At 72.8% G+C, this 56,123-nt stretch carries 53 protein-coding genes and 4 tRNA genes (2 of these 57 only partly in view); 25 read left to right on the forward strand and 32 right to left on the reverse strand.

Annotated features, from left to right (window positions below):
- From ettA to BIV28_RS02970, 6 genes are all read right to left on the reverse strand, one after another.
- Nucleotides 1-42 carry the 5' end (the start) of an energy-dependent translational throttle protein EttA gene (gene ettA, locus BIV28_RS02945; RefSeq protein WP_076259129.1) on the reverse strand. The gene continues 1,641 nt to the left of window position 1, outside the view, so the window shows 42 of its 1,683 coding nt (coding positions 1-42); the start codon lies at nt 40-42; the stop codon falls past the left edge of the window.
- 76 nt (nt 43-118) lie between these two features.
- Nucleotides 119-700: a single-stranded DNA-binding protein gene (locus BIV28_RS02950; protein WP_076259131.1), complete on the reverse strand. Its 582-nt coding sequence runs from the start codon at nt 698-700 to the stop codon at nt 119-121.
- 182 nt (nt 701-882) lie between these two features.
- Nucleotides 883-2,712: a dynamin family protein gene (locus tag BIV28_RS02955; protein WP_076259133.1), complete on the reverse strand. Its 1,830-nt coding sequence runs from the start codon at nt 2,710-2,712 to the stop codon at nt 883-885.
- Nucleotides 2,709-4,418 carry a dynamin family protein gene (locus tag BIV28_RS02960; RefSeq protein ID WP_242652738.1) on the reverse strand — a complete coding sequence of 570 codons (1,710 nt, stop codon included), beginning with the start codon at nt 4,416-4,418 and terminating at the stop codon, nt 2,709-2,711. The genes BIV28_RS02955 and BIV28_RS02960 overlap by 4 nt, the downstream gene beginning before the upstream one ends.
- A 127-nt stretch (nt 4,419-4,545) precedes the next feature.
- Nucleotides 4,546-4,618, reverse strand: a tRNA-Arg gene (locus BIV28_RS02965).
- A 67-nt stretch (nt 4,619-4,685) separates the two neighbouring features.
- Complete coding sequence (locus BIV28_RS02970) at nt 4,686-5,924, reverse strand: PrsW family intramembrane metalloprotease (RefSeq protein ID WP_083706979.1); 1,239 nt, start codon at nt 5,922-5,924, stop codon at nt 4,686-4,688.
- A gap of 84 nt (nt 5,925-6,008) precedes the next feature.
- On the opposite strand from BIV28_RS02970, the gene orn reads away from it, so the two are divergent.
- On the forward strand, nt 6,009-6,632 hold the full coding sequence (gene orn / locus BIV28_RS02975; RefSeq protein ID WP_083706980.1) for an oligoribonuclease: 624 nt from the start codon (nt 6,009-6,011) through the stop codon (nt 6,630-6,632).
- A 123-nt stretch (nt 6,633-6,755) separates the two neighbouring features.
- Nucleotides 6,756-6,831 (forward strand) — tRNA-His (locus tag BIV28_RS02980).
- Between the two features lie 77 nt (nt 6,832-6,908).
- Here BIV28_RS02980 and BIV28_RS02985 read toward each other — a convergent pair.
- The 3 genes from BIV28_RS02985 to BIV28_RS02995 all read right to left on the reverse strand — a co-directional run bounded on the left by BIV28_RS02985 (nt 6,909) and on the right by BIV28_RS02995 (nt 9,711).
- Nucleotides 6,909-7,355, reverse strand: coding sequence for a hypothetical protein (locus tag BIV28_RS02985; protein ID WP_207555722.1), 447 nt, complete (start codon nt 7,353-7,355; stop codon nt 6,909-6,911).
- Nucleotides 7,352-8,830 (reverse strand): right-handed parallel beta-helix repeat-containing protein, encoded by a 1,479-nt coding sequence (locus BIV28_RS02990; protein WP_083706981.1) that lies wholly within the window; start codon nt 8,828-8,830, stop codon nt 7,352-7,354. The genes BIV28_RS02985 and BIV28_RS02990 overlap by 4 nt, the downstream gene beginning before the upstream one ends.
- A gap of 161 nt (nt 8,831-8,991) precedes the next feature.
- On the reverse strand, nt 8,992-9,711 hold the full coding sequence (locus tag BIV28_RS02995) for a GntR family transcriptional regulator (RefSeq protein WP_076259140.1): 720 nt from the start codon (nt 9,709-9,711) through the stop codon (nt 8,992-8,994).
- Between the two features lie 147 nt (nt 9,712-9,858).
- Here BIV28_RS02995 and BIV28_RS03000 point away from each other — a divergent pair, with 147 nt between their 5' ends.
- The 7 genes from BIV28_RS03000 to BIV28_RS03030 all read left to right on the forward strand — a co-directional run bounded on the left by BIV28_RS03000 (nt 9,859) and on the right by BIV28_RS03030 (nt 18,598).
- Nucleotides 9,859-11,214, forward strand: coding sequence for an ABC transporter substrate-binding protein (locus tag BIV28_RS03000; RefSeq protein WP_076259142.1), 1,356 nt, complete (start codon nt 9,859-9,861; stop codon nt 11,212-11,214).
- A gap of 2 nt (nt 11,215-11,216) precedes the next feature.
- On the forward strand, nt 11,217-12,038 hold the full coding sequence (locus BIV28_RS03005; RefSeq protein WP_207555723.1) for a carbohydrate ABC transporter permease: 822 nt from the start codon (nt 11,217-11,219) through the stop codon (nt 12,036-12,038).
- Nucleotides 12,039-12,138: 100 nt separating this feature from the next.
- Nucleotides 12,139-12,951 (forward strand): carbohydrate ABC transporter permease, encoded by an 813-nt coding sequence (locus tag BIV28_RS03010; protein WP_076259143.1) that lies wholly within the window; start codon nt 12,139-12,141, stop codon nt 12,949-12,951.
- A 68-nt stretch (nt 12,952-13,019) separates the two neighbouring features.
- Nucleotides 13,020-13,799 (forward strand): 6-phosphogluconolactonase, encoded by a 780-nt coding sequence (locus tag BIV28_RS03015; protein WP_076259145.1) that lies wholly within the window; start codon nt 13,020-13,022, stop codon nt 13,797-13,799.
- An 86-nt stretch (nt 13,800-13,885) separates the two neighbouring features.
- Complete coding sequence (locus BIV28_RS03020) at nt 13,886-15,187, forward strand: family 4 glycosyl hydrolase (RefSeq protein ID WP_076259147.1); 1,302 nt, start codon at nt 13,886-13,888, stop codon at nt 15,185-15,187.
- Entirely contained in the window at nt 15,184-16,206 is a 1,023-nt protein-coding gene (locus tag BIV28_RS03025) for a hypothetical protein (RefSeq protein WP_076259148.1), read from the forward strand. The genes BIV28_RS03020 and BIV28_RS03025 overlap by 4 nt, the downstream gene beginning before the upstream one ends.
- A 28-nt stretch (nt 16,207-16,234) precedes the next feature.
- Entirely contained in the window at nt 16,235-18,598 is a 2,364-nt protein-coding gene (locus BIV28_RS03030; RefSeq protein WP_076259150.1) for a beta-glucosidase, read from the forward strand.
- 6 nt (nt 18,599-18,604) lie between these two features.
- On the opposite strand, the gene BIV28_RS03035 is transcribed toward BIV28_RS03030, so the two are convergent.
- The gene (locus BIV28_RS03035) at nt 18,605-19,480 is read right to left on the reverse strand and encodes a GNAT family N-acetyltransferase (RefSeq protein ID WP_076259151.1); all 876 of its coding nucleotides are present in this window, start codon (nt 19,478-19,480) and stop codon (nt 18,605-18,607) included.
- A gap of 138 nt (nt 19,481-19,618) precedes the next feature.
- On the opposite strand from BIV28_RS03035, the gene BIV28_RS03040 reads away from it, so the two are divergent.
- The 3 genes from BIV28_RS03040 to BIV28_RS03050 are packed head-to-tail and all read left to right on the forward strand — an operon-like array spanning nt 19,619 to nt 21,680.
- Nucleotides 19,619-20,038 (forward strand): YciI family protein, encoded by a 420-nt coding sequence (locus BIV28_RS03040; protein ID WP_076259153.1) that lies wholly within the window; start codon nt 19,619-19,621, stop codon nt 20,036-20,038.
- A complete protein-coding gene (locus BIV28_RS03045; protein WP_242652739.1) occupies nt 20,035-20,430 on the forward strand; it encodes a YciI family protein in 396 nt (131 codons plus the stop codon). Before BIV28_RS03040 ends, BIV28_RS03045 begins: the two co-directional genes overlap by 4 nt.
- The gene (locus BIV28_RS03050) at nt 20,427-21,680 is read left to right on the forward strand and encodes an RNA polymerase sigma factor (protein ID WP_076259155.1); all 1,254 of its coding nucleotides are present in this window, start codon (nt 20,427-20,429) and stop codon (nt 21,678-21,680) included. Before BIV28_RS03045 ends, BIV28_RS03050 begins: the two co-directional genes overlap by 4 nt.
- Before the next feature lie 21 nt (nt 21,681-21,701).
- On the opposite strand, the gene ppsA is transcribed toward BIV28_RS03050, so the two are convergent.
- Both ppsA and BIV28_RS03060 read right to left on the reverse strand, forming a co-directional pair.
- Nucleotides 21,702-24,125 (reverse strand): phosphoenolpyruvate synthase, encoded by a 2,424-nt coding sequence (gene ppsA / locus BIV28_RS03055; protein WP_076259156.1) that lies wholly within the window; start codon nt 24,123-24,125, stop codon nt 21,702-21,704.
- Between the two features lie 76 nt (nt 24,126-24,201).
- A complete protein-coding gene (locus BIV28_RS03060) occupies nt 24,202-25,059 on the reverse strand; it encodes a pyruvate, water dikinase regulatory protein (RefSeq protein ID WP_242652740.1) in 858 nt (285 codons plus the stop codon).
- A 245-nt stretch (nt 25,060-25,304) separates the two neighbouring features.
- On the opposite strand from BIV28_RS03060, the gene BIV28_RS03065 reads away from it, so the two are divergent.
- From BIV28_RS03065 to BIV28_RS03075, 3 genes are all read left to right on the forward strand, one after another.
- Nucleotides 25,305-25,377, forward strand: a tRNA-Lys gene (locus tag BIV28_RS03065).
- A 112-nt stretch (nt 25,378-25,489) separates the two neighbouring features.
- Nucleotides 25,490-25,993, forward strand: a complete 504-nt coding sequence (locus BIV28_RS03070; RefSeq protein ID WP_076259158.1) for a hypothetical protein — start codon at nt 25,490-25,492, stop codon at nt 25,991-25,993.
- Nucleotides 25,994-26,091: 98 nt separating this feature from the next.
- The gene (locus tag BIV28_RS03075) at nt 26,092-26,997 is read left to right on the forward strand and encodes a hypothetical protein (RefSeq protein WP_207555724.1); all 906 of its coding nucleotides are present in this window, start codon (nt 26,092-26,094) and stop codon (nt 26,995-26,997) included.
- Between the two features lie 22 nt (nt 26,998-27,019).
- On the opposite strand, the gene BIV28_RS03080 is transcribed toward BIV28_RS03075, so the two are convergent.
- The 4 genes from BIV28_RS03080 to BIV28_RS03095 form a co-directional block, all read right to left on the reverse strand.
- Nucleotides 27,020-27,313 (reverse strand): GroES family chaperonin, encoded by a 294-nt coding sequence (locus BIV28_RS03080; protein WP_083707007.1) that lies wholly within the window; start codon nt 27,311-27,313, stop codon nt 27,020-27,022.
- A 65-nt stretch (nt 27,314-27,378) separates the two neighbouring features.
- Complete coding sequence (locus tag BIV28_RS03085) at nt 27,379-27,633, reverse strand: DUF3618 domain-containing protein (RefSeq protein ID WP_076259162.1); 255 nt, start codon at nt 27,631-27,633, stop codon at nt 27,379-27,381.
- A gap of 30 nt (nt 27,634-27,663) precedes the next feature.
- A complete protein-coding gene (gene bcp / locus BIV28_RS03090; RefSeq protein WP_076259164.1) occupies nt 27,664-28,137 on the reverse strand; it encodes a thioredoxin-dependent thiol peroxidase in 474 nt (157 codons plus the stop codon).
- A gap of 83 nt (nt 28,138-28,220) precedes the next feature.
- Nucleotides 28,221-28,300: transfer RNA gene (locus BIV28_RS03095), tRNA-Leu, on the reverse strand.
- Nucleotides 28,301-28,340: 40 nt separating this feature from the next.
- Here BIV28_RS03095 and BIV28_RS03100 point away from each other — a divergent pair.
- A complete protein-coding gene (locus BIV28_RS03100; protein WP_076259166.1) occupies nt 28,341-28,745 on the forward strand; it encodes a RidA family protein in 405 nt (134 codons plus the stop codon).
- Here the strand turns inward: BIV28_RS03100 and BIV28_RS03105 are convergent.
- The 7 genes from BIV28_RS03105 to clpS all read right to left on the reverse strand — a co-directional run bounded on the left by BIV28_RS03105 (nt 28,726) and on the right by clpS (nt 34,629).
- A complete protein-coding gene (locus tag BIV28_RS03105; protein WP_076259168.1) occupies nt 28,726-30,303 on the reverse strand; it encodes a molybdopterin-dependent oxidoreductase in 1,578 nt (525 codons plus the stop codon). The two genes, BIV28_RS03100 and BIV28_RS03105, sit on opposite strands and share 20 nt — an antisense overlap.
- A complete protein-coding gene (gene rdgB / locus BIV28_RS03110; RefSeq protein ID WP_076259170.1) occupies nt 30,300-30,920 on the reverse strand; it encodes an RdgB/HAM1 family non-canonical purine NTP pyrophosphatase in 621 nt (206 codons plus the stop codon). Before rdgB ends, BIV28_RS03105 begins: the two co-directional genes overlap by 4 nt.
- Nucleotides 30,917-31,657: a ribonuclease PH gene (gene rph / locus BIV28_RS03115; RefSeq protein ID WP_076259172.1), complete on the reverse strand. Its 741-nt coding sequence runs from the start codon at nt 31,655-31,657 to the stop codon at nt 30,917-30,919. The genes rdgB and rph overlap by 4 nt, the downstream gene beginning before the upstream one ends.
- 93 nt (nt 31,658-31,750) lie before the next feature.
- The gene (locus tag BIV28_RS03120) at nt 31,751-32,620 is read right to left on the reverse strand and encodes an aldo/keto reductase (RefSeq protein ID WP_076259459.1); all 870 of its coding nucleotides are present in this window, start codon (nt 32,618-32,620) and stop codon (nt 31,751-31,753) included.
- A 106-nt stretch (nt 32,621-32,726) separates the two neighbouring features.
- Complete coding sequence (locus tag BIV28_RS03125; protein WP_076259173.1) at nt 32,727-33,494, reverse strand: MBL fold metallo-hydrolase; 768 nt, start codon at nt 33,492-33,494, stop codon at nt 32,727-32,729.
- Between the two features lie 74 nt (nt 33,495-33,568).
- Nucleotides 33,569-34,327 (reverse strand): DUF2017 domain-containing protein, encoded by a 759-nt coding sequence (locus BIV28_RS03130; RefSeq protein WP_076259175.1) that lies wholly within the window; start codon nt 34,325-34,327, stop codon nt 33,569-33,571.
- Complete coding sequence (clpS, locus tag BIV28_RS03135; protein ID WP_076259177.1) at nt 34,327-34,629, reverse strand: ATP-dependent Clp protease adapter ClpS; 303 nt, start codon at nt 34,627-34,629, stop codon at nt 34,327-34,329. The genes BIV28_RS03130 and clpS overlap by 1 nt, the downstream gene beginning before the upstream one ends.
- A 155-nt stretch (nt 34,630-34,784) precedes the next feature.
- Between clpS and BIV28_RS03140 the strand changes: the two genes are divergently transcribed.
- Together BIV28_RS03140 and BIV28_RS03145 are read left to right on the forward strand one after the other, a co-directional pair.
- A complete protein-coding gene (locus tag BIV28_RS03140) occupies nt 34,785-36,035 on the forward strand; it encodes a nicotinate phosphoribosyltransferase (protein WP_242652753.1) in 1,251 nt (416 codons plus the stop codon).
- A 3-nt stretch (nt 36,036-36,038) separates the two neighbouring features.
- On the forward strand, nt 36,039-36,662 hold the full coding sequence (locus tag BIV28_RS03145) for an isochorismatase family protein (protein WP_076259180.1): 624 nt from the start codon (nt 36,039-36,041) through the stop codon (nt 36,660-36,662).
- A gap of 32 nt (nt 36,663-36,694) precedes the next feature.
- On the opposite strand, the gene BIV28_RS03150 is transcribed toward BIV28_RS03145, so the two are convergent.
- From BIV28_RS03150 to BIV28_RS03160, 3 genes are all read right to left on the reverse strand, one after another.
- Entirely contained in the window at nt 36,695-37,510 is an 816-nt protein-coding gene (locus tag BIV28_RS03150; RefSeq protein ID WP_076259182.1) for a DUF6299 family protein, read from the reverse strand.
- Nucleotides 37,511-37,691: 181 nt separating this feature from the next.
- Entirely contained in the window at nt 37,692-38,351 is a 660-nt protein-coding gene (locus BIV28_RS03155; protein ID WP_076259184.1) for an IclR family transcriptional regulator, read from the reverse strand.
- A gap of 16 nt (nt 38,352-38,367) precedes the next feature.
- Nucleotides 38,368-39,639, reverse strand: a complete 1,272-nt coding sequence (locus tag BIV28_RS03160) for a homogentisate 1,2-dioxygenase (protein WP_076259185.1) — start codon at nt 39,637-39,639, stop codon at nt 38,368-38,370.
- A gap of 94 nt (nt 39,640-39,733) precedes the next feature.
- Here BIV28_RS03160 and BIV28_RS03165 point away from each other — a divergent pair, with 94 nt between their 5' ends.
- The 4 genes from BIV28_RS03165 (at nt 39,734) to BIV28_RS03180 (ending at nt 44,109) form a co-directional block, all read left to right on the forward strand.
- Nucleotides 39,734-40,576: a hypothetical protein gene (locus tag BIV28_RS03165; RefSeq protein ID WP_076259187.1), complete on the forward strand. Its 843-nt coding sequence runs from the start codon at nt 39,734-39,736 to the stop codon at nt 40,574-40,576.
- 64 nt (nt 40,577-40,640) lie between these two features.
- The gene (fahA, locus tag BIV28_RS03170; RefSeq protein ID WP_076259461.1) at nt 40,641-41,876 is read left to right on the forward strand and encodes a fumarylacetoacetase; all 1,236 of its coding nucleotides are present in this window, start codon (nt 40,641-40,643) and stop codon (nt 41,874-41,876) included.
- Nucleotides 41,877-41,913: 37 nt separating this feature from the next.
- Nucleotides 41,914-43,164, forward strand: coding sequence for an arginine deiminase (locus BIV28_RS03175; RefSeq protein WP_076259189.1), 1,251 nt, complete (start codon nt 41,914-41,916; stop codon nt 43,162-43,164).
- Between the two features lie 96 nt (nt 43,165-43,260).
- Nucleotides 43,261-44,109: a DinB family protein gene (locus BIV28_RS03180; protein WP_076259190.1), complete on the forward strand. Its 849-nt coding sequence runs from the start codon at nt 43,261-43,263 to the stop codon at nt 44,107-44,109.
- A 66-nt stretch (nt 44,110-44,175) separates the two neighbouring features.
- Here BIV28_RS03180 and BIV28_RS03185 read toward each other — a convergent pair whose 3' ends face one another.
- Nucleotides 44,176-45,753: a DHA2 family efflux MFS transporter permease subunit gene (locus BIV28_RS03185; protein WP_076259192.1), complete on the reverse strand. Its 1,578-nt coding sequence runs from the start codon at nt 45,751-45,753 to the stop codon at nt 44,176-44,178.
- Between the two features lie 228 nt (nt 45,754-45,981).
- Complete coding sequence (locus BIV28_RS03190; RefSeq protein ID WP_076259193.1) at nt 45,982-46,827, reverse strand: RDD family protein; 846 nt, start codon at nt 46,825-46,827, stop codon at nt 45,982-45,984.
- 101 nt (nt 46,828-46,928) lie between these two features.
- On the opposite strand from BIV28_RS03190, the gene BIV28_RS03195 reads away from it, so the two are divergent.
- The gene (locus tag BIV28_RS03195; protein ID WP_076259195.1) at nt 46,929-48,413 is read left to right on the forward strand and encodes an amino acid permease; all 1,485 of its coding nucleotides are present in this window, start codon (nt 46,929-46,931) and stop codon (nt 48,411-48,413) included.
- A gap of 60 nt (nt 48,414-48,473) precedes the next feature.
- On the opposite strand, the gene hppD is transcribed toward BIV28_RS03195, so the two are convergent.
- Nucleotides 48,474-49,718 (reverse strand): 4-hydroxyphenylpyruvate dioxygenase, encoded by a 1,245-nt coding sequence (gene hppD / locus BIV28_RS03200; RefSeq protein ID WP_076259197.1) that lies wholly within the window; start codon nt 49,716-49,718, stop codon nt 48,474-48,476.
- Nucleotides 49,719-49,825: 107 nt separating this feature from the next.
- Between hppD and BIV28_RS03205 the strand changes: the two genes are divergently transcribed.
- Nucleotides 49,826-50,353, forward strand: a complete 528-nt coding sequence (locus tag BIV28_RS03205) for an Lrp/AsnC family transcriptional regulator (RefSeq protein ID WP_076259199.1) — start codon at nt 49,826-49,828, stop codon at nt 50,351-50,353.
- Nucleotides 50,350-51,708 (forward strand): alpha-amylase family glycosyl hydrolase, encoded by a 1,359-nt coding sequence (locus BIV28_RS03210; protein ID WP_242652741.1) that lies wholly within the window; start codon nt 50,350-50,352, stop codon nt 51,706-51,708. The genes BIV28_RS03205 and BIV28_RS03210 overlap by 4 nt, the downstream gene beginning before the upstream one ends.
- Nucleotides 51,709-51,767: 59 nt before the next feature.
- Here the strand turns inward: BIV28_RS03210 and BIV28_RS03215 are convergent, their stop codons facing one another.
- From BIV28_RS03215 to BIV28_RS03225, 3 genes are all read right to left on the reverse strand, one after another.
- The gene (locus BIV28_RS03215) at nt 51,768-53,621 is read right to left on the reverse strand and encodes a bifunctional metallophosphatase/5'-nucleotidase (protein WP_076259200.1); all 1,854 of its coding nucleotides are present in this window, start codon (nt 53,619-53,621) and stop codon (nt 51,768-51,770) included.
- A 203-nt stretch (nt 53,622-53,824) separates the two neighbouring features.
- Entirely contained in the window at nt 53,825-55,585 is a 1,761-nt protein-coding gene (locus BIV28_RS03220) for a DEAD/DEAH box helicase (protein WP_076259202.1), read from the reverse strand.
- Between the two features lie 144 nt (nt 55,586-55,729).
- Nucleotides 55,730-56,123, reverse strand: partial view of a zinc metalloprotease gene (locus BIV28_RS03225; RefSeq protein ID WP_076259203.1) — the end only. It continues 542 nt past the right edge of the window; the window shows 394 of its 936 coding nt (coding positions 543-936); its start codon lies off the right edge, out of view — the gene reads right to left on this strand; the stop codon is at nt 55,730-55,732.

Here is a 56,123-nt window from a genome sequence, read left to right on the forward strand (position 1 = left end):
CGCCTTGCGCGCACGGGTCATGGTGTAGATGTACTCGGCCATGCGCAGAAGGCTATCTGCCGCACCGCGCACGACCGAATCGACGTCGCTCCCCGGCCGACCGGGCGCCCGGCCGGGCTCAGGCCGGCACCGGCTCCACGTCGTAGTCGTCGGTCTCGGGGTCGCCGAGCAGCGAGGCCGATGCCGACGCACGGTGGTCACCGGCCTCGTCGCCATCGTCCGGCCCGTCGAGGACGACGCCGTTCTCGTCGACGTTCGCCGGGCGCCGGTCGCCGTCCATCTGCGCCATCGCGTCGCGGACGTCGGGGTCGGCCGTGCGGTCGTGGCCGAGGGCGGCGGCGCGGCTGACCCGCTCGAAGGCCGCACGGCCCCACGACAGGTCGTGGCCGACGTGGTCGGCGTCGATCTCGGCGGACGTGCGCTGCTGGCCGTCGGTGCCCAGGTAGGTCTTGATGGCCAGGTTGCCCTCGACGACGACCGGCTGGCCCTTGTGCAGCGAGGCGGCGACGTTGGCGGCCAGGGCGTTGAAGACGATGACCGAGTAGAAGCTCGTGTCGAGGTCGGCGAACTTGCCGTCGGCCGTGCGCCGGAACGGCGTCGTGGCGATGCGGAAGGTCGTGAAGACGTGGCCGCTGCGGCCGAGCCGCTCGACCGGGTCGCTGACGACGTTGCCGTGGACGGTGATGCGGGTCTCGTTCATGGGCGGTGCTCCCTGCTCGGTCCGGCCGGGGCCGGCTCGGTGACGGCGGGTGGCGGCTGCCACCCGCGACCACCGTGCCGGGCCGGGACCGGCACCACCCAGGGGTGCCCCGGAGCCTGTGGACGGCAGCCCCACGACAGCAGGGGATGTGGACGAGCCGCCCACGGGCGGTCCAGCCCCCGTCAGCGGGTGGCGGCCTCGAGGTGCTCGCGGGTGTCGCGGTGGCGCGCCAGCACCTGGTCGACCGGCACCAGGACGCGGTCGTCGGCGACGGCGCCGACGGCGTCGGTCAGGCGGCCGGCGACGGCCCGTCGCCGGCGCCTGGCCCCGACCTGCGCCCACGCCCGCGAGAGCGCGCCGAGCACGAGCCCGAGCACGACTCCGCCGAGCAGGAGCACGAGCGGCAGCGGCAGCACCCAGAGCGTCGGGACCTCCGGCCGCGGCAGCGCGAGCAGGCCCATGACCCAGAGCACGGCGTACCACAGCAGCCCGCCGAGGGCGGCGAGCCCGAGCACCCACTGGAGGGCGTCGACGACGAACCACCAGGCCCGTCGGCGGTCCTGCAGCGGGGTGTCGACCATGGCGCGGTCGAGCGCGTCGGCCAGCCCCTCCTCGCCCTGCTGGACCGAGTCCTCGACGGCCGTGGCCCAGCGGACGGGAAGGTCGGTGGCGGCCTCGCGGACGAAGCCGCGGGTCGCGAGGTCGACCGCCGAGACGGCGGCCGTGGTGGGCGCCGGGATCGAGGAGCGGCCGAGCGCCGCCCGCACGTCGTCGCCCCCGATCTCCACGGGGATCGGACGCGCGCCGGCACGGTCGAGGCGCAGCCGGCGGATCGGGTCGGGGGTCAGCGCGCGGCCCCACCGGGCGTAGAGCCACGCGGTGTGGCCGAAGGCGCGACGGCGGTGGTCGCGCTCGACGGCGTCGAGGACGATCGGCACGCCGGCGGCGCGGGCGAGCGAGGCGTCGAGGTCGGTGCGCGGGAGGCGGCCGACGTCGGGCTCGTGGTCGGCGACGCCCCGCCGCAGCGAGGTGGCCGCCGCGACGACGTCGGCGCTGAGCCGCTGGCGGGCCGCGGCGTGGCCGGCGACGACGTTGGCGATGCGCTGGGCGAGCTCGGGCACGCCCTGGCCGGTGACGGTCGAGGTGGCGAGCACGGCGGGACGCGTGACGCCGTCGGCCTCGAGCAGCTTGGCGAGGTCGGCGGTGAGGGTGGCCGTGGCGTCCTTCGGGAGGCGGTCGACCTGGTTGAGCACGCCGAGCGTCACGGCGTCGTGGTGCGAGAGGTGGGCGACGAACTCGTCGTGCAGCCGGGCGTCGGCGTACTTCTGCGGGTCGGTGACCCAGACGAAGACGTCCACCAGTCCGAGGACGCGCTCGGCCTCGTCGCGGTGGGCCTGCTCACGCGAGTCGAAGTCGGGCAGGTCGAGCAGCACGAGCCCGTCGAGCGACCCGATCACGCCGGCGACCGCCGGCACGGCGGCCGTGGCGGACGCGTCGGTGCTGTCGCCCGACGCGTCGGCGGCCTCAGCATCATCGGCGGCCTCCGCGGCCTCGGCGGCCTTGGCACCCGGCCGGGTCGACGCGTCAGGAGCCTTGTCCCCCAAGGCTTCCGGTGCGGACGGCTGGTCGGGCGCACCGACGCCGTGGCGTGCCTTGACGCCGAGCCAGTCGAGCAGGCGCGTGGCGTCGGCGTCGCCCCAGACGGCGGCGGTGGGCTTGGAGGTCGTCGGCCGGCGCGCGCCGATCGTGGCGACCTCGGACCCGACGAGGGCGTTGAAGAGCGAGGACTTGCCGCTGCCGGTGGCGCCGGCGAGGGCGACGACGGTGTGGTCGGCACCGATGCCCGAGCGCTCGACGGCGCGGTCGACGACGCGTCGGGCGCGCTCGGACTCGGCGGGGTCGAGCTGCTCGCCGCCGGACAGGATCGCCCGGGACAGCGCGGTGGTGCGGGTGGCGAGCTCGGCGGCGGTGACGCGGGCCCCCTGGGCGCGGCCCATCCGGATGGGGCTCATCGGGCCTCCTGCACGGCCGCGGCCGCCCGGCGCAGCACGGTGGCGTGGTCGGTGTCCGGCTGCACGGTGCTGACGGCTCCTTCGAAACGGGTCTGCTCGGCGGCGTACAGCGCCTCGACGCGCTCGACGAGCTGTTCGCGGGCCTTGCGGGCGAGGTCGCGCACGGCCTGGTCGCCGAAGACGGCCTCGAGCAGCTTCTGCCCGACGACCGCCGTGCCGCCGGCGATGCCGACCTCGGCCCCGGTGATGCCGGCCGTACTGGCGAACGTCACGAGCATGAGGACGACCCCGAGCCCGTTGACGCCGTAGGCCATGATCCGCGCGGTGGTGCGACGGTCGCGGCCCTCGCTGCGCACCATGGTGAGGATGTCGCCCTGCCAGTCGCGCACGAGGCGGGCGATGCGGTCCTCGACGTCGGGACCAGATCGTTTGAGGCCCGGGTGCGTGGCGAGCAGCTGCTCGCCGCCGGGCAGGCCGCGCCAGGCCCGCGTGGCGGTGCGGGCCGCCACCTCGGCGCGGTCGGCGACGAGGGTGGCCACGCCCGACTGGAGCGCCTCGCCGAGCTCGTCGGCCTTGGCCGGGCCGCCCTTGAGGAAGGCCGCGAACCGGTCGCGCACCCGCGAGACCGTCGACTCTACCTGGCGGAAGAACTCGCCGGTGCCGACGAACTCCTGCCAGCGGGCGAGGACCTCGCCGCGCAGGAGGGTGCCGTCGGCGACCGAGTCGCGGACGGCGTCGACGGCCTGCGCGTAGGCGCTCGACGCGGCCCCGGACAGGGTGCGGGCGGCCTCGCGCTGGGCGTCGGTGGCACTGACGACGGTGTCGACGCGCCCCGAAAGGACGTCGAGGGCACCGTCGAGCGTCTGGCGCACGACGGCTGCCCGCGACTGCGCGTCGCCCGCGAGCGCCGCGAGCCAGCCCTTGAGCCGGGCGGTCTGGTGCTCGGGCAGCAGCCCGTCGTGCAGCGGCGACTCGACGATGGTGAAGATCGGTGCGGTGCCGAGGCCCTGCTCGCGCAGCATCGAGGCGAGGTGGGTGCGGATGTCGTCGACGGAGTCGGTGGCGACGCGGTCGAGGACGATCGCCACGGACGCGCCGCGCTCGGACGCCTCGCGCAGCAGCACCCACGGCACGGCGTCGGCGTAGCGCGAGGCCGTCGTGACGAAGATCCAGAGGTCGGCGGCGGCGAGCAGCTGGCCGGCGAGGTCGCGGTTGGCCTCGACGACGCTGTCGACGTCGGGGGCGTCGATGACGGCCAGGCCCGCGGTGACGGCGTCGGTGGGCACGAGCCGCAGCGCGCCGGGACCGTCGGAGGCGTTGTGCCGCCCGGTGATCCGGGCCAGGCCCGGCAGGATGCGCGGCCCGGCGAACCAGCGCTCGTCGTCGGGGTGGTGCACGAGGACGGGCGACCGCGTCGTGGGGCGCAGGATGCCGGGGAGGGTGACCTCGCGACCGACGAGCGAGTTGACGAGCGTCGACTTGCCGGCGCCGGTGGAGCCGCCGACGACCGCGAGCAGCGGCGCGTCGAGCGAGGCCACGCGAGGGATGACGTAGTCGTCGAGCTGGGCCAGGAGGCGGCGGCGGGTCAGCCGCGCGGCGTCGGCGCTCGGCAGCTCGAGCGGGAAGGTGACGTCGTCGATGGCAGCACGCAACGCACCCACCGCCGAGAGAAGGCGGGCGCCACCCACCCCTGACTCACCTGCCACGTCCCAATCCTCCCGTGTCACGCCATCACATCCAAACCGGACGAACGGCGTGTTTCGGACGCGCGTCGCAGTTTTCCGGCTGCGGACCCGTGCCCGCTCGGCCGCGGAGGGGTCCGTACCCTGTCGGCGCCCCCGGCAGGACTCGAACCTGCGACCAAGAGATTAGAAGGCTCTTGCTCTATCCGCTGAGCTACAGGGGCACAGCCCGTTGCGGGCGCCGTCCAATGATAGGCATCCGAGGGGCCGGTCCCGACGCGCGCGCGCCGGTCAGGTGACGGGCGATCCGACGAACGCGCGGCGGTGCGCCGTGATCGCCTCGAGCAGGACGAGCTCGCGGCCCTGGGCGTCGGGCTCGGCGGTGCCGTGCACGAGCCGGGAGCGCAGCAGCGCAAGGTCGCTCGCGCTGTCCTGGAACGCCTCCATCGAGCGCTTCGCCGGCCGGCCACCGGTCTGGCGTGCCCACTGCCGCGCGGCCCGGCGCAGCCGCAGCTGCGAGAGCATCGTGACCTCGGCGTGGGTGAGCCAGCCGGCGTCTGCGTAGGGCGAGAGGTAGCGGCCGATGAGCCGGCCCTCGCGGCGCCGCAGCCAGACGAGGAAGCCGACGAACGCGAGGAAGAGCGGCACCTGGTAGGTGGCGTAGGCCTCGAAGAAGCCCTCCATCCCGGCGAGCGCCGACAGGTTCCACAGTCCGTGCAGCAGCATGGCGCAGAGCCAGCCGCCGACGACGGCGAGGACCCGGACGGCCGGGCGGCGGGCCGACACGGCGATGCCGATGCCGATGCCGGTGAGCGAGGTGAAGAGCGGGTGCCCGAACGGGCCCATCAGCCCGCGCACGAGGAAGGTGGCCGTGAGGCCCTCGCTGCCGTACTCGTTGTAGGCCTGGCCGAGGTAGAGGATGTTCTCGCTGAAGGCGAAGCCGGCGCCGATGAGCCCGGCGTAGACGATGCCGTCGATGATGCCGTCGAACTCGCGGCGCCGGAACAGGTAGATGAGCAGGATGCCGAGGCCCTTGAGGGTCTCCTCGACGACCGGCGCGAGGTACACGGCGCCGGTGGCGAGCGGGTCGGTCCACCGGGCCTCGACGAGGATCTTGAGGCCGAACGTGTTGAGGAAGTAGGCCCCGACGACGGCCACGAGCGCGCCCCAGAGGAACGCGAACACGAGGTAGCGCGTCGGCTCGGCCTCGTAGCGGTCGAGCCACAGGTAGGTCGGCACGATGACGAAGAGCGGGACGATCGCCATGAGCGCCGAGGTGACGATGACCTGCGCCGTGAGCCGCTCGCCGAGGATGCCGAGCAGCACGAGCAGGCACACGAGGAAGACCGAGGCCACGACGCCGATCGTCAGCAGCGAGCGCAGGACCGGACGCCGGGTCGGGTTGCGGGCCCCGCTCCACTGCGTCGCCTCGCTCGAGCCCGGCGCCCTCGAGCCCGGCCCGCTCGAGCCCGGTCCGGTCGAGCCCGGCCCCGGGCCCGCCTGCCCCGTCGTCACGTCCCCTGAGGTCATGGCCGAAGGCTAGTGCAGGGCCCGACGCGGGTGCTGGTGCCGACACCGCCGTGGGCCCGTGCGCCCAGCCTCTATGGTGGTCCGGTGAGCGAGACGAACCACCGCGCCATCGCGGACCGCATCATCTGGGTGGACTGCGAGATGACCGGGCTGTCCCTGCAGTCGGATGCCCTCGTCGAGGTGGCGGCCCTCGTCACGGACTTCGAGCTGAACCAGCTCGGTGGGGGCGTCGACGTCGTGATCCGCCCGCCCGACGAGTCGCTGGCCCAGATGGACGACTTCGTCCGCGACATGCACACGACCTCCGGCCTCATCGACGAGCTCGCGGCCGGCGTCACGATCAAGCAGGCCGAGGACCTCGTCCTCGACTACGTGCGCACCTTCGTACCCGAGCCGCGCAAGGCCCCGCTCGGCGGCAACACCGTGGCCACCGACCGTGGCTTCCTGGCCCGCGACATGCCCGAGCTCGAGCAGTACATGCACTACCGGATCATCGACGTCAGCTCGATCAAGGAGCTGTCCCGGCGCTGGTACCCGCGCGTCTACTTCAACGCCCCGAAGAAGTCGGGCGGGCACCGCGCCCTCGCCGACATCCGCGAGTCCATCGCCGAGCTGCGCTACTACCGCCAGGCGGTGTTCGTCCCGCAGCCCGGGCCCGACAGCGCGACGGCGAAGGCGCTCGCGCAGCCGCACGTCATCGAGCACTGACGCCCGTCGCCGCCTGCTCGCGAGCGGCTGCGAGGGTGGTCACGAGCACCCCTTGGGGCCGTGTACGATTGGCGTCGCTGTCCCACGACGCCGAGCCCTCGGGCCCGGCTCGCGGCATGCATGGTGGGTGTAGCTCAGCTGGTAGAGCACCTGGTTGTGGTCCAGGTGGCCGCGGGTTCAAGTCCCGTCACTCACCCCATGTGCTCCGGCACGGACGAGGGCCCCGCACATCGGTGCGGGGCCCTCGTCGTCTCCCGGAGACGTGGGTCGCGACCGTCAGCGGCCGCACAGCCGTCGCAGGGCCGTGAGGTCGTCGCGGACCATCGCGGCGATGTCGGCGCGGCGCTGCGCCTGCTCGCCCGCGCCCGTCGCCGCGACGGCGACGCGGTAGGCCGCGAGGTCGTCGGCGAGGTTCTGGACACGCTCGCGCACGTCGTCGGACGTCGTCGACCGGGCGATCACCGCGGCTCGTCCGCGGGCCCCGGCCACGGCGTCGGGTGTCGTTCCGGGTGCCGTCACGCCGGCGGCGGCGGTGAGGACGGTGCCCATCGAGGCGCAGTCGCGGACGATCGAGGAGACCGGCGGGGGGCCGCTGCTCGAGGCCGTGCCGGCGTCGCGGGTCGCGCCGTTGGCCACCAGGGCCGTCGTGACGGCGACGCCGAGGGCGAGGACGGCACCGGCCACGGGGTGGCGACGCCGCAGGGGTCGTGCTGTCGGGCTCATGGCGTGCCCCCCGTCGGGGTCGTGGGCTGGTACTCGTAGGCGCCGCGGTCGTCGTAGGTACGGACGCCGATGCCGGTGTCGGCGGTGGCCGGGTCGTCGACGCGGGGGCGTCCGGCGGCGTCGGTCGCGGGCTGGCCCGGTGCGCTCGAGTCCGCCGAGTCGATGGCGGGCGAACCCGCCTGCAGAGTGAGGTCTCCCCCGGCCGGGTTGGTCAGCCGCGGGTCGGCCTGCAGGCCCCGGTCCTCCTGGCCGCTCGCCGCCTGGAAGGCCGACAGGGAGGTGTAGGACGTCGAGCCCCACACCAGCATCGTGCCGGCGGTGCTGAGGTTGACGAGGTCGGAGTCGACGGTCGTGCCCAGCTGCGACGTGGCGTCGACGCGGATGTTGCCGCGCGTCCTCGGGCACTTGAACGTCCCGCCGGCGCCGTCCGGGCACCCGATGGCGTTGTCGACGGCGACGTTGTCGGCGATGGTGAACCCGGTCGGGGTGCCGGAGGCGACGCCCTCGAGGTTGATGCCGGCGGAGACGTTGCCGTACACGGTGTTGCCGACGACGGAGCTGCCGGTGACGCCGAAGTCGTCGATCCCGTGGTCGCCGGTCAGGCACCCGTCCGTGTTGCCGGTCGGCGGATGGCTGCAGTTGCTCTGCACCGTCGAGGTGAAGCCCATGTTGTGGTAGCTGACGTTGTCGACGATCGTGTTGCCGTCACCGCCCGGGTAGGACTGGATGCCCGAGTCCTCGTTGTCGTGGACCCGGTTGCCCTTGACGAGGTTGCCCGGCGCCCGCAGGTCGATGCCGACGGCGTTGCGCACGTAGCCGTAGGCGTTCCACGAGATCTCGTTGCCGACGAGCTGGTTGCCGGTGGAGCCGTTGGTGAGGAAGATGCCCGACGCCGAGTTGTCGGTCACGAGGTTGCCGCTGACGCTCGAGCCGGTCATCGCGTTGAGGTACATCCCGTAGGCCGTGGACCCCGACACGCGCAGCCCGGAGGTGCGCACCGTGTTGCCGGTGAGCGTCACGCCCGTGGCGTTGTAGACGTAGATGCCGTCCCTCGGCGAGCCCTGGATCGTGAAGCCCGACACCGTGATCCAGCTCTGGTTGGAGATGGTGAAGCCGTGCTTGGCCCCGGAGATCGTCACCGAGGCGCCGGGCGCCGGCCGGAAGACGATGGGCGAGCCGGAGGTGCCCGAGTGCCACGGGAAGACCTCGTCGGCGTACGTGCCGCTCGACACGAGCACCGTCTGGCCGGCGACGGCGACCTTGGCGGCCTTCGCGATGGTGCAGTACGGGACGCTCGCGGTGCCGGTGCCCGCGTCGGAGCAGCCCGCGCCGCCGACGTAGAGGGTCGTGACGGCGCCTTCGGCCGGGTCGAGCGGTAGCGCCGCCAGGCCGAGCGCGACGCCGAGGACGCCCGTGGCGAAAGCCACCTTGCCTCTGGCCGATGAGCCGGTGCCGTGAGCGCTTGCAGCTGCCATCGCCGGATCCCCGTTCCCGCGCGTCGTTCGTTCTGGCGCCTCGAGTGTGGTCGCGAGGCCCTCTCGCGACCACGGCCGCGCGGCCGAGGAGGACGTACGTCAGCTGATGTACTCCCCCGCCGCGGAGCGCCGGGGTCGGACGCCGGAGTCGGACGCCGTGGTCAGGCGCCGCGGAAGAGGTCGGCCTCGAAGCGGTAGGCGTCGCCGCGGTAGGTGTTGCGGCCGACGAGCACGGGCGTGCCCGCCGAGGTGTAGGCGACCTCGTCGCCGACGAGGACGGCGGCCCCGACGCGGGTGCCGAGCAGCGCCGCCGTGTCGGCGTCGGCGACGTCGGCCATGAGCGTGTACGCGCTGCGGTGGATCGTGACGCCGCACCGCTCGCGAAGCTGCTCGTAGAGGGAGGCGTCGGTGAGGTCGGCCGTGGCGAGTGCCGCGGCGCGCTGCTCGGGCAGCACGACGACGTCGAAGCAGACCGGTGTGCCGTCCATCCCCCGCAACCGGTCGATCTCGATGACCGGCGACGCCGGGGCGATGTGCAGCTTGCCGGCCTCCTCGAGCGTCGCGGCCCGGACCTGCTGGCGCAGCACCTTCGCGGTGGGCGTCAGGCCCCGGGCGCGGGCCATCTCGGTGAAGGACTGGAGCGTGCTCGGCGGCTCGCCGACGACCTGGCGCGGGACGAACCAGCCGCGCTGGGCCGAGCGCTGGAGGGCGCCGTCGGCCTCGAGGCGCGAGAGGGCCTGGCGGAGCGTCGCCCGGCTGACACCGAGCTCGGCGGCGAGGTCGCGCTCGCCGGGCAGCCGGGCGCCGGCGGCGAACCGGCCGACCGTGAGGTCGTGCCGCAGCTGCTCGTACGCCTGGTCCGGGGCGCGGGAGGTCGTCACGCCGCGAACTGTACCAGTTTCACATCGTGAGCAACCAGATATACCAACTGGTTTTAACTGGACTAACTGGATCATTCGCGTCTACGCTTCCGAGCCATCGCAGCGCCATCTCGACACCAGCGCCATCTCGACACAACGGAGTGAAAGATGATCGTCCACCGAGCACGCGTCGTCCGCACGTTCGCCGTCGCCGCCGCCCTGGGCGCGGCCGTGGCCGGCTGCACACCCGGCACCGGCGGCTCCGGCCCCAGCGCCGCACCGAGCGCCGTCTCGACCGACGTCGCCGCCGCCGGCAAGGTCACCCTCAAGCTCACCGACTTCTGGGGCTCGGCCGAAGGGAAGTGGATCGACCGCGTCGTCGCCGACTTCGAGAAGAAGCACCCCAACGTGACGATCAAGCGCACGTCCGAGGACTGGGGCCAGCTCAACTCGACCCTCAACCTCCAGCTGCAGGACGACGGCGGCCCCGACATCGCGAGCGCCAACAACGGCTGGCAGTCGCTCGGCACCCTGGCCAAGGGCCACCTGGTGCTCAACCTCGACGCCTACGCCAAGGCCTACGGCTGGGACTCGCGCGTGCCCACGACGATCGCCCGGCAGAACAAGTTCACGACCGACGTCGCGACGATGGGCTCCGGGTCGTGGTTCGCCACCCCGATGGCCCGCACCTCGCTCATCGGCCTCTACTACAACGCCGACAAGCTGGACAAGCTCGGGCTGCAGCCGCCGAAGACCCTCGCCGAGCTCGAGGCCGCGGCGGCCCGGGCCAAGGCTGCCGGCGAGGTGCCCTTCGAGTACGGCAGCCTCGACGGGTCGACCTCCGCCCTCCTCGGGGTCCAGGCGGTGCTCGCCGACAAGGGCAAGCTCAACGACTACATCTACGACTCCCCGTCGGTGAAGGCCGGCGACGTCGCGATGACCCAGGCCGTCCAGACGGTCAAGAAGTGGGCCGACGCCGGCTACTACCCGAAGAACTTCGCCGGCATCGACTACCAGACCGCCGTGTCGAAGTTCGTCGGCGGCGAGGGCGTCTTCCGCTGGGAGTACACCGGCTCGCTCGGCCTCGACGCCACCCAGCAGAAGCACTTCGGCTACGTCCAGCTGCCGCAGTCCAGCGGGACCGCCAGCGTCGGCGTCGGTGCGGCGCCCGGGGCGATGGTCGTGTCGGCCAAGTGCGCCCACCCCGACGTCGCCGCCGCCTTCCTCGACTACCTCATGTCGCCGGAGGCCGCCCAGGCCGCGGCCGACCTCGGCCTCGTGCCCGCCCTGTCCGAGGACGTCAGCGTGGCCAAGGACTCGATGAGCCTGAGCGGGGAGTCCGCCGGCGCCGCCGCCCTCGACGGCGACGACGGCTACGTCCCCTACTTCGACTGGTCCAGCCCCACGATGCTCGACACGCTCGGCCAGAACCTCCAGCTCGTCTACGCCGGCAAGATGACGCCCGCCGACTACACCAAGGCGGTCGACGCCGACCGCGACGCCTTCCTCGCGGGCAAGGGCTGAGCGTGCCCTCCGCCCGACCGGTGTCGACCGCACCGCCCGTCCGGCTGCGGCGCCGCTCCCCGCGGCGCCGCACCCGGTGGGTCGGCCTCGGCTTCGCCGCGCTGCCGCTGGCGCTCTACGCCCTCGTCGTCATCGTGCCGCTCGCCCAGTCGGTCCAGTACTCGTTCTTCAGGTGGGACGGCGTCAGCGTCGCGACGTGGGTCGGTCTCGACAACTACGTCGAGTTCCTCACCGACCCCGTGCTCCGCTCGACCTTCAGCCACGTGCTCGTGCTCATCTGCTTCTTCTCGCTGCTGCCGATCGCCCTCGGGCTGCTCTCGGCGGCGATGCTGACCCGCTCCAAGCAGCCGGGGATGGCGGTCTTCCGGTGGATCTTCTTCCTGCCGCAGGTCATGACGAGCGTCGTCATCGCCCTCGTCTTCAAGCGGATCTACGCCCCGGACGGGCCCCTCAACTCCCTGCTCGAGGCCCTGGGCCTCGACGCCCTGACCCGCACCTGGCTCGCCGACTTCACGTGGGCCCTGCCGGCGCTCGGGCTCATCGGCACCTGGGTGACGTTCGGCTTCTGCATGGTCCTGTTCATCTCCGGCACGTCCGCGATCGCGCCGGAGCTCTACGAGGCGGCACGCGTCGACGGCGCCGGACCGGTGCGCGAGTTCTTCGCCGTCACGCTGCCCGGGCTGCGCGGCCAGGTCGCCGTCGCCTTGACGCTGACGATCACCGCCTCGCTGCGCACCTTCGACCTCGTCTGGATCACGACGCACGGCGGCCCCGGCACGTCGACGCTGACCCCTGCGGTCGCCCTCTACAAGGCGGCCTTCTAGAACCCGCAGGTCGGGCTCGCCGCCGCCATCGGCGTCGTCATGGCCGTGCTGTGCCTCGCCATCGCCGTCGTCATCACCCGCATCTCGGAGAGGGACTGACATGGTCGCGAGGTCCGAACGCGTCATCAACTACGTCGTGCTGGTCGTCATGGCCGTCGTCGTGCTCTTCCCCATCGGCTCGTTCGTGCTCGCCGCGCTGAGCCCGGACCGGTCGGGCCGCCCGGTCGGGCTCTCCCAGCTGCAGTGGGGCAACTTCGCGACGGCCTGGCGCGACGCCGACTTCTCGCGGGCCATGACGGTCTCGCTCGTCATCGCCGTGTGCGTCGTCGTCGGCCAGGTGCTGCTCGCCCTCCTCGGCGGCTTCGCCTTCGGCGTGCTCGGCGTCGCGGGCGAGCGGGTCCTCTTCCCGGTGGTCCTGCTCGGCATGATGGTCTCGACCGAGGCGATCATCGTGCCGCTCTACTACCAGTTCCGGATCCTCGGGCTGACGAACACCTTGCCCGGCATCGTCCTGATCAACCTCGGCATGGGCGTCCCCTTCGGCATCTTCTGGATGCGGGCCGCCTTCCGGGCCCTGCCGCCCTCGACGTTCGAGTCGGCCGAGCTCGACGGGGCCAGCCCGCTGCAGATGCTCCGCTTCCTCGCCACCCCGATGGTGCGCCCGGCGATCCACACGCTCGTGCTGCTCAGCTTCATGTGGACGTGGAACGACTACTTCCTCTCGCTCGTGTTCCTCCACGGCGAGAACCAGACCGCGACCGTCGCCCTCGGCGTGTTCCAGGGCAAGTACGTCACGCAGATCAACCTCATGGCCGCCGGCGGCCTCGTCGTGGCGGCGCCCGTGCTGCTGCTCTACGTCGTCTTCCAGCGCAAGTTCATCTCCGGGATGCTCGCAGGGGCGATCAAGGAATGAGCCGGGGTGAGCGAGGAGTGACCACGCGTGAGAACCATCCGTCCGACCGACCCGCCCCAGGGAGAGCCGTGTCCCTTCGTCCCACCGTCCTGCCCGACGCCGAGGCCGTCGCGGAGGTCGTCGCCGCCACCGTCCTCGAGCGCCTCGCCTCCTCCGGCGAGGGAGACTTCCTCCTCGGCTGCCCGGGAGGCCGCACCGCCGAGCCGACCTACCGGGCGCTGGCCCGCAAGGTCGCCGAGGGCGCCGACGTCTCGCGCCTCGTCGTCGTCATGATGGACGAGTACGTCGTGCCCGACGCCGACGGCGTCCCTCGACCCGTCGACCCGGACCTGTCGTACTCGTGCCGGGGCTTCGCCGAGCGGCAGATCCTCGGCCCGCTCGCCGACGCCGCCCGCGCGGCCGGCACCGTGGCGCCGACGCGCGTCTGGGTGCCCGACCCGGCCGACCCGCAGGCCTACGACGAACGCATCGAGGCAGCGGGCGGCATCGACCTGTTCCTCCTCGCCTCCGGAGCGAGCGACGGCCACATCGCCTTCAACCAGCCCGGCACCGACCGCGGCGCCCGGTCGCACGTCACCGAGCTCGGCGAGGCCACCCGCCGCGACAACATGTCGACGTTCCCCGAGCTGACGCGTCTGGACCTCGTGCCCACGCACGGCGTCACGGTCGGCGTCGACACGATCGCCGCGCAGTCGCGCGAGGTCGTCATGATCGTGTGCGGCGACCACAAGCGCGAGGCCTTCGAGCGCATCGTTGCCGCCGAGAGCTACGAGCCCGACTGGCCCGCGACCATCGCCGTCGAGTGCAAGAACCCCGTCCTCGTCGCCGACCGGGCCGCCGCCGGCTAGCCCGGTCCCCACTGCCCAGCCCGTCCAGTCCCGACCCACACGACCCACACCGACCCACACCGAACCAGCGAAGGAAATCCACGCGCATGGCTGCCATCAAGCTCGTCTACATCGGAGGCGGGTCCTCCCGCGGCGCCGGGACCATGGCCTCGTTCCTGGCCCACGGCAAGGAGTTCGACGGCTCCGAGGTCGTCATCCAGGACGTCGACCCCGAGCGTCTCGCCGCCGTCGAGTCGATCGCCACCAGGATCGCCCGTGCCCAGGGCCTCGACATCACCATCACCTCGACGACCGACCGGCGCGCGGCCCTGACCGACGCCGACGCGGTGCTGTCGAGCTTCCGCCCGGGCAACTTCGAGGCTCGCGCCCTCGACGAGCGGATCCCGTTGAAGCACGGGGTGATCGGCCAGGAGACCCAGGGGCCGGGCGGCCTGTTCATGGCCCTGCGCTCGATCCACATCTACGAGGACATCATCCGCGACCTCGACGCGTTGGCGCCGAACGCCGTGATCTTCAACTACACCAACCCGGTCAACATCGTGTCGCAGGCGGTGACGCGCTTCACGGACCGGACCATGTGGTCGATGTGCGAGGGCCCGATCACGTTCCCGCACGCGGTGCTGCGCGCCGCCGGGCTCGACGTCGAGAAGGCGCACGTCGTCATGGCCGGCGTCAACCACAACTGCTGGTCCTTCGAGCACACCTACGAGGGCCAGGACCTCATGTTGCTGCTCGACGCCGCGTGGGAGGCCCGCAAGGACGACCCGACGTTCACCGGGCACGACCGACGGATGCTGCAGCTGGCCACGACGATGCGATCGGTGCCGAGCGACTACTTCCAGTACTACTACTTCCGCGACGAGCTGCTCCGCGAGCTGCAGGGAGCGCGGACCACGCGCGCCGAGGACCTCCTCGCGGCGCTGCCGGGCTACTGGGAGCACTACGAGGAGCAGTCCCGGGCCGAGGTGCCCGAGCTCGACCCGAACCGCTCGCGCGGAGGCATCCACGAGCTCGAGCTGGCCATCGACGTCATGAGCGCCTACTACAACGACACCGGCGCCCGCCTGCCGGTCAACCTGCCGAACGTCGGGGGCGCACTGCCGGGCTTCGACGAGGACGTCGTCGTCGAGATGTGGTGCACCGTCGACGCGTCGGGCGTGAAGCCGCTGCCGCAGAAGCCGCTGCCGCACGCGGTGCGCGGCCTCGTCCAGCAGCTGGCCGAGTACCAGTACCTGGCGGCCGAGGCGGCCTGGCGGGGCACGCGCGCCGACGGCATCCGGGCGATGGCCGCCAACCCGATGGTGCCCTCGCTACGCGTCGCCGAGGAGCTCTACGACGAGATGGCGCACGCCCACCGCGCCTACCTGCCCGAGCGCCTGCTCCGGTGACGCGCTCCCCCGACGGCGCCGGCCACGCCTACCTCGCCGTCGACGCCGGCAACTCCAAGACGGTCGCCCTCGTCGTCGACGGCGAGGGCGCCGTCCTCGGCCGCGGACGCGGCGGCTGCGGCGACATCTACGGCGCGAGCAGCGCCGACGCCGCCCTGTCGGCGGTGTTCGGCGCCGTCGACGTGGCCCTGCGGACGGCGGGCCTGGCGCCCGGCCACGTCACGGGCGCGGCCTTCCGGCTCGCCGGTGTCGACTTCCCGGAGGACATGCGGTTCTGGGACGGGCACATCGCCCGGCGCCTCGAGGGCATCGGGGCGTGGACGACGAAGAACGACGGTTTCGCCTCGCTGCGCCTCGTCGACGGCTCGGGCGTCGCGGCCTCGATCACCGTCGGCACCGGGCCGGCCGTCGCGGCCCGCTCGGCCGACGGCCGCGAGGAGTGCTCGGGCATGTTCGTCTTCGACCACCTGGGCGGCTCCGGCCTGGGCCACCACGGGCTGGCAGCCGTCTGCCGCGCGTGGATGGGGATCGGGCCGGCCACCTCCCTGACCGCGTCCTACCTCGAGCTCTACGAGGTCCCCGACGCGTGGGCGCTGCGCCACGCCTTCGCGCGGCGGGAGGGAGCCCGGCCCGGCAGCGACCTGTGGCGGGCCTCGCGCGTCGTCCTCGCGGCAGCCGAGGGCGGGGACGCCGTCGCCCGCAGGCTCGTCGCCGACCAGGCGGCGGCCTTCGTGCGGTACGCGCAGTGGTGCGCCCGACGCGTCGGCGTCGACCTCGCGTCGGGGAGCCTGCCGGTGCTGCTCAACGGCTCGGTCGTCACCTCCGAGTACCCGGCGATGCGGGACGCCCTCCGCGACCGGCTCGCGCTCGAGGCGCCCGCCGCGCCGGTCGTCGTGTCGTCGGCCTCACCGCTCATCGGCGTCGTCCTCGACGCGCTCGCCGAGGGCGGCGTCGAGGTCGGGCCCGAGCTGCTCGCGACCGTCCGCGACGACCACCCCGACGACTTCCTCGTCACCTGACCCCCTCCCCCGGCCCCGAAGGATGCCCATGACCCCGCCCCCGTTCGACGTCGACGCCGTCCTCGCGGCCCTGACGCTCGAGGAGAAGGCCTCGCTGCTGTCCGGTCGCGACGACTGGTACACCGAGCCGCTCGACCGGCCGGCCGAGGGCGTCCGCGTGCCCTCGATCGAGGTCGGCGACGGGCCGCACGGCCTGCGCAAGGAGACCGGCGTCGACATGGTGTGGGTGCCGGCGACGTGCTTCCCCACCGCGTCGGCGCTCGGCGCGACGTGGGACCGCGACCTCGTGCGACGCGTCGGGGAGGCGATCGGGCGCGAGGCCCGGGCCGAGGGCGTGCAGGTCGTGCTCGGACCCGGCGTCAACATGAAGCGCTCGCCGCTCTGCGGCCGCAACTTCGAGTACTTCTCCGAGGACCCGCTCCTGTCTGGCGAGCTCGGGGCGGCCTACGTGACGGGCGTGCAGTCGGTGGGCGTCGGCACCTCGCTCAAGCACTTCGCGGCGAACAACCAGGAGATCGAGCGCACCCGCATCTCGGTCGAGGCCGACGAGCGCACGCTGCGCGAGACCTACCTCGCGGCGTTCGAGCGCGTCGTCACCACGGCCGACCCGTGGACGGTCATGTGCTCGTACAACCGCCTCGCCGGCGTCCACGCCTCCGAGAACCGCTGGCTGCTCACCGACGTGCTCCGGCACGACTGGGGCTACGACGGGCTCGTCGTGTCCGACTGGAACGCCGTGCACCACCGGGTGCGCGCCGTGCAGGCCGGTCTCGACCTCGAGATGCCCGGTACCGGCGGGCGCACCGACGCCGAGGTGGTGGCCGCGGTGCGGTCCGGCGAGCTCGACGAGTCGGTCGTCGACGCCGCGGCGCGGCGCGTCCTCGCCCTCGTCGCCCGGGCGTACCCGGGCGAGGACCTCGTCGAGGGGCCGGTCATGCGGCTCGGCGTCGCGCCCGGCGACCGGCTGACCGACGAGCAGCTGGCCCTGCTCGACGCGGACCACCACCACGCGCTCGCGCGCGAGGCGGCCGCCTCGGCGATCACGCTGCTGCGCAACGAGACCCGGCCGGGCGACACCAGAGGTGTCCTGCCCCTCGACCCCGAGGGCACCGGGCGCGTCGTCGTCGTGGGGGCCTTCGCCGAGCACGCCCGCATCCAGGGTGGCGGGTCCTCGGGCGTCGACCCGACCCGCGTCGACCACCCCCTCGACGTGCTGCGCGACGAGCTCGGCGGCGACCGCGTCGGGTACGCGCCCGGCTACGTCCACACGCCCCTCAACGCCTACCAGGACGACATCCGGGCCTGGCTCGAGGCGCACGACGCCCCCTTTGTCGACGACGGCACCGGGCCGGCGCGACGCTCGGCCGCCCTCGCCGAGGCGCTGCGCCTCGCCGCGGCCGCCGAGCGCGTGGCCGCGGGGCCCCTGTCCCCCACCGCGACCCGCCTCGTCGACGAGGCCGTCGAGGCCGCCACCGACGCCGGGACGATCCTCGTCTTCGCCGGGCTGCCGCTCGCCTTCGAGCAGGAGGCCGACGACCGCACGACGCTGTCGCTGCCCGCCGACCAGGTCGCCCTCATCGGCCGGCTCGCCGACCTGCGTGAGCGCACCGGGGCCGCGCTCGTCGTCGTGCTGTCCAACGGCGCCGCCGTCACGATGGACCCGTGGCACGACCGCGTCGACGCCGTCGTCGAGGCGTGGCTGCCGGGCCAGGCGGGTGCCCTCGCGCTCGTCGACGTGCTGCTCGGCCGCGTCGACCCGTCGGGTCGGCTGTCCGAGACCTTCCCGCTCGCCCTCGAGGACACCCCCAGCCACCTGACGTGGACCGGCGAGCGCGGCACCGTGCTCTACGGCGAGGGCGTCTTCGTCGGCTACCGCTGGTACGACGCGCTGCGCCGCGAGGTCCGCCACCCCTTCGGGCACGGCCTGTCGTACACGACGTTCGGCTACTCCGACCTCGCCGTCACCGTGACCGACGTCTCCGCCGGACGCGTCACCGTGTCGTGCCGCGTCACCAACACCGGTGAGCGCGCCGGCCGCGAGGTGGTGCAGCTCTACGTCGGCGACCCCGACGCCGCGGTCCGACGGCCCGAGCGCGAGCTGCGCGGCTTCGAGAAGGTGGGCCTCGAGCCCGGCCAGGACACCGTGGTGTCGTTCGAGCTCGTCGGCCGCGACTTCGCCTGGTGGGACACCGAGGTCGAGCGCGCCGACCGCCGGACCGGGGCGTGGCGGCGCGAGGGCGGGACCTTCGTCGTCGAGGTCGGCTCCTCGAGCCGCGACATCCGGCTCCGCGCGAGCCTCGAGCTGCCCGACGACCCCGACCTGCCGGCGCTCGCGCCCGACGCCGCCCTCGACGACACCCGGACCTCCCGGTTCACCGACGGCTACCGCTGAGCGTCCTCAGGCCGGGCGGCGCAGGTCGCGGGAGTCGCCTGCCCGGGTGAACCCGGCCCGCACGTAGGTGGCGACGCCGCCGACGTTGGCGCTCGGTGTGCACACGGTGATGCTCGAGCTGCCGAGGCCCTGCAGCACCGACGCCGCGGCGACGGTGACGGCGGTGCCGTGCCCGCGGCCCCGGTGGTCGCGGTGCACGCCGAGCGGCTCGATGAGGCCGGGGCGACCGGGCCCGGCCGACCACACGGTCGCGGCCGCCACGGCGACGTCGTCGGCGTCGTGGACCACGATGCAGCGGGCGTAGGCGTAGGCGGGGCCGGAGGCCATGGCCTGCCAGCGCTCGGTGGTGAACGTGGAGCGCTCGAAGGCCGCCCGGTGCACCGCGACGCGCGTCGCCACGGCGTCGGCGTCGTCCGGGTCGACGATCTCGACCCGGAGCCCGCAGTCCTCGAGGGGACGGGCGAGGCTGCGCACCAAGGGCGCCCACGGCTCGTCGAGCACCCAGCCATCGCCGAGCAGGCGGTCCCGGAAGGCACCACCGAACCGGCACTCGACGGCGACCGAGCCCGCGGGCAGCACGCCGCGCCCCGGCGTCGAGACGTCCTCGACGAGCCGTGCCGCGAGCTCGGCGTCGTCCCACAGCGTCGGGGACGCGGCCAGCCGGATCAGTGTCGGGTCGTCGAGCAGGCCCACGGCGACCACCTCGCCGTCGCGGCTCCACGTGCGCACCGCCGCGGCCATCGTCTCGGCCCCGAAGCCCTGGTTCCAGCCGAGGTCGCCCGGGTGCAGCTGGACCGGTCCCCCGTCGTGCTGCCACGAGGCCAGCGCCCCCAGCACGGCGTGCAGGTCGTCCGGCCCCGGCGTCGTCAGCTCGATCGTCACCCGATGATCCAACACCGATCGAGCGCGTCCGCTCGCATCTTTTTCCGCGAGGGTGTCGTATCGGGAGCGAGACGTTCGTGGACAGGGTGAACGGCGACCCACCCGGGGGACGCCGGCCGACGACACAGGAGACGACCCATGACGCAGTACCTCATCACCTTCAACGACGAGTGGGTGCAGGAGCACACCGACGACCAGCTGCGCGACAAGGCGGCCGCCGCCCGCGCCGTCATCGAGGAGATGCAGGCCCAGGACGTGCTGATCTACACCCACGGCGGGCTCGACCGGTCCACGGCGGTGTGCAGCGTCGTCGCCGCCGACGGGCAGCCGGTCTTCACCGACGGCCCGTACGTGGAGACCAAGGAGCACCTCGGCGGCTTCTGCGCCATCGAGGTGACCGACGACGACGCAGCCCGCTACTGGGCCGGCCGGCTCGCCACCGCGCTCGACTGGCCGCAGGAGGTGCACCGGTTCCGTGGGACCGGCCACGAGCGCCGGCCCCGGGCCGACCGTACCGACAGCGCCGACCCGGCCGCTCTGTCCTCCGACGGGGCGTGACCGCGGTGCCGCGCTACCTGCTGTCCGTCTTCGGCCCCGCCGAGCCCACCGACTTCGGCTCCTACCCCTCGCGCGAGGCGATGCTCGAGGCGTTCGCCGACACCGCCGCCTTCAACGACCGGCTCCAGCGCGACGGCCACTTCGTCTTCGCCGACGGGCTCGAGCCCGCCACGACCGCCACGACCGTCGACGGCCAGGGCGAGCGCCCGGCCTTCACCGACGGGCCCTACCTCGAGACGAAGGAGCACCTCGGCGGCTTCTGGGTCATCGAGGCCGCCGACCTCGACGTCGCCCTCGCCCTGGCGGCCGAGGGGTCCAGGGCCTGCCGGGGCGTCGTCGAGGTGCGCCCGTTCCGCACCGCGGAGTCGGTCGAGGCGCTCGTCGAGCCGTGACGCAGCCCACCGCCGACGCCGTCGCGCAGGCCATCACCCGGGTCCACCACGAGGAGTGGGCCCGGGTCGTGGCCGGGCTCGCGCGACGCTTCGGCGACCTCGACGTCGCCGAGGACGCGGCGGCCGAGGCGTTCGCGTCGGCCGCCGAGCGGTGGCCCCGCGACGGCGTCCCACCCAACCCGGGCGGCTGGCTCACCACCACCGCCACGCGCAAGGCGATCGACCGGCTGCGCCGCGAGTCCACGCGCGACGCCAGGCACCAGGCGGCCCTCATGCTCCACGACGACTCCCCCGCGCCGCCCACCGGCCCGGTGCAGGACGACCGACTCCGGCTCGTCTTCACGTGCTGCCACCCCGCGCTCGCCCTCGAGGCCCGGGTGGCTTTGACGCTGCGTCTGCTCGGTGGCCTCACCGTGGCCGAGATCGCCCGCGCGTTCTTCGTGCAGGAGACGGCGATGGCGCGCCGGATCACCCGCGCCAAGGCGAAGATCGCCGCGGCGCACATCCCCTACCGCGTGCCCTCGGAGGGCGACATCCAGGAGCGGCTCGCCGGCGTGCTCGCAGTGGTGTTCCTCGTCTTCAACGAGGGCTACCTCGCCGGCGAGGGCGAGGACCCGCTGCGGGTCGACCTCACCGACGAGGCCATCCGCCTCGGGCGCCTCCTGCGGGCCCTGCTGCCCGACGACGGCGAGGTAGCCGGGCTGCTCGCGCTCATGCTGCTCATCGACGCACGTCGGGTCGCCCGCGTGTCGCGCACCGGCGAGCTGGTGACCCTCGACGAGCAGGACCGCGGCGCCTGGGACCGCGACCTCGTCGCGGAGGGCACCACCCTGCTGCGCGAGCGGATCGACGCGGTGGCCGCCGGCGGCCCGCCGCCGGGGCGCTACCAGCTGCTCGCCGCGATCAACGCCGTGCACACCACCGCCCCGAGCGCCCGCGACACCGACTGGTCGCAGGTCGTCGCCCTGTACGGGCGGCTGGCCCGGATCGACCCGTCGCCGGTCGTCCGCCTCAACCGGGCCGTGGCGCTGGCCGAGGTCGACGGCCCCGCGGTCGGCCTCGCCGAGGTCGACCGGCTCGCCGGCGAGCTCGACGGCTACCACGCGTTCCACGCCGCCCGGGCCGACCTGCTGCGACGCCTCGGTCGCAGCAGCGACTCACGCCTCGCCTACGACCGGGCCATCGGGCTCACCGGCAACCCGGGCGAGCAGGCGTACCTGACGCGTCGGCGCGACCAGCTCGGGGGCTGAGCGCGCCGACGCGTCGGGGCTCTAGGCCTGGGAGCCGGCCGTCTCCTTGCGGTGCTGCGCGAGGCGCAGCCACGTCTCGACGACCGTGTCGGGGTTGAGCGACATCGACTCGATGCCCTGGTCGAGGAGCCACTCGGCGAGGTCCGGGTGGTCGCTCGGGCCCTGCCCGCAGATGCCGACGTACTTGCCGCGGTCGCGGCACGCCGTGATCGCCATGGCAAGCATCTTCTTGACCGCGGGGTCGCGCTCGTCGAACGAGCCGGCGACGAGGGAGGAGTCGCGGTCCAGGCCCAGGGTCAGCTGGGTCATGTCGTTGGAGCCGATCGAGAAGCCGTCGAAGTGGTCGAGGAACTCGTCGGCGTTGACGGCGTTGCTCGGCACCTCGCACATCATGACGACCTGCAGGTCGTTCTCGCCGCGGACGAGGCCGTGCGAGGCGAGCAGGTCGATGACGCCCTTGCCCTCGGCGACGGTGCGCACGAACGGGATCATGACCTTGACGTTGGTCAGGCCCATCTCGTCGCGGACGTACTTGAGCGCCTCGCACTCCATCGCGAAGCACTCGGCGAAGTCGGCCGACACGTACCGGGCCGCGCCGCGGTAGCCGATCATCGGGTTCTCCTCGTGCGGCTCGTAGCGCTCACCGCCGACCAGGCCCGCGTACTCGTTGCTCTTGAAGTCGGACATGCGCACGATGACCGGCTCGGGGGCGAAGGCCGCCGCGATCGTCGCGACGCCCTCGGCGACCCGCTGCACGAAGAACTCCCGCGGGCCGGGGTAGGCCGCGATGTGCTCCTCGATCTCGGCCTTGAGCGCCGGCTCCTGGTCGTCGAGCTCGAGCAGGGCGCGCGGGTGGATGCCGATCTGCCGGTTGATGATGAACTCGAGGCGGGCCAGGCCGACGCCGTGGTTGGGCAGCCGGGCGAACTCGAAGGCCTGCTCGGGCGTGCCGACGTTCATCATCAGCTTGACCGGCAGGTCGGGCATGTCGTCGAGCGCCGTCTCGGTGACGGTGAACTCGCGCAGCCCGTCGTAGACGAAGCCGGTGTCGCCCTCGGCGCAGGACACCGTGACCTCGCGGCCATCGGCGAGGGCCTTGGTGGCCGAGCCGGTGCCGACGACGGCGGGGATGCCGAGCTCGCGGGCGATGATCGCGGCGTGGCACGTGCGACCGCCACGGTTGGTGACGATGGCGCTGGCGCGCTTCATGATCGGCTCCCAGTCGGGGTCGGTCATGTCGGCCACGAGCACCTCGCCGGGCTCGAAGTCGTGCATCGCCTCGATGGAGTCGAGAACGCGCACGCGTCCGGCGCCGACCTTCTGGCCGATGGCACGGCCCTCCACGACGACCGGGCCGCGCTCGTCCATCCGGAACCGGCGCAGCGTCGAGCCGGAGTCGCGCGACTTCACCGTCTCCGGGCGCGCCTGCAGGATGTAGAGCCGCCCGTCGACGCCGTCGCGGCCCCACTCGATGTCCATCGGCCGGCCGTAGTGCTCCTCGATGCGCAGCGCGTGCTGGGCGAGCTCGGTGACCTCCTCGTCGGTGATCGACAGCAGGTGCCGCTGGTCCTCGGGCACCGGCACGAACTCCGTCGTGCGCCCGACGCTGGCGTCCGAGGTGTAGACCATCTTCGTCGCCTTGCCGCCGACGCCGCGCTTGAGGATCGCCGGCCGCCCGGCGCGTAGGGCGGGCTTGTAGACGTAGAACTCGTCGGGGTTGACGGCGCCCTGCACGACGGCCTCGCCGAGCCCGTAGCTGCTCGTGACGAAGACGGCGTCGCGAAAGCCGGACTCGGTGTCCATCGTGAACATGACGCCGGAGGCGCCGACGTCGGAGCGGACCATCCGCTGCACGCCGGCCGACAGGGCCACGACCGAGTGGTCGAAGTCGCTGTGCACCCGGTAGGCGATGGCGCGGTCGTTGTAGAGCGAGGCGAACACGAGCTTGATCGCGTGCAGGACGTTGTCGATGCCGCGGACGTTGAGGAAGGTCTCCTGCTGGCCGGCGAACGACGCGTCGGGCAGGTCCTCGGCCGTGGCGCTCGAGCGCACCGCGAAGCTCGGCTCCTCGCCGCCCTCGCCGGCCGCACCCTCGGACCCCGCCTGCTCGTCGACGAGCCGCTCGAAGTGCTCGCGGATGTCGCGCTCGAGGTCCTCGGGGAAGGCCTGCTCCTCGACCATGCCGCGGATGCTCGCGCCGACCTCGGCGAGCCGGCGCGTGTCGTCGACGTCGAGGTCGGACAGCAGCGCGTTGATCCGGTCGGCGAGGTCGTCCTCGGCGAGGAAGCGGCGGTAGGCGTCGGCCGTCGTGGCGAAGCCGTCGGGCACCGACACCCCCGCCTTGGCCAGGTGCTGGACCATCTCGCCCAGCGAGGCGTTCTTGCCGCCCACCTTCTCGACGTCGTCCAGTCCGAGGTCGGCGAACCTCACCACGTTCTCGGTCACTGCAAGTCCTTCCGGTTCCGGCCCGCGGTGGCGGGCCTCGTTGTCGTGCACGGGTCTTCGCTGTGGTGTCTGTGGGTCAGCTGCCGTCGCCGAGGCGACGCGCCTGCATGATGACGGCGGAGATCTCCTCGACCGACATGTTCGAGGAGTTGACGACCGGCACGCGGTGGGCCTTGTACATCGCCTGCGCGCGACGCAGCTCGTAGCTGCACTGGGCGAGGCTCGCGTAGGTCGAGCCGGGGCGGCGCTCGCCGCGGACCTGGCTCAGGCGCGCTGCGGTGGACAGCAGCCCGAAGCACTTGGCGGCGTAGGGGCGCACGGGTCGCGGCAGCTCGCTCGAGCCGAAGTCCTCCTCGACGAGCGGGTAGTTGGCGACCTTGATGCCGTGCTGGAGCGCGAGGTAGATCGACGTCGGCGTCTTGCCGCACCGCGACGGCGCGATGAGGATGAGGTCGGCCTGCTCGAGGTTGCGCATGCTCTGGCCGTCGTCGTGCTCCATGGCGAACTCGACGGCCCTCATGCGGGCCTCGTAGCGCCCGACGTCGCCGACGCCGTGCAGCGCCCCCACGTGGTGGGCGGCGTTGACGTGCAGCACCCGCTCGACGGTCGCCAGGTGTGAGCCGAAGAGGTCGATGAAGGCGCACCGCGTCTGCTGCAGCGTGGCGCAGACCTCCTCGTCGGAGACGGTCGAGAAGACGAGCGGGGTGACCGTGTCGGTCATCGCGGCGTCGAGCTCGGCGACGACCTCGCGGGCCCGCTCGACCGTGCGGATGAACGGGATCTTGCGACGCACGAACCCGACCGTCGGGAACTGCTGCAGCATCATGTTGCCGAGCGTCTCGGCGGAGATGCCGGTACCGCCGGCGAGGAAGAAGGCCGGCGTGGGTGCGAGGGTCGGCCCGGGAGCGTGCACGGGCGTCGACGGTGAGGCCACGGGGCCACTGTGGCACAGCCCGATCGCGCGACCGTCACCGAAGAGCCGATGCGGACGTCCCGCACCCCCGACGCAGCACGGGAGCCTCGGGCGACGTGACGCACCTCACCGCTCCGACGCCCCCCTCGGGTCCCGGCCCGGCCGCGGCCCGACGACCACGGCCCCGGGCCCGCGGAAGGCCCCGGCGCCTGCCACAGGGCCGATTTTGTCGGGCGAGCCTCTCACTGCTAACGTTTCCCCTCGTTGCGCCGCTAGCTCAATTGGCAGAGCAAGTGACTCTTAATCACTGGGTTCGGGGTTCGAGTCCCTGGCGGCGCACTCTCGTGAGAACGACGCGAAGGCCCCGGAGACACCGTCTCCGGGGCCTTCGCCGTGCTGTCTCGCCCTAGGCTGGCGCCACGGGCATCGACCTTCGAGCGAGGAGCACGCGGTGGACGACGACTTCGGCGGTCCCGAGTCCCACTCGGGAGATGCGCACCGTCGGCGCGCGTCCCACCTCTACGGGCTCGTGATCACCGGCGCCGTGCTCGCCACCGCCCCGGACGACGTCCCGATCCGCCGTGTGGTCCTCCTGCTGCTCGGCACCCTGGCCATCTACTGGGTGGCCGAGACGTTCGTCCACTGGACGGCGACCCGCACGGTGCTGCACCGCGACCTGACGCGCCACGAGCGCCGGTCCGTCGTCCTCGACGGGTGGCCGCTCGTGGCGTCCTCGGCCGTGCCGCTGGCGCTGCTGTTCGTCGAGGCCGTGTTCCGCATCGAGACCGGGACCGCCGTCAACATCGCCCTGGCCGCCACCGTGGTGCTGCTCGTGGTGGTGGGGCACCAGATGGGTCGGTCCGGGGGTCTGCGCGGCGGCCGCCTGCTGGGGGCCTCGTTGTTCGTCGGGCTCCTCGGCGTCGCGATGATCCTGCTCAAGACCCTGCTGCACTGACAGGAGTCGGCACCTTCGCGGCATTCCGGGCGCGTTCGTGTATCACCCGGACGCCCCCGGACCTCCGAGGCAACGATGGAGGTGGAGGAGGCAGGACCATGGGCAGGAGCGACCACGACCCGGATGTGTCCGACGAGCTCGGGTTCGACGGGTTCGACGGGTTCGACGGGTTCGACGGGTTCGACGGGTTCGACAAGGACCTCGACCGCGGGGACCAGGGCGAGCAGGTCACCGAGCCCGACCTGCCGTGGTCCGACGAGGGCGGCCCGGGCGACGACGGCGGTGAGGGCGGTGAGGGCGGGGGTGGCACCGACCGCGGCCCGGTCGTCGTCCGTGGCCCCCGGGCCAGTGTCGGCAAGGCCCGCGCCTTCACGACCTACCTACCGACGGGGATGTGCTGCAACTTCGTGTGGAACTGCATCGCGGCGCCGCACTCGTTCGGCCTGGCCGACGCCAACGCCGCGTGGAACCGCTCGACGCAGCGACGCAGCGGCACCGCCGCCCCGGCGGGTGCACCGGTGTACTGGGCCGGCGGCAAGCACGGCCACATCGCCCTCTCCGTGGGTGGCGGCCGCGTCCGGTCCACCGACTGGCCGCGCAAGGGCAGGGTCGGCGAGGTCGACATCGACGAGATGACCCGGGTCTGGCGACTCACCTACCGCGGCTGGTCCACCGACTTCGCCGGCGCGGCCATCCCCGGCCTCGGCCTCGGCCTCGCGAGCACGGTGCTCGACGACGAGGCGATCCGGCCCGGAAAGCGCAACGCGGCCGTCCGCGCCTTCAACGCCGCGCTCTGGGACTCGATGCCGCAGAGCTACCGGGCCTCGCACCGCAAGGCGTGGATGAGCGAGGCGGCCGACCTCTACGGGCCGGTGTCGCAGCAGGTCTGCTACGACCGCTACGCCCTGCTCAACGCCTCGGACCCCAAGCGGTGGCCGCTGCCGACCAAGCCGGTCTGGCCCGGGCCGGGCCTGCTGCGCTGGCTGAAGCTCCGACCCGACTGAGCCCTGCTCGGCGGGGGGCGCCTCAGAGGTAGAGGCCGGTCTGTCCGTCCTCGACGCGCTGGGCGGCCACGGCGTGGATGTCGCGCTCGCGCAGGAGCACGTAGTCCTGCCCGTGCAGCTCGACCTCGGCGCGCTCCTCGGGGTCGAACAGGACGCGGTCGCCGAGCTGCACCTGGCGCACGCTCGCGCCGGTGGCCACGACACTGGCCCACGCCAGGCGGCGGCCGACCGACGCGGTGGCGGGGATGAGGATGCCGCCGCCGGAGCGCCGCTCCCCCTCGGACTCGAGGGAGACGAGGACGCGGTCGTGCAGCATCCGGATCGGCAGCTTCTCGGCGGCGGACGCCGCGGACCTCTTCGCCACGTGAGCGACCAGTGGGCTCAGTGCCGCCGGCGTCGCAGCAGGCCGACCACGACCACCGCCACGACGACGGCGGCCGCGACGGCGGCGACGCGCTCGACACGCAGCTCCCCGTCGGGGGTGTGGGTGGCCTCGTCGAGCCGCAGCTTGAGGCCCTGCAGGCCCCGCTGCGCGATGACCTGCGGCTGGGCCCGGTAGGCGAGCTCGTTGACGGTGCCCTCCAGGCGGGCTCGGGTGGCCTGGATGTCCTGCTCGATCCGTGCGGTGTCGGTCATGCCCTGGTCCTTTCCCGTTCCGGGCCGACTCTAGTCGGCGAGGCCGAGGTCGCGACGCAGCTTGGCGACGTGCCCGGTGGCCTTGACGTTGTAGAGGGCGTGGCTGATCGTGCCGTCGGCATCGACGACGAAGGTCGAGCGCAGGACGCCATCGACGGTCTTGCCGTAGAGCTTCTTCTCGCCGTAGGCGCCGTAGGCGCGGTGCACCGAGAGGTCCTCGTCGGACAGCAGCGGGATCGTCAGGTGGTCGCGCTCGCGGAACTTCGCGAGCTTGGCCGGGGCGTCCTTGGAGATGCCGACGACCTCGTAGCCGTCCTTGCGCAGCGACTCGATGGACTCGCTGAAGTCGCAGGCCTGCTTGGTGCAGCCGGGGGTCATCGCGGCCGGGTAGAAGTAGACGATGACCTTGCGCCCGGCGAAGTCGTCGAGGCCGACCGCGGCCCCGGTGTCGTCGGGCAGGCTGAACGCGGGGGCCTTCTCGCCCGGCTCGAGGCGGTCGCTCACGGTGTCTCCTTTGTCGGGGCGGTGGTGCGGCTCATCGTGCGGCTCATGCGGCTCGGCGTGCGGCACAGGGTGCGGCACGGTCGTGCGGACGGCGGGACTTGAACCCGCACGCCGAAGCACAGGAACCTAAATCCTGCGTGTCTGCCAGTTCCACCACGTCCGCTCGTGATCCGCGGCCCAGCCTAGTTGCCTAGGCTCGGACCATGCGCGAGGAGGTCGTCAGACGGGTCGGCAGCGGTACCGTCTGGGAGGCGTCGGTCGGGTACTCGCGCGCGGTGCGCGTCGGTGACCTCGTCCACGTGGCCGGCACGACCGCGGTCCGCGACGGGGTCGTGGTGGGCGTCGGCGACGCGTACGAGCAGACGCGCGTCGCGCTGCAGATCGTCGGCGAGGCACTCGAGGCCTGCGGGGCCTCGTTCGACGACGTCGTGCGAACTCGCCTGTACGTCACCGACATCGGGCGCTGGGAGGAGGTCGGGCGGGCCCACGGCGAGGTCTTCGCCGACGTCCGGCCGGCCGCGACGATGGTCCAGGTGTCGGCCCTCATCGACCCCGACCTCCTCGTGGAGGTCGAGGCCGAGGCGGTCGTCACTCGACCCGGACGTTGACCACGTGGATGCCGGTGGAGCCGTCGGGAGCCGGCGGCGCCTCGTACGGTGACTGCACGGCTCCGGTGTCGTCGTAGGCGCGCACCCGGATGTCGTGGCTGCCCGGCGTCGCGTCCCACTCGTAGACCCACTGGCGCCACGCGTCGATGCTCGCGTCGGCGGCGAGCCGGGCCTCGGTCCAGGGCTGCTGGTCGACCTGCACCTCGACCTTGGAGATCCCGGTGTGCTGGTGCCAGGCGACGCCGGCGACCGCGACGGTGCCGGCCTTGACCACCGCGCCGGCCTGCGGGACGTCGATGCGCGAGGCCGTCTTGATCGGCCCCATGGGCGACCACCCGCGGGGCGTCCAGTACCCCATGTCCTGGGCATAGGTCGTCACCTTGAGCTCGGTGACCCACTTCGTCGCCGACACGTAGCCGTAGAGCCCCGGCACGACGACGCGCACGGGGAAGCCGTGCTCGAAGGGCAACGGCTCACCGTTCATCCGCGTCGCGAGCAGCGCGTTGCGGTCGTCGGTGAGCGCGGTGAGCGGGGTGGAGACGGTGAAGCCGTCGACGCTCGTCTGCAGCACCATGTCGGCGCCGGGCTTGGGGTCGGCCATCTTGAGCAGCTCGCGGACCGGCCAGCCGGTCCACAGGGCGTTGCCGACGAGGTTGCCGCCGACCTCGTTGGACACGCACGTCAGCGTGATGAGCGCCTCCTGCATCGGCTTGGACTGCAAGGTCTTCCAGTCGATCTCGACCTCGCGCTCGACCATGCCGGTGACCTTGAGCGACCAGTCGTCGGTGTTGACGCGTGGCACGACGATGGCGGTGTCGATGCGGTAGAAGTCCTCGTTGGGGACGATGAACGGCGTCAGGCCGGGGATCTTGAGGTCGGCGCCCGACGGCACGGGGACCGCCGCGGCCCCGGCCGGTGCCGACGCCACGGCCTCGCGCGAGGCGGTGGCCGCCGAGGAGCTGCCGCCGAGGACACCGCCGACCCACGCCGCAGCCGCGCCGATCGCGCCACCGAGGACCCAGCGCCGCGACGGTCCGGACCTCGCCCCCGACGACCCCGCCGACCCCGACGCGCGGGACGCGACGGACCGGCGCAGGAACCACAGCCCGACGAGGGTGCCGAGCACCGTCGGGACGGCGTCGAGCGGGCCGGCGCCCGGCCGCGAGAGGACCGCGCCGACGCCCACGGCGCCGAGCACCGCGAAGGCGACGAGCGCGGCCGTGAGGTTCCGGTGGGCCAGCACGCCGAGCGCGGCGCACGCGAGGGCGAGCACGACGACGACCCCGACGAGGAGGGCGCGCTTGTCGTTCGTCCCGAACGTCGACACCGCGAAGTCCTTGAGCCACGGCGGGGTCCGGTCGATGAACGCCCCGCTCACGGCGGCGACCGGACCGGGCTGCCCGGTGCTCGTGCCGACGCCGGTGAGCAGCGCCGCGAGCAGGGTGCCGATGCCGACGGTGAGCAGCCCGGCCACCAACCCGTCCACCGCGCCCACCCACGCCGGAGTGCGCGTCGTCGGGCTGCCGGGGACGGTGGGGGCCGGGCTGGTCGTCGTCATGGCCTCAGGAGCTCCTTCAGGTGCGGCACGAGCGCCCGGAAGGCGAGCGCGCGGTGCGACACGTCGTTCTTCTCGTCGGCGTCGTACTCCGCCAGTGTGCGTTCGGAACCGGCCGGCTGGCCGGATGGGACGAAGATCGGGTCGTAACCGAAACCGTTGGTGCCGCGCGCCTCGCGGGCCACGGTGCCCGGGAAGTGCCCGAGCTCGGCGGTGGAGCGCCCGTCGGGCAGCACGAGGGCCGCCGCGCAGACGAAGGCGCCGCTGCGGTGCTCGTCGCGGACGTCCCCGAGCTGGGCCAGGAGCAGCTCGAGGTTGGCGAGGTCTCCCCCGCCGCCGGACCAGCGCGCGCTGAAGATGCCCGGCGAGCCGCCGAGCACGTCGACGGCCAGGCCGGAGTCGTCGGCGAGGGCCGGCAGGCCGGTGACGTCGGCCGCGGACGCGGCCTTGAGGATGGCGTTCTGCTCGAAGGTGACGCCGTCCTCGACGACGTCGGGGGCGTGGGGGAACTCGTCGAGACCGACGATGTCGAGCCCGAGCTCGGAGCAGACGTCCGCGAGGATCTCCCGCAGCTCCTCGACCTTGTGGTGGTTGCGGGTGGCGAGGACGACCTTCGTCACCGGCCCACCTCCTCGGCGAGCGCCGCACGCTGGCGCTCGGTGAGGGCGGCGCACCCCTTGGCCGCCAGCTCGAGCAGGCCGTCGAGGAGGGCGCGGTCGAACGGCTCACCCTCGGCGGTGCCCTGGACCTCGACGTAGCGGCCGTCGCCGGTCATGACGACGTTCATGTCGGTCTCGGCCGTGGAGTCCTCGGGGTAGTCGAGGTCGAGGACGGGCTGCCCGCCGACGATGCCGACCGAGACGGCGGCGACCGAGCCGGTCAGCGGCTGCGCGTTCCTGCCGATGAGGCCCTTGGACCGGGCGTCCTCGATGGCGTCGGTGAGCGCGACGAACGCGCCGGTGATGGCGGCGGTGCGGGTGCCGCCGTCGGCCTGGAGCACGTCGCAGTCCAGGACGATGGTGTTCTCGCCGAGCGCCTTGGTGTCGATGACGGCGCGCAGGCTCCGGCCGATGAGGCGGCTGATCTCGTGGGTGCGACCGCCGATGCGGCCCTTGACGCTCTCGCGGTCCGAGCGGGTGTTCGTGGCCCGCGGCAGCATCGCGTACTCGGCCGTCACCCAGCCGGTGCCCTTGCCCTTGAGCCAGCGCGGCACGCCCTCGGTGAACGAGGCGGCGCAGAGGACGCGAGTGCGTCCGAACTCGACGAGGACGCTGCCCTCTGCGTGGTCGAGCCAGTTGCGGGTGATCCGCACCTCGCGCGTCTGGTCGGGGGCACGGCCGTCATGTCGGTCTGTCATGCTCCCGAGGCTAGTCATGGACCAACGGTAGGTCCGAACCGTCCCCCGACCCGGAGGCCGGGGGACGACGTTCGCAGACCGTAAGACGCCCCGTCAGCCGCGGGTGGCGGCCTCGAGCGCGGCGAGCTCGTCGGCGGTCAGCGCGAGGTCGGCGGCGCGGACCGAGTCGGTGATGCTCTCGGGGCGGGAGGCACCCGGGATCGGCACGACGACCGGCGACAGGGCCAGCTCCCAGGCGAGAGCCACCTGCTGCGGGCTGACGCCGTGGGCGTCGGCCACCTGCTGGAAGGCGTCGTGCTCGCTGCCGAGGTCCCCGGCCCTGCTGATCCCGCCGAGCGGGCTCCACGGCAGGAAGGCGAGGCCGAGCTCGTCGCACAGCTCGAGCTCGGGGCGGCTGCTGCCGAAGGCCGGCGAGAACTGGTTCTGCACCGACACGAGCCGGCCGCCGAGCACCTGCTGAGCCTCGCGGATCTGGTCCGGGTTCGCGTTCGAGATGCCGGCCATCGCGATGACGCCCTCGTCGAGCAGGTCGGCGAGCGCGCCGACCGACTCGGCGTAGGGCACGGAGGGGTCGGGCCGGTGGAACTGGTAGAGCCCGACGGCGTCGCCGCCGAGCCGCTTGAGCGAGGCCCTGGCGGCCTCCTTGAGGTGCTCGGGACGCCCGTCGAGGGTCCACGACCCGTCGCCGGGGCGCAGGTGGCCGCCCTTGGTCGCGACGAGCACCTCGCTCGCGTCGCCCGACCACGAGCCGAGGGCCTTGGCGATGAGCGACTCGTTGTGGCCGACCTCGTCGGCGTCGCGGTGGTAGGCGTCGGCGGTGTCGACGAACGTGACGCCGGCATCGAGCGCCGCGTGGATGGTGCGGACGGACCGGTCCTCGTCGGGCCGTCCCTCGATGGACATCGGCATGCCGCCGAGCCCGATCGCGCTGACGGTGCGGTCTCCGATGGTGCGCTGCTGCAACATCTCTCCTCGGTCGCGGGTGGCGCCGCGCCCGGTCGGCGCGGCACGAGGTGACGTACCCACCACCCGGGGGCCGGGGCACGGCCGCGTTCGCGGGTCGGACGCCTCAGACCGGGTACGTGGCGTCGGGCGCGGCGAGCTCGACCTCGCCGGGCCACACCTCGGCGGCCTGCGCCCGGCACACCTCGGGGTCGTTCCAGGCCGGGATGTGGGTCAGCATGAGCCGGCCGACGCCGCCGGCGGCGACCGCGGCCTCGGCGGCGCGCCGGCCGGACAGGTGGATGCCCGGGACCGTGTCGCGCCCGTCGACGAACGCCGAGTCGGCCAGGACGAGGTCGGCGCCCCGCATGAGGTCGGGCAGCTGGGGGCAGGAGTCGGTGTCGCCGGTGTAGACGAGCGTGCGCCCGCCCGCCTCGACCCGGAACCCGAAGGCCTCGACCGGGTGCTCGACCCGCATCGGCGTGATGGTGAAGGGACCGACGGCGAAGCACTCGCGGTCGCGCAGGTCGTGGAAGTCGAACGCCGCGAGGAGCGCCTGGGACTCGCCGCTGCCGTAGGCGCGGGCGAGGTGGACGCCGGTGCCGGGAGGGCCCCACGTCGGCAGCGGCCCGCGGCCGGTGCCGCCCGGCACGTAGCGCGTCATGACGTAGAGCCCGCACATGTCGATGCAGTGGTCGACGTGCAGGTGCGACAGGACGACGGCGTCGACCTCGTACGGCACGACGTGGCGCTGGAGCGCGCCGAGCGCCCCGTTGCCGAGGTCGAGCACGACGCTCCACGTGCGGCCCTCGTGCTCGGCCCGCACGAGGTAGGACGACGCGGGCGAGTCGGGGCCGGCGAAGGACCCCGAGCATCCGACGATCGTCACGTCCACGGCCCGAGCCTAGGTGCCGGGACCGACGCGGGCGCGCCCACGCGTCCCCGGTGTGTCGGACGCCACGCGCCGGGTCAGCGGTCCGGGCCCTCCTCCGGGTCCTCGTCCGTGCCCTCGTCCAGGCGCTCGTCGATGCCCTCGTCGATGCCCTCGTCGATGCCCTCGTCCAGGCGCTCGCCCATCAGGGCCTGGGTCAGCGTCTCCTGCAGCCAGGTGAGGAAGTCGTACCAGGCCATCGCGTACCCGAGCGGGTCGTCACCGTCGAGCGACTCGAGCGCCTCGTAGAGCGCGTCGGCGTCCTGCTCGGTGCGCATCCCCATCCGCTCGCCGAGCAGCAGGCGCACGTCGGTGAGGGCGACGAGGAAGGGCGGCGCCTCGTCGGGGGCCAGCTCGACCCGGTCGTCCTCGGCGGCCTCGATGCGGCGCAGCGCGAGGTCGAGGTTGCCGCTCTTGCGCTGGCGCAGGCCCTCCTCGGTGAGCCGGCGGAACTCGGCCGCGACGGCGTCGTCACCGCGGTGCGCGGTGGGCAGCAGTCGGTCGAGCGCCGGGTCGCGCCCCTCGTCCTCGTCGGTCGCCGAGCCGGTCGCCGAGCCGGTCGCCGAGCCGGTCGCCGAGCCGGTCGTCGTGCCCGTCGCCGTGTCGACGCCCTCGTCGGATGCGCCGAGCGACACGCCCATCGACGCGACGAGGTCGTCGAACGCGTCACCGGTGGGCTCGACCTCGGGCGACAGCAGGATCCGCGTCTGCTCCATGAGGCCGCGCAGCACGGTGCGCTCGAGCTCGTCGAGGAGCGCGACGTAGCGGTCGTCCTCGCGCAGGAAGGCGCGTGCCATCACTCGTCCTTCTCGAAGGTGGCCCAGAGGCCGTAGCCCTGCAGCGCCTCGGCGTCGCGTTCCATCGACTCGCGAGGGCCGTTGGCCACGACGGCGCGACCCTTGACGTGCACGTCCATCATGAGCTTCTCGGCCTTGGCGCGCGGGTAGCCGTAGTAGGTCTCGAAGACCCACGTCACGTACGTCATGAGGTTGACCGGGTCGTTCCAGACGATCGTCACCCACGGCACGTCGGGCGCGACGACCTCCTCCACGGAGGTGGTCTCCTCCTCGACCGGGGCGAGGGACAGGCTCGGCGTCACGGGACCACCCTAGGTCCACGGCCGAGGCCTCCGTCGCGGGCCGGTCCGGCGCGAGGCCCGGTCGGCGCGACGGGCCCGCATAGGGTGGGCGCGTGAGCCCGACGAGCCCTCGCGCCGCAAGCACGGCGCTGCTGACCGACCACTACGAGCTGACGATGCTCCAGGCGGCGCTCGCCTCGGGCGAGGCGCACCGGCGCTGCGTCTTCGAGGCCTTCGCACGGCGGCTGCCCGAGGGACGGCGCTACGGGGTCGTGAGCGGCACCGGTCGCTTCCTCGAGGCCCTCGAGCGGTTCCGCTTCGGCGACGAGGAGCTGGCCTTCCTCGAGGGCGCCGGCGTCGTCGACCGGCCCACGCTCGACTGGCTCGCCGGCTACCGGTTCTCCGGCGACGTCACCGGCTACGCCGAGGGCGAGTGCTACTTCCCCGGCTCCCCCGTCCTCGTCGTCGAGTCGACCTTCGCCGAGGGGGTCCTGCTCGAGACCCTCGTGCTCTCGATCCTCAACCACGACACGGCGATCGCGTCCGCGGCCTCGCGGATGACCGCCGCCGCCGGCGACCGCCCCTGCATCGAGATGGGCTCGCGCCGCACCCACGAGGAGGCCGCGGTCGCCGCCGCGCGCGCGGCCTACGTGGCCGGGTTCGGCACGACGAGCAACCTCGAGGCGGGCCGACGCTTCGGCGTGCCCACCGCGGGCACGGCCGCGCACGCCTTCACCCTCCTCTACGACTCGGAGAAGGAGGCGTTCACCGCCCAGGTCGACTCCCTCGGCAGGGGCACGACGCTCCTCGTCGACACCTACGACGTACGCACCGCGGTCGACCTCGCCCTCCAGGTGGCCGGGCCCGAGCTCGGCGCCGTGCGCCTCGACTCCGGCGACCTGCTCATCCAGGCCCAGGAGGTGCGGGCCCAGCTCGACGCCGCCGGTAACCACCACACCCGGATCATCGTGACGAGCGACCTCGACGAGTTCGCCATCGCCGCCCTCGCCGCGGCCCCGGTCAGCGGCTACGGCGTCGGCACGGCCCTCGTCACCGGCTCGGGCGCCCCGACGGCCTCGATGGTCTACAAGCTCGTCCAGCGCGAGGACGCCTCGGGAGCGATGGCGCCGGTGGCCAAGAAGAGCAAGGACAAGACGTCGGTCGGCGGTCGCAAGTGGGCGATGCGGCGCCGCAACGGATCCGGCGTCGCGCAGGCGGAGGTCGTCGGCATCGGCGAGCGGCCCCACGACGACGGCGACGACCGCCCCCTGATGGTCAAGCTCGTGCGCGGCGGCGAGGTCGTCGACCACCAGGACATCCACGAGGCGCGGGCCCGTCACGAGGCCTCCCGCGCCGAGCTGCCGCGGGCCGCCGCGCAGCTCAGCAGGGGCGAGCCCGTCATCCCCACGATCTACGAGGAGCACTGAGCCATGGGCGGATCCGCGAACCACGACGCCGACGCGAGCCACCGCGCTCTCGTCATCGTCGACGTGCAGAACGACTTCTGCGAGGGCGGCTCGCTCGCCGTCGCCGGCGGTGCGGCGGTGGCCGGTGCCGTCAGCGAGCACGTCGGTGCCCACGCCGGTGACTACGCCCACGTCGTCGCCACCGCCGACTGGCACATCGACCCGGGCCCGCACTTCAGCGACGAGCCCGACTACGTGGACTCCTGGCCCGTGCACTGCGTCGCCGACTCGGACGGGTCGCAGTTCCACCCGGGCCTGGCCGGCGCCCTCGGCCACGTCGAGGCGGTCTTCCGCAAGGGTCGCCACGAGGCCGCCTACAGCGGCTTCGAGGGCGTCAGCGACGACGCCGAGCGCACCGACCTCGCGTCGTGGCTGCGCGAGCGCGGCGTCACGACCGTCGACGTCGTCGGCATCGCCACCGACCACTGCGTCCGCGCCACGGCCCTCGACGCGCAGGGCGCAGGCTTCGACACCACGGTCCTGCTCGGCCTCACCGCCGGCGTGGCCCGACCGACGACCGACGCCGCCCTCGAGCAGCTCGAGGCCGCGGGCGTCCACCTCGTCGGCACCCCGACCGTCGGGGGCTGACCCCACGGTCGGGGTGCCGCACCGGCCTCAGCTCACTTGCCGTTGCGCGAGACCTGCACCCGCTGCTCGACGAACGCGGACGCGCAGTCGAGCAGGCCGCACGCGAACGCGACCGTGACGTTGGCGGCCTTGCCCCCGGCGAAGAGGCCGTTCTGGCTGGTGACGACCGCCTCCCACGGGTGCACGGCCCCGTCGCACTCGAGCGGGTTGACGAAGAACTCGCCGGTGACCTTGACCCGCCCGACCTGCTGGACGAGCTGTCCCTGGACGACGCTCGCGTAGCCGTCGGCGTTGAGGCAGGAGTAGGTGCCCGTGAGCCTGGCGCTGCCGTCCTTGTAGGCCGTCGCACGCGGGTCGACCGTCACCATCGCCTCGGGCGCCGGGCCGGGGTCGGAGAACGACGCGACGAGGTTGCCGCCGACGACGCCCGGCGTGTCCGAGAACGCCATGACGTAGTACGTCGTGCCGGCCGCGCCACGAGCGGCTCCGGCACCCGGCGCGCACGCGAGCAGCTCGCCGCCGGCGGTCGGGTCACCCGCCACGATGGCCACGCCGGCGCTGAAGCCCGACCCGGACACGTCGACGAGGAGTCCGTTGCCGGTGGTGTCGGTGTAGGTGAACCACACGCTGCCGTTCGTGGCGGGGGCACCGCACAGCTGGTTGAGGCCCGCGTCGACGGCGTCCGTCGTGGCGGTGCTCGTGTCCTGGGTGATGGTCGTGGGCAGCGCCGTGACGGCGGTGGCACCCGCGACGGTGTCGTTCGTGGGCGCCGCTGACGCGGTCGTGGCACCGAGCGGTGCCAGAAGCGCTGCTGCTGCGAGTGCGACGAGAAGACGTGGTGCTCTCATGGACTGTCCCCTATCCCTGTTGGGCGTCCGTCGTCGGACGCCTGCACCCACTAGACCGGCGCGGGAAGGCGGAGGTTGCGACGTCGTCGGATCTCCTGACGAAGTCTTTACCTTGGCGTCCGATTTGCCCGACCTCGTTGAGCTGTGGGGCGATCCGCGGCCGGGGGACCGGGCGCCGCGGCTACCGGAGGACGGCGCGCAACGCCTTGGCCGCACGCTCGAGCCGTGGCCCGACCGTGCGGACGTCGAGCGGCTCGAGGGCGACGACGCCGACCGAGGCCTCGACGGCGTCGGGGTCGCGGGTCAGTACCGGCACCGCGAGGCCGTGCGCCCCGGTCTGCAGCTCGCCGTCGGTGGCGACGACGTCACGTCGCCCCTCGCGGCCGGCCAGGATCGCGCGCCCGGCCGCTCCCTGGTCGAGGGGGTGCCGCGCGCCCGAGCGGTAGGCGACGTGGAAGTCGGTCCACGTCGGCTCGACGACGACGAGGGCCAGGGCCTCGTCCCCGTCGGCGATGGTGAGGTGGGCCGTCGCGCCGACGGCGTCGGCGAGCTCGCGGAGCACCGGACGCGCCTCGGTGCGCACGATCGGCGTCACGGCCGCGCCGAGGCGGCTCAGCCCCAGGGCGATCCGGACCCGGCCGTCGGCGACCCGCGACACGAGGCGGTGGGCCTCGAGGGTCGCGACGAGCCGGTACACGACCGGGCGCCCGACGCCCAGCTCACCCGCGAGCTGGGTGATCGTCAGGCCGCCGGCGCGCCCGGGCAGGGCGAGCACCTCGAGCACGCGGATGCCGCGGTCGAGGGTCTGGGAGGACTCGCTGCGTCCCGTGCTGTCGGCCACGACGTGCCCGTCCTCCTCATCCCTCGGAGTGCGCGCCGCCGGGCGCCGGGCGACCGAGGCCCTTGGACCACGACATCGCGTAGAGCCCGTCGTCGACGGCCAGGCCGCCCTCACCGAGCTCGAGCGGGCGGAAGGTGTCGACCATGACGGCGAGCTCGTCGAAGCGCTCGACACCGAGCGAGCCCTCGGTCGCGCCGGGCTGGGGGCCGTGGGCGTGGCCGCCGGGGTGCACCGAGATCGAGCCCTTGCCGATGCCCGAGCCCTTGCGCGCCTCGTAGTCGCCGTCGACGTAGAACATGATCTCGTCGCTGTCGACGTTCGAGTGGTAGTACGGCACCGGCACGGCGAGCGGGTGGTAGTCGACCTTGCGCGGCACGAAGTTGCAGATGACGAAGTTCGCGCCCTCGAAGACCTGGTGGACCGGCGGCGGCTGGTGGATCCTGCCGGTGATCGGCTCGAAGTCGCGCACGTTGAAGACGTACGGGTAGAGGCAGCCGTCCCAGCCGACGACGTCGAGCGGGTGGAACGGCAGGGTGTGCACGGTGCCGACGACGCCGCCGGGACCGTTGCCCCGGTGCTTGATGTAGACCTCGGTCTGCTCGTCCGGGTCGGCGCCGACGTGCTCGGCGAGGAGGGGACCGTCGGGCTGGCGCAGGTCGCGCTCGCAGTAGGGCGCGTGCTCGAGCAGCTGCCCGTACCTGGACAGGTAGCGCTTCGGCGGCGCGATGTGGCTGTTGGCCTCGATGCAGTACGCGCGCAGCGGCTCGTCGGCGTCGGCGACCGGCAGCCAGCGGTGGGTCGTGGCGCGCGGGATGACGACGTAGTCGCCCTCGGCGACGTCGAAGGCTCCGAAGACGGTCTCGACGCGCGCCGCACCCCGCTCGATGTAGACGCACTCGTCGCCGATGCCGTTGCGGTACCACGGGCTCGGTTGTGCGGCAACGGCGTAGGAGATGCGCACGTCACCGTTGCCGAGCACGAGGCGGCGCCCGGTGACGACGTCGGCCGCTGCCACGGCGTCGGCGTCGAAGAGGTCGTGCAGCCTGAGGTGGCGCGGCGTCAGGGGGTGGTTCGGTGTCGTCGACTGGTCGGGCAGGTCCCACACCGCGGCACCGACGGTCGTGGACGGGATGTTGCGGTGGTAGAGCAGCGAGGAGTCGGAGGAGAAGCCCTCCTCCCCCATCAGCTCCTCGTAGTACAGCTCGCCCGGCTGCCCGTCGGCGCCCGGGCGCCGGTGCTGGGTGTGCCGCTTCGGGGGGATGTCACCGACGGCGTGGTAGTGCGCCATGGACGGATGGCCTCTCTGTCGTCCTCAGGTCGACGCGTCCGCTCAGCGGACGTGTACGTATCACTACGGCAACAGTGGAGTACGCTCCGGAACCATGTCAAGGACGCCGTTCGCGCCCCTGTTCGACCGTCTCGTCGACGACGCGGCGGTCTTCCCACCCGGCAACGCGGCGCTCGACGTCGCCGTGCGCGAGCACCTCGACCGTCGCACGACCGGCCACGGTCCGCACGTCGGACCGCTCCTCGTCCCCGCGGCTTCCGCCGCCGAGCTCGTCGCCCTCGCGGCCGCCGACGGGCGCCCCGCCACCGAACCGCTCGCGGTCTCGCTCGTCGTGCGCCCCGGGTCGCCCGGCGAGGCGCTCGCCGACGCCGTCGGCGTGCTGCGCGACGACGAGCGGGTGCTCGTCACGGCCGGGGAGGTCGGCTGGTCCGCAGGATGGCGCGCCCTTCTCGAACTCGAGGTCCCCCTCGTCGTCGAGGTCGGCACCGGCGCCGAGCAGGAGCGCGCGCTCGACGACCTCGCCGAGGCCGTCGACGCCGACCACGACGTCCGGGCCAAGTTCCGCACCGGGCCCACGCCGACGTGGCCCTGGCCCGACGAGGCCGCCCTCGGCGCCTTCCTCGACGCCGCGGTCCTGCGCGGCCTGTCCTTCAAGCTGACCGGCGGCCTGCACCACGTCGTGCGCGGCCGCTACGAGAGCGAGCCGATGCACGGCCTGCTCAACGTGCTGCTCGCCGTCCACGAGGCCCTCGACGGCGCCGAGGCGCCGCACCTGGCCGCCACCCTCGGGCGCACCGACACCGAGGTGCTGGTCGGCGCTGTCTCCTCGCTCGGGCCCGACGACGCGGGCCGGGTGCGCCGCGCCTTCTCGTCGTACGGCTGCTGCGGCGTCCTCGACCCGCTGCACGAGCTCGAGGCCCTCGGCCTGGTCCCCTGAACCGCCGGCACCACCTGCCCGCCCTCCCGCACGAGTTCCTCACCACGACAAGGAGATCGACGTGATGACGACGTGGCTCGACGTCCCCGCCGACCACCCCTTCGGCATCCACACCCTCCCGTACGGCGTCTTCAGCACGGCCGACGACCCGGACCGCCGCGTCGGCGTGCGCATCGGCGACCTCGTGCTCGACGCCGGCAAGGTGGCGGCGATCGGCCGCGACGCCGGGTTCGTCGGCGAGGGCCCCGACCTCGCCACCGCCTGGCTGACGCCCAGCCTCAACGCCTTCCTCGCCCTCGGGCGTCCGGCGTGGACGGCGGCCCGGCAGTGGCTCATCGAGGTCCTCTCCGACGACGTCCACCGCGACGGCGTCGCGCCCCACGTGCACCCGCTGGCCGACGTCACCCTGCACCTGCCGGTCGAGGTCGCCGACTACGTCGACTTCTACGCCAGCGAGGACCACGCGTCCAACGTCGGGAAGGTCTTCCGCCCCGACAATGCGGCCCTCCCGCCGAACTGGAAGCACCTGCCGATCGGCTACCACGGGCGCTCGGGCACCGTCGTCGTCTCGGGCACCGACGTCGTGCGGCCCACCGGCCAGCGCAAGGGACCGAACGACCCGGCGCCGGTGTTCGGCCCGAGCACCCGCCTCGACATCGAGGCCGAGCTCGGCTACGTCGTCGGGGGCGCCACCGAGCTCGGCAGCCGGGTGTCGGTCGACGACGCCCCGGACCACCTCTTCGGCGTCGTCCTGCTCAACGACTGGAGCGCCCGCGACCTGCAGGCCTGGGAGTACGTGCCGCTCGGCCCGTTCCTCGGCAAGTCGTTCGCGACCACCGTGTCGGCCTGGGTCACCCCGCTCGAGGCGCTCGACGCCGCGCGGGTGCCACTGCCCGGCCAGTCCGACCCGGAGGTGCTGCCCTACCTTCGCGGCGACGCCTTCGGCCTCGACGTGCACGTCGAGGTCGCCCTCAACGGCACCGTGGTCAGCCGGCCCGAGCACCGCGTCATGTACTGGTCGCCGGCCCAGATGCTCGCCCACCTCACCGTCAACGGCGCCTCGCTGCGCGACGGCGACCTCTTCGGCTCCGGCACGATCTCCGGGCCGGAGAAGGACACGCGCGGCTCGCTGCTCGAGCTGACGTGGAACGGCACCGACCCCCTGCACCTGCCCGACGGGTCGACGCGCGGATTCCTCGAGGACGGCGACACCGTGACGCTGACGGCCTGGGCCCCCGGACCCGACGGCGCCCGCATCGGCATCGCCGAGGCCACCGGCACGATCCGACCCGCCCGCTGACCCACCGGCTCCCCTGACCCCCACCGGAAGGACCGACATGGCGCAGACCCCGACGACCCTCGGCGTCCACTCCGAGGTGGGCCGGCTGCGCGCCGTGCTGGTCTGCCGGCCCGGGCTGGCCCACCGCAGGCTGACCCCGAGCACCGCCGAGGACCTCCTCTTCGACGACGTCATGTGGGTCGAGAAGGCCCAGGCCGACCACGCCGACTTCGTCGCCCAGCTGCGCGGGCTCGGCGTCGAGGTCCTCGAGCTGCACGACGTGCTCGCCGAGACCCTCGCCATCCCGGCCGCCCGGCAGTGGCTGCTCGACCGCAAGATCGTCGCGAACACCGTCGGGCTCGGCCTCGTCGAGGGCACCCGCGCCTTCCTCGACTCGCTCGACCCGGCGCGCCTCGCCGAGCTGCTCATCGGGGGCCTCGCCATCGGCGACCTGCCCGGCGAGTTCCGCACGCCCTACGTCCGGCTCGCGCTCGAGCACGCCGGGGTCCGCGACTACCTCATGCCGCCGCTGCCGAACACCCTCTACACCCGCGACACGACGTGCTGGCTCTACGGCGGCCTCACCCTCAACCCGCTCTACTACGCCGCCCGTCGCGAGGAGACGCTCCTCTACAAGGCCGTGTACACCTTCCACCCGCGCTGGTCGGGCTCGACGGTGTGGTGGGGCGACCCCGAGCAGGACTGGGGCCGTGCGACGCTCGAGGGCGGCGACGTCATGCCGGTCGGCAACGGCACCGTCCTCCTCGGCATGGGCGAGCGCACCTCGCGCCAGGCCGTGAGCCAGGTCGCTGCGGCCCTCTTCGCCCGCGGGGCCGCCGAGCACGTCGTCGTGGCCGCGCTGCCGAAGCTGCGCGCCGCCATGCACCTCGACACCGTCTTCACCTTCGCCGACCGCGACGTCGTGACGCTGTACCCGGCGATCATGGACCGCGTCCACACCTTCAGCCTCCGCCCGACCGACGCCGCGCCGGGGATCGAGGTCACCGACGAAGGGGGCACGCCGTTCGTCGACGTCGTGGCCCGGGCGCTCGGCCTCGACCGCCTCCGCGTCATCGAGACCGGTGGCGACGAGTACGCCTCCGAGCGCCAGCAGTGGGACAGCGGCAACAACGCCGTGGCCGTCTCGCCGGGCGTCGTGTTCACCTACGACCGCAACACGACGACGAACGCCCTGCTGCGCCGCGCCGGGATCGAGGTCATCACCATCGTCGGCTCCGAGCTCGGGCGCGGCCGCGGCGGTGGGCACTGCATGACGTGCCCGATCGTGCGCGACCCCGTCGACTACTGACCCTCGCCGGCGACCGCCCCCGCGGCCCTCCCCGTCGACGCCGCGGCTCGGTTCCTCCGGACGCCGAACGTCCGGTTCCCGGTCTACGGTCGCGCCATGAGCGATACGACAGGGAGGCCGGGACAGCCCGGCGGGGAGCACGTCGGGCAGGACCTGCACGGGTCACGCTTCGAGCGGACCGACCTGCAGGACAGCACCTTCCGGGCCGTCGACCTGCGCGGGTCGAGCTTCGAGAAGGTCCACCTCACCGATGCCACCGTCCGGTTCAGCGAGCTGCGCCGGGTCGTCATGCGCGGCGTCGAGCTGGAGGACGTCGACATCACCGGCGAGCTGCTCAACGTGACGGTCAACGGCGTCGACGTCGTGCCGCTCGTCGAGGCCGAGCTCGACCGGCGCGACCCGGCCCGGCCGAAGATGCGCCCCACCGACCCGGACGGGTTCCGCGAGGCGTGGGACGTCGTCGAGCACCTCTGGGAGGGAACGGTCGAGCGGGCCCGCACGCTGCCACCGGAGCAGCTGCACGCGTCGGTCGGCGGCGAGTGGTCGTTCGTCGAGACGCTGCGCCACCTCGCCTTCGCGACCGACGCGTGGGTCGGTCGGGGCGTCCTCGGCGACCCGGCGCCGTGGCACCCGCTCGACCTGCCGTGGGACGACATGCCCACGACACCCGGCGTGCCCTGCGACCGGCAGGCCCGGCCCACCCTCGACGAGGCGCTGGAGCTGCGGCTCGGACGGATGGCCACGGTGCGCGAGGTCGTCGACCGCATCGACGAGCACGGCCTCGACCGGATGACGACGCCGGTCGACGCCCCCGGCTGGCCCCCGCCCGGACGCTCCTTCCAGGTGCGCGACTGCCTGCTCGTCGTGCTCAACGAGGAGTACCACCACCGGCTCTTCGCCGAGCGCGACCTCGCGGCCCTCGCCGCGTCCTCCGACGCCCCGTGACATCCCTGACACACCAGCGCCCCCACCCGATCGGGTGGGGGCGCTGGTGTGCGGCGTCAGGACGCGTCAGTGCAGGACGACCGGCGCGGCAGGCGCGTCGGCGTCGGCCTCGAGCGCGACCGGCTCCTCGTGCCGGCGGGGCAGGAACCACGCCGCGACGAGGGTCGCGGCGCAGAGGATCGCCGCGATGAGGAACGTCCGGCCGTAGACGTCGGCGAGCTCGCTGACCGCCTGGGCCATCCCCTGCGGGCCGAGCCGGTCCTTGATCGACGGGTCGAACTGGGCGCCGAGCACGGCCCCGGCCCGCGGCGAGCCGTTGAGGTAGTTGGTGAAGACGACCGAGATGACGGCGACCCCGATCGAGCTCGCGATCTGCTGGGTGATGTTGAGCAGCGTGGACCCGCGCGCCACCTGGTGGTGGGTCAGCGTCTTGAGCGCCGAGGTCATGATCGGCATCATCGTGCCGCCCATGCCGAGGCCCATGACGAACAGCACCGGGATGATGAAGCCCCAGTAGCTCGTGTCGGGCCCGACCTGGGTCAGTGCGAACATGCCGGCGACGATGGCCACCAGACCGAACGGGACGATGCGCCCGACCGGGAAGCGGTCGGCGAGCGCCCCGGCGACCGGCATCGTCAGCATCGCGCCGATGCCCTGCGGCACCATGAGGTAGGCGGCGTGCAGGGGCGTCTCGGCCCGGACCTGCTGGAGGTACTGGGGCACGAGGAGCAGACCGCCGAAGAAGGCCGCGCCGAAGAGGAACATCGTGATCGTCGCGACGGTGAGGCGCCGGTTGGAGAAGAGGCGCAGGTCGAGCAACGGGTGCTGCGGGCGGAAGCTGTAGAGCACGAACGCGATGATCATGACGAGGCCGACGAGGCCGGGCACGAGGACCTTGGCCGAGGCGACGGTGCGCTCGCCGGGGATCGAGCTGACGCCGTAGAGGAAGAGCGCGAGGCCCGGCGACATGAGCAGCATGCCGATGACGTCGAAGGACTCGGACGGCTCGGGCCGGTCGGACGGCAGCGCCCACATCGCGTAGCCGACGGCGACGATGCCGATCGGCACGTTGATGAGGAAGATCCAGTGCCACGAGTAGTTGTCGATGAGCCAGCCGCCGAGGATCGGGCCGAAGATCGGACCGAGGAGCATCGGGATGCCGAGCACCGCCATGAGCCGGCCCATCCGCTCGGGGCCGGCCGCACGCGTCATGATCGTCATGCCGAGGGGCATGAGCATGCCGCCGCCCAGACCCTGCAGGACGCGGTAGGCGATGAGCACCTCGATCGACCCGGCGGCCGCGCAGAGCGCCGAGCCGGCCGTGAAGAGGATGACGGCCATGATGTAGAGCCGCTTGGTGCCGAACCGGTCGGCGGCCCAGCCGGTGAGCGGGATGACGGTGGCGAGCGCCAGCGTGTAGGCCGTGACGGTCCAGGCGACCGTGGAGTAGGCGAGCGGCTCGCCGCCCGGCTCGGCGAAGACGGTCTGGAACTTCGTCAGCGCGATGTTGACGACCGTGATGTCGAGGATCGACATGATCGCACCGAGCACGACGACGCCGGCGACCTTGAGGACCGCGGCGTCGAGCTTGTCGGGATGGCCGGGCGAGACGCCCGCCGGGGTCGGGGTGGTGGTTGAGGACACAGCGGTGCTCCGGACTCGAGGTGGAGTGTGGGCACGGCGTCGGCGCCGTGGGGGCGGTGGTGACCGCGCGAACGACATTGTGCCCGCAACCACCGACAACGGGACAAACCGTTTTCGCCGACGGCGTGCGGGGCACGCCGGATGTACCGCCTGCCCGGCTGTGGGCCGCACGCGCGACGCGCCCCCACCGGGCCGGTGGGAGCGCGTCGCGTTTGCGGGCGGGAGGCCTCAGCCCTGCCGGCGCGGCTGCTTGCCCTCGACGACCTGGGTGCTCGCGACCTTGTCGTGCAGCGCCTGGCGCTTGTCGTCCCACAGCGGCCACAGGTAGTCGATGAGCGACAGGATGCTGACGAACTGGCCGGCGAGCGGCACGAGTCGCCGCATCACGGCGGTGCCGAGCGGGAGCGGTCCGGGCTCGCTCATGCGACGGACGCTGATGCCGAGCGCCATCTTGCCGGGCGTCTGGGCCGTGGTGGTCCAGAAGACGAGGCAGTAGGCGGAAACGACGAGCCACAGCACGATGCTGAACTGGAGCGTCGGGCCGAGGATCTCGCTCTGCATCTGCTGCACGGCGGCCTGGTCGCCCCGCGCCGCCGCGTCGAACATGTCGCTGAACGAGCGCTGCAGGTTCGGGGTGGCGGCCCAGGCGATGGCGCCGCCCACGATCGCGAGGATGACCCCGTCGATGAGCCAGGCCGCGAATCGCTTGCCCCACGAGGCGAGCGGGACCCCGTCGGCGGTCGTCTTGACGTTGTACATCCACTGCGCCCCACCCTGCGGAGCGCCCGGGTACTGGGGTGCCTGCTGGTACGGAGCCTGCTGGTACCCCTGCTGGCCCTGCCAGCCGCCCTGCGGCATCGGCGTCGTCGGCGTCGGGGCCCCGGGCTGCGTCGGGGCCGCGGCTCCCGTGGCGTCGGTGCCGGCGTCGGCGCCGTAGGGGCGACCGATCGTGCTCTGGGGGGCGGTCGGCGACTTCTTCGGCGCGGTGTGGTTGGTCCACGTGACCCCGTCCCAGTACCGGAGCATGTCGGGGTTGCTGGGGTCGTCGTACCACCCGGAGGGCTGCTGGCTCATGGCTCAACTCTGCCACGCCGCAGGCCTCGCGCCGTGCTGCCGCGAGGACCGCGGCCGGACCGTGTCCTGCGCGCGGCGCCGGCCTGTCCTAGCGTGTCCGGATGACCTCCGAGAACTCGGTCCTGCGCACCAAGCCCGTCGAGGACGTCCTGGCCCAGGCCGGTGGACCCGACGGCGAGAGCGGCTCCGGCACGTCGGACGCGGGACGCCTGCACCGGCGGCTCGGCGCCCGCGACCTCATGGGCTTCGGCATCGGGATCGTCATCGGCACCGGCATCTTCACGCTGACCGGCATCGAGGCCAAGAACCACGCCGGCCCGGGCATCGTCGTCTCCTTCGCGCTCGCGGGGCTCGTCAGCCTCCTCGCGGCGCTCTGCTACGCCGAGCTGGCCTCGGCCGTCCCGACGGCCGGCTCGGCCTACACGTACGCCTACGCGACGATCGGCGAGCTGTTCGCCTGGATCATCGGCTGGGACCTCATCCTCGAGTTCGCCCTCGGCGCAGCCGTGGTCGCCCGCGGGTGGTCCGGCTACCTCCAGGAGCTGTTCGACCTGCCGACGAGCCTCTTCGGCGAGAGCGCCCCGGTCAACGTCGGGGCCGTGGCGATCGTCGTGCTGCTCGGGGTCGTGGCCGTGCTCGGGATCCGCGAGAGCGCGCGACTGACCAACCTGCTCGTCGCGGTCAAGGTGCTGGTGTGCGTCTTCGTCGTCGTCGTGGGCGCCTTCTTCGTCAAGGCGGCCAACCTCACGCCGTTCATCCCGGCGCCGCAGCCGGTCCCGACCGGCACCTCCGGCCTGCAGCAGCCGTTGAGCCAGGCGCTCTTCGGCATCGAGCCCACGGCCTTCGGCATGGCGGGGGTCCTCACGGCGGCGGCGGTCGTCTTCTTCGCCTACACCGGGTTCGAGGCTGTGGCCAACCTCGGCGAGGAGACCCGTCGACCGGCGCGCGACCTGCCCCTCGGGCTGCTCGGCACCCTCGGCATCTGCACCCTGCTCTACGTCGCCGTGTCGTTCGTCATCACCGGCATGGTCCCCTACCGCACGCTCAACGAGGGGGCGCCGATCGCCAGCGCGTTCGGGGCGGTCGGGGCCGGCTGGGCGGCCTCGCTCATCTCGGTGGCGGCGGTCGCCGGGCTCACGTCCGTCATCCTCGTCGACATCGTCGCCATGGGGCGCATCGGGTTCTCGATGGGCCGTGACGGCCTCATCCCGCGATCGGTCGCCGCGGTCCACCCGCGGTGGGGCACGCCGTGGAAGATCACGATCGGCACGGTCGTGCTCATCGGGCTGCTCGCCGGGTTCCTGCCGCTCAAGGTGCTCGCCGACCTCGTCAGCATCGGCACGCTCTTCGCGTTCGTCGTCGTGTCGGTGGCGGTACCGATCCTGCGACGCACGAAGCCGCAGCTGCGGCGCCCCTTCCGGGTACCCCTGTCGCCGCTCGTGCCCGCCCTGTCGGCGCTGGCGTGCGTCTACCTCATGACGAACCTGTCGGTCGAGACCTGGCTGCGCTTCCTGGCCTGGATGCTGCTCGGGTTCCTCGTCTACTTCCTCTACGGACGCCGGCACGCCCGGCTCAACCGAGGCTGAGCCGGGCGTGCCGGGCGTGCCGGGCGTGCGGGTCCTGAGCGTCGCGCTGGGGCGAGGACCTCAGAGGTTGCCGCGCTTGTCCTGCTCGCGCTCGATCGCCTCGAAGAGGGCCTTGAAGTTGCCCTTGCCGAAGCCGAGCGAGCCGTGCCGCTCGATGAGCTCGAAGAAGACGGTGGGGCGGTCGCCGAGCGGCTTGGTGAAGATCTGCAGGAGGTAGCCGTCCTCGTCGCGGTCGACGAGGATCTTGCGAGACTGGAGCTCCTCGATCGGCACCCGGACCTTGCCGATGCGCTCGCGCAGCTCGGGGTCCTCGTAGTAGCTGTCGGGGGTGTCGAGGAACTCGACGCCGTTGGCGCGCAGGGCATCGACGGTCGCGAGGATGTCGTTCGTCGCGACGGCGAGGTGCTGGGCGCCGGCACCGCGGTAGAACTCGAGGTACTCGTCGATCTGGCTCTTCTTCTTGGCGATGGCCGGCTCGTTGAGCGGGAACTTGACCCGGTGGTTGCCGTTGGCCACGACCTTGCTCATGAGCGCCGAGTAGTCGGTGGCGATGTCGTCGCCGATGAACTCGGCCATGTTCACGAAGCCCATGACGCGGTTGTAGAAGCCGACCCACTCGTCCATGTGGCCGAGCTCGACGTTGCCGACGATGTGGTCGAGGGCCTGGAACAGACGCTTGGGCTGGCCCTCGCGACGGACGTGGGTCGAGGAGGCCGGCTCGTAGCCGGGCAGGTACGGGCCCGCGTAGGTCTGGCCGTCGACGGTGCGCTGGACCAGCGTGTGGCGGGTCTCGCCGTAGGTCGCGATCGCGGCGACGCGCACGGTGCCGTGCTCGTCGGTGTGGTTCGCCGGCTCCTCGAGCACCGTGGCGCCGGCCGTGCGGGCCTGGGCGATGCACTTGTCGACGTCGGGCACCTCGAGGGCGATGTCGACGACGCCGTCGCCGTGGCGGCGGTGGTGGTCGGCGAGGGGGCTGTCGGGGTCGACGGCACCCTTGACGACGAAGCGGATCGAGCCGCTGCGCAGGACGAACGCCTTGTGGTCGCGGTTGCCGTTCTCGGGGCCCGAGTAGGCGACGAGCTCCATGCCCCAGGCGCTCTGGTAGTAGTGCGCGCTCTGGGTGGCGTTGCCGGCGACGAAGACGATCGCGTCCCAGCCGGTGACGGGGAAGACATCGGTGTTCTCGTCGTACTCGACGAGTCCGACGAGCTGCTTGAGCTGGTCGAGGTCGAGGTCGGCCTCGCGCTCCTGCTGGGTGCGGTCGTCGGTGAGGTCGGCTGCCTGAGACGGCATCGTGTCAGTCATGGCGGGAGCGTGACCGACCACGCCGCGATGGTCAACTGGGCGACGCGCATCTGGGCAGCATGCACAAAGTGTTGACCGTTCGGTGCCTTCCACTGGACAATGTGCCCATGTCGTCGCCGACCCCAGGACCCACGCCCCGGCCCCCGGTCGACGCCCTCGACTGCCGCATCCTGCTCCTGCTCCTGCACGAGCCGGGCATCGGCGTGCTCGGGGCCTCCCGCCGGCTCGGCGTGGCCCGCGGCACGGTCCAGGCCCGGCTCGACCGGCTCCAGCGCACCGGCGTCCTGCGCTCGATGGCCCCCGACGTCGACCCGGCCGCGCTCGGCTACCCGGTCACCGCGTTCTGCACCCTCGAGATCCGGCAGGGTCGCGGCGGCCACTCCCCCGTCGTCGAGCACCTCGCGGCGATCCCCGAGGTGCTCGAGGCGCACACCATCACCGGCTCCGGCGACGTGCTCATCCGCATCGTCGGGCGCGACAACGCCGACCTGCAGCGCGTCATCGACCGCGTCGTCGACGACGAGCACGTGACCCGCGCCTCCACCGTCATCTCCCTCGCCACCCGGCTCGACCACCGCACCGTCCCGCTCGTCGAGCACCTGCTCGACCTCGCCCGAGGAGGCACCGCCCCGTGACGCCCGACCCGACGCCCGACCAGACGCCCGACCCCGCCCTCGTCACCACGCCCGACCTCACGACGCCGCTGCCGGCCGTGCGGCTCACCCACCCCGAGTGGACCCGCGCGGCCACGGTCTACCAGGTCAACCAGCGCAACCTGACGCCCGAGGGCACCTTCCGCGCCGCCGAGGCGCACCTGCCCCGCATCCGCGACCTCGGCATCGACGTCGTGTGGATCATGCCGGTCAACCCGATCGGCGAGGTCAACCGCAAGGGCCCGCTCGGCAGCCCCTACGCCGTGCGCGACTACCTCGCGGTCAACCCGGAGTTCGGCACCCTCGCGGACCTGCGCCACTTCGTCGACACCGCCCACGACCTCGGCCTCAAGGTGATCCTCGACTGGGTGGCCAACCACACCGCCTGGGACAACCCCCTCGCCGAGGACCACCCCGAGTGGTACGCCCGCGACTGGAAGGGCGACTTCCGCCCCACCCCGTGGTGGGACTGGGAGGACATCATCGACCTCGACTACGACCAGCCCGGCCTGCGGCGGTACATGGCCGACGCCATGGCCTACTGGGTGCGCGAGGCCGACGTCGACGGGTTCCGTTGCGACGTCGCGGGATTCGTGCCGCTCGACTTCTGGGAGGGCGTGCGCGCCGAGCTGGACGCCATCAAGCCCGTGTTCATGCTCGCCGAGTGGGAGTCGCGCGACCTGCACACCCGCGCCTTCGACATGACCTACGCGTGGAGCTGGAACGAGACGATGCACCGCATCGCGATGGGCAAGGCCGACGTCGAGGCCCTCAAGGTGTACTACGCGTGGAACGACCGCTTCTACCCGCGCGACGCCTACCGCATGACGTTCGTCAGCAACCACGACAAGAACGCGTGGGAGGGCACCGAGTACGAGCAGTTCGGCGACGCCCTCGAGGCCGCCATCGTGCTGTCGGTCGTCGGCGAGGGCGTGCCCCTCGTCTACAACGGGCAGGAGGCCGGCAGCGACAAGCGTCTCGCCTTCTTCGACAAGGACCTCATCGAGTGGCGCGAGGACCCGCAGGGCGAGCTCTACCGCACCCTCTTCGCCCTGAAGAAGGCGCACCGGGCGCTGTGGAACGGCGCGTGGGGCGGGCGGATGGTGCGCGTGCCGAACAGCGACGAGGCGTCGGTCATCGCCTTCGTCCGCGAGGCCGAGGGCGACCGCGTCTTCGCCGCCTTCAACCTCTCCCCCACCGAGGCCACGGTGACCCTCGGCGAGGGCCCGCAGGCCGGCTCGTGGGCCGACGCCTTCGACGGGACGCCGGTGGCGCTGTCCGTCGGCGACACCCTGACGCTCCCGGCGTGGGGCCACCGGGTGCTCGTCGGCGCCTGAACGCACGAGGGCTCCCCACGACATCGGTCGTGGGGAGCCCTCGCCGCGTGGGCGGCCCGTCAGCTGTTGGTGACGGTGATCGGCGCGCCGTTGCTGACGAGGCGCCAGTCGGTGCTGGAGAAGGTCGCCGGGTCGATGACCTTGTTGGCCGTGGCCCAGTCGATGAGCAGCTGGCGGATCTCGATCTGCCGGTTGTAGACGACCGGGGCCGTCGTGACGCCGGGGAAGCCACCGCCGCCGGACTGCCGGTAGTTGTTGATCGCCACGACGAACCGGGCGTCGGAGGCGACCGGAGCCCCGCCGTAGGCGAGGTTCGTGATGCGCGAGCCGACCGCCTTGGCCAGGTCGATGTCGTAGGTGAGGTCGGCGTCGAGGCCGCCCATGATGTCGTAGTTGTAGTCGGGCGTGCCGCCGGCGTTCGTGATGGCGTCGGCCGCGACCGGTCCGGTGCCGGAGTAGGTCTGGAAGTAGGACGCGCTCTTCTCGAGGTAGTCCTTGACCTGGGCGCCGGTCAGCACGATGCCGAGCAGGGTGTTGTCGTAGATGTAGAGGCCCGCGACGTCGCGGATCGTCACGTCGCCCTGCGGGATGGCCGCGAGCTTGTTGAACGGCGCGGCGATCGACAGCATCGGCAGCGCGCCCTCGGGCGTGCCTGCGAGGGCCTTCTTGACGGCGTCGGCCTGGACGTAGTTGATGAAGTCCATGGCCGGGGTGTCCTCGTAGCGCGACGTGGCCGCGGACATCGCCTGCGTGCACGTGCCGATGACGCCGTTGACGTAGGCGAGCACCTTCTCGTGCGCGGCCTTGACCGCCCCGGTGACGGCCGGGTCCTCGGGCACGGCGTTGGCGTTCCAGAGGCGGCCGGCGGAGTCGACGACCTGCCACTGGCCACGGACCTTCTGCAGCGAGAGCGTCATCTCCGCGACGCGCATGCCCCAGTAGAGCGGCTCGACGAGGAGCACCGGCTTGCCGGTCTGGGCGTTCGTGGCCTTGTCGACGACCTCGACGTGCGAGTGGCCGACGAGGACGGCGTCGATGCCGGGGACCTGCTCGGCCATGAGCCGGCTGGCGTTCTCGACGTACGGCAGGGCATCGCCCCACGAGGACTTGCCGTTGGTGCCGGAGTGGCACGAGACGATGACGACGTCGGCGCCCGCGGCCTTGAGGCGGGGCACGAAGACCTTGGCCTGCTCGATGATGCCGGGGAACTTCAGCCGTCCGTCGACGTTGGCCTTGTCCCAGATCGCGACGCCCGGGGTGACGAGGCCGAGGATGCCGACCTTGATCGGCTTGCGGTCCTCGAGCTTGACGGTCTTGATGACCCACGGCTTGAAGGCCGGCGCGCCGGTGTTCCAGTCGACGGTGTTGGCCGACAGGAGCGGGAAGTCGAGCTGGCTTTCGAAGGCGCGCAGCGTCTCGATGCCGTAGTTGAACTCGTGGTTGCCGAGCGCGGCGGCGTCGTAGCCGACCTGGTTCATCGCGGCGGCCATCGGGTGGGTGGCCCCGCCGGTGATCGGGTCGATCTTGGCGTAGTAGTACGCGAGCGGGGTGCCCTGGATCGTGTCGCCGGCGTCGAGGGTCAGGGTGGACGCGGCCCCGAGGTCGGCGCGGCGCATCTTGATGACCGAGGAGGCCTTGGCGATGCCGATGTCGTTGTGCGTCTTGTCGTCGTACTCGCGGTTGTTGAAGTAGTCCCAGTTGAAGACGTTGCCGTGCAGGTCGGTGGTGCCGAGGACGGTGAGGGTGACGACCTCGCCGTCGGTGCCCGGGCCCTGACCGGCGGTGCCGGCCGCGCCGGCGGGCGAGGCCGCTGCCACCGTGGCGATGCCCGCGCCGCCGACCGCTGCCATCGCGAGCAGCTGTCGACGCGTCGTCGGCGAGGAGAGGAAGTCGGGGGTCTCGTTGGTGCTCATGTCGTCCTTGTCTGCCGCGCCGGGGTGCTGCGCGGGGTCACGATGCGGTGTGGGGGTCGGCCCCGCCGGGGCGGGACGGGCCTGACCCTAGCCGCGGCCGGGGACGAACGGGGCGATGGGGACCGGCCGCCTTCGTGAACAGCCGGTGACGGCGCGTGTCGGCGCGTGACGGCGCGTGACGGCGCGTGAGGTCGCCTCAGCGCTCAGCGCCGGCCGACGAGCCAGAGCCGGATCTTCTCGATCCGCTCGGTGACCTGCTCGGTGCTCGCGGCCGCGAGGTCGGGCCCGCCGCACGCGCGGCGCAGGTCCATGTGGACGTTGGCGTGCGGGTAGCCCTTCTGCCGGGCGTAGGCGCCGACGAGCTGGTTGAGCTCCTTGCGCTGCGCGGCGAGCGCGCGGTGCGCGGCCACCGGGACCGGCCCCGCGGCGTCCTTGGGCGCCTTGCGCACCTGCTTGCTCTGGCGCTCGCGGAGCAGCTGGGCGACCTGGTCGGGCTCGAGCAGGCCGGGCAGGCCGAGGTAGTCCTGCTCGTCCTCGGAGCCGACCTCGGCGTGCATCCCCCACTGCTGCTTGTCGAAGAGCACGTGGTCGAAGTGCGCCTCCGACTCGAGCGCCTCGAACTGGCCCTCGGCGAGGTCGCCGCTCGCCTTCTCCGGGCGCGCGGCCTCGTCGAGCAGCGCCTGCTCCTCGGCCCACATCTGCGCGACGTCGTCGGGGTTGGGCTTGCGGTCGAGGGCGTGGTCGCGCTGCTCCTCGAGGCGCTGGGCGTGGTCGAGGACGACCGGCACCGAGGGCAGGAAGACCGACGCGGTCTCGCCGCGGCGACGAACACGCACGAAGCGACCGACGGCCTGGGCGAAGAAGAGCGGCGTCGAGGTCGAGGTGGCGTACACGCCGACGGCCAGGCGCGGCACGTCGACGCCCTCGGACACCATCCGCACGGCGACCATCCACCGCGACGTGCCGTTCGAGAACTCCTCGATGCGCTTCGAGGCGCCCTGGTCGTCGGAGAGCACGACGGTCGGCGACTCGCCGGTCAGCCCCCGGAGGTGGGCGGCGTAGGCCCTGGCCTGGGTCTGGTTGCTGGCGATGACGAGCGCCCCGGCGTCCTCGACGTGCCGGCGCACCTCGGTGAGGCGCTTGTCGGCTGCGGCGAGGACCGCCGGGATCCACTCGCCCTTGGAGTCGAGCGCCGTGCGCCACGCGTTGGCCACGGCGTCCTTGGTCATCGGCTCGCCGAGGCGCGCCTCGAGCTCGTCGCCGGCCCGGGTGCGCCAGCGCATCGTGCCGCCGTAGGCCATGAAGAGGACCGGGCGCACGACGCCGTCGCGCAGCGCCTCGGCGTAGCCGTAGGCGTAGTCGCTCGAGCTGACGAGCGTGCCCTCGGCGTCGAGCTCGTAGGTGACGAACGGGATGGGCGAGGTGTCGGAGCGGAACGGCGTGCCGGTGAGCGACAGGCGCCGGGCCGCGGGCTCGAAGGCCTCGCGGATGCCGTCGCCCCAGCTCTTCGTGTCGCCACCGTGGTGCACCTCGTCGAGGATGACGAGGGTCGGCCGGGACGTGGTCAGTTCGCGGTGCAGCGACGGGCGCGAGGCGACCTGGGCGTACGTGACCGCGACGCCGTGGTAGTCCTCGCTGTGCCGCCCGATGCTGTTGCTGAACTTCGGGTCGAGGCTGATCCCGACGCGTGCGGCGGCGTCGGCCCACTGCGTCTTGAGGTGCTCGGTGGGCGCGACGACGGTGACCCGGTGCACGATGCCGGCCGAGAGCAGCTCGGTGGCGACGCGCAGGGCGAAGGTCGTCTTGCCGGCGCCCGGCGTGGCCACGGCGAGGAAGTCGCGCGGCGACTTGGCCTGGTAGAGGTCGAGGGCCTCCTGCTGCCAGGCGCGCAGCTTGCTCGCGGTACCCCACGCGGCCCGCTCCGGGAAGGCGGGTGGGAGGTGGAAGGCGGCCCCAGAACTCATAGGGCGCCCACGGTAGCCGCTCCCGTCCGGCGACATGCCGAGGCCCCGCCGTGTTGGCGGGGCCTCGGTCGGGATGCTATGTGCCGCAGTCGAGCCGGGCGCCGGCGAGCTCGTCGGCGGGCCGCGCGGCGGCGTCGTCGCAGGTCAGGCGCGGTAGGCCGTCCACTGCGCCTGCATGCGGGCCTTCTGGCCGGTCGTGAACTCGTTCATGCACGAGTCGTAGGTGTAGTCCATGAAGTTCTTGATCGGGTCGAGACCGGGGCTCGTGCACGTGTCGCGGCCGGTCGGGCAGCCGTAGGCCGGGCTCGCCTCGGCGGGGGTGTCGTCGACGTAGTCGCCCGAGCCGGAGCAGCCGCCCTGGAAGGTGTGGTAGAGCCCGAGCCAGTGGCCGACCTCGTGGGTCGCGGTGTCGCCCTGGTTGTAGTTCGTCGCGGAGCCGCCCGGCATCGAGGCGTTGAGCATGACGACGCCGTCCTGGGTGCCCGGGCTCTTCTTCGGGAACGTCGCCCAGCCGAGCAGGCCGTCGCCGATGTTCGCG

Source organism: Intrasporangium flavum, from assembly GCF_001956915.1.
GTDB classification, from domain to species: Bacteria; Actinomycetota; Actinomycetes; order Actinomycetales; family Dermatophilaceae; genus Monashia; species Monashia flava.

What these genes read in the sequence shown, in the direction of transcription:
- BIV28_RS02950 (WP_076259131.1), bottom strand. Translation starts at nt 700, where the DNA reads ATGAACGAGACCCGCATCACCGTCCACGGCAACGTCGTCAGCGACCCG.
- BIV28_RS02955 (WP_076259133.1), bottom strand. Translation starts at nt 2,712, where the DNA reads ATGAGCCCCATCCGGATGGGCCGCGCCCAGGGGGCCCGCGTCACCGCC.
- BIV28_RS02970 (WP_083706979.1), bottom strand. Translation starts at nt 5,924, where the DNA reads ATGACCTCAGGGGACGTGACGACGGGGCAGGCGGGCCCGGGGCCGGGC.
- BIV28_RS02985 (WP_207555722.1), bottom strand. Translation starts at nt 7,355, where the DNA reads ATGAGCCCGACAGCACGACCCCTGCGGCGTCGCCACCCCGTGGCCGGT.
- BIV28_RS02990 (WP_083706981.1), bottom strand. Translation starts at nt 8,830, where the DNA reads ATGGCAGCTGCAAGCGCTCACGGCACCGGCTCATCGGCCAGAGGCAAG.
- BIV28_RS03000 (WP_076259142.1), top strand. Translation starts at nt 9,859, where the DNA reads ATGATCGTCCACCGAGCACGCGTCGTCCGCACGTTCGCCGTCGCCGCC.
- BIV28_RS03010 (WP_076259143.1), top strand. Translation starts at nt 12,139, where the DNA reads ATGGTCGCGAGGTCCGAACGCGTCATCAACTACGTCGTGCTGGTCGTC.
- BIV28_RS03020 (WP_076259147.1), top strand. Translation starts at nt 13,886, where the DNA reads ATGGCTGCCATCAAGCTCGTCTACATCGGAGGCGGGTCCTCCCGCGGC.
- BIV28_RS03030 (WP_076259150.1), top strand. Translation starts at nt 16,235, where the DNA reads ATGACCCCGCCCCCGTTCGACGTCGACGCCGTCCTCGCGGCCCTGACG.
- BIV28_RS03040 (WP_076259153.1), top strand. Translation starts at nt 19,619, where the DNA reads ATGACGCAGTACCTCATCACCTTCAACGACGAGTGGGTGCAGGAGCAC.
- BIV28_RS03075 (WP_207555724.1), top strand. Translation starts at nt 26,092, where the DNA reads ATGGGCAGGAGCGACCACGACCCGGATGTGTCCGACGAGCTCGGGTTC.
- BIV28_RS03080 (WP_083707007.1), bottom strand. Translation starts at nt 27,313, where the DNA reads ATGCTGCACGACCGCGTCCTCGTCTCCCTCGAGTCCGAGGGGGAGCGG.
- BIV28_RS03085 (WP_076259162.1), bottom strand. Translation starts at nt 27,633, where the DNA reads ATGACCGACACCGCACGGATCGAGCAGGACATCCAGGCCACCCGAGCC.
- BIV28_RS03100 (WP_076259166.1), top strand. Translation starts at nt 28,341, where the DNA reads ATGCGCGAGGAGGTCGTCAGACGGGTCGGCAGCGGTACCGTCTGGGAG.
- BIV28_RS03105 (WP_076259168.1), bottom strand. Translation starts at nt 30,303, where the DNA reads ATGACGACGACCAGCCCGGCCCCCACCGTCCCCGGCAGCCCGACGACG.
- rph (WP_076259172.1), bottom strand. Translation starts at nt 31,657, where the DNA reads ATGACAGACCGACATGACGGCCGTGCCCCCGACCAGACGCGCGAGGTG.
- BIV28_RS03130 (WP_076259175.1), bottom strand. Translation starts at nt 34,327, where the DNA reads ATGGCACGCGCCTTCCTGCGCGAGGACGACCGCTACGTCGCGCTCCTC.
- BIV28_RS03140 (WP_242652753.1), top strand. Translation starts at nt 34,785, where the DNA reads ATGCTCCAGGCGGCGCTCGCCTCGGGCGAGGCGCACCGGCGCTGCGTC.
- BIV28_RS03145 (WP_076259180.1), top strand. Translation starts at nt 36,039, where the DNA reads ATGGGCGGATCCGCGAACCACGACGCCGACGCGAGCCACCGCGCTCTC.
- BIV28_RS03150 (WP_076259182.1), bottom strand. Translation starts at nt 37,510, where the DNA reads ATGAGAGCACCACGTCTTCTCGTCGCACTCGCAGCAGCAGCGCTTCTG.
- BIV28_RS03160 (WP_076259185.1), bottom strand. Translation starts at nt 39,639, where the DNA reads ATGGCGCACTACCACGCCGTCGGTGACATCCCCCCGAAGCGGCACACC.
- BIV28_RS03165 (WP_076259187.1), top strand. Translation starts at nt 39,734, where the DNA reads ATGTCAAGGACGCCGTTCGCGCCCCTGTTCGACCGTCTCGTCGACGAC.
- fahA (WP_076259461.1), top strand. Translation starts at nt 40,641, where the DNA reads ATGACGACGTGGCTCGACGTCCCCGCCGACCACCCCTTCGGCATCCAC.
- BIV28_RS03175 (WP_076259189.1), top strand. Translation starts at nt 41,914, where the DNA reads ATGGCGCAGACCCCGACGACCCTCGGCGTCCACTCCGAGGTGGGCCGG.
- BIV28_RS03180 (WP_076259190.1), top strand. Translation starts at nt 43,261, where the DNA reads ATGAGCGATACGACAGGGAGGCCGGGACAGCCCGGCGGGGAGCACGTC.
- BIV28_RS03190 (WP_076259193.1), bottom strand. Translation starts at nt 46,827, where the DNA reads ATGAGCCAGCAGCCCTCCGGGTGGTACGACGACCCCAGCAACCCCGAC.
- BIV28_RS03195 (WP_076259195.1), top strand. Translation starts at nt 46,929, where the DNA reads ATGACCTCCGAGAACTCGGTCCTGCGCACCAAGCCCGTCGAGGACGTC.
- hppD (WP_076259197.1), bottom strand. Translation starts at nt 49,718, where the DNA reads ATGACTGACACGATGCCGTCTCAGGCAGCCGACCTCACCGACGACCGC.
- BIV28_RS03205 (WP_076259199.1), top strand. Translation starts at nt 49,826, where the DNA reads ATGTCGTCGCCGACCCCAGGACCCACGCCCCGGCCCCCGGTCGACGCC.
- BIV28_RS03215 (WP_076259200.1), bottom strand. Translation starts at nt 53,621, where the DNA reads ATGAGCACCAACGAGACCCCCGACTTCCTCTCCTCGCCGACGACGCGT.
- BIV28_RS03220 (WP_076259202.1), bottom strand. Translation starts at nt 55,585, where the DNA reads ATGAGTTCTGGGGCCGCCTTCCACCTCCCACCCGCCTTCCCGGAGCGG.